The organism is Trichococcus sp. TS_SC_9 (assembly GCF_056156325.1).
Map to the genome: position 1 here is coordinate 1772483 of NZ_CM149591.1, position 57671 is coordinate 1830153.

The 57671-nt window shown below is 47.1% G+C and carries 50 protein-coding genes and 1 tRNA gene (1 of these 51 cut by a window edge); 36 read left to right on the forward strand and 15 right to left on the reverse strand.

Annotated elements, in window-relative coordinates; translation table 11 throughout:
- The 6 genes from AC0J5I_RS08610 to AC0J5I_RS08635 all read right to left on the reverse strand — a co-directional run.
- Positions 1-586, reverse strand: partial view of a serine hydrolase gene (locus tag AC0J5I_RS08610; RefSeq protein WP_475299436.1) — the 5' portion only. It extends 395 nt beyond the left edge of the window; the window shows 586 of its 981 coding nt (coding positions 1-586); its start codon is at positions 584-586; its stop codon lies off the left edge, out of view.
- 107 nt (positions 587-693) lie between these two features.
- Entirely contained in the window at positions 694-2565 is a 1872-nt protein-coding gene (locus tag AC0J5I_RS08615; protein ID WP_475299437.1) for a carbohydrate-binding domain-containing protein, read from the reverse strand.
- A 305-nt stretch (positions 2566-2870) separates the two neighbouring features.
- Positions 2871-3545 carry a DUF4956 domain-containing protein gene (locus AC0J5I_RS08620; RefSeq protein WP_106448842.1) on the reverse strand — a complete coding sequence of 225 codons (675 nt, stop codon included), beginning with the start codon at positions 3543-3545 and terminating at the stop codon, positions 2871-2873.
- A 25-nt stretch (positions 3546-3570) separates the two neighbouring features.
- The gene (locus tag AC0J5I_RS08625) at positions 3571-4257 is read right to left on the reverse strand and encodes a polyphosphate polymerase domain-containing protein (protein WP_475299438.1); all 687 of its coding nucleotides are present in this window, start codon (positions 4255-4257) and stop codon (positions 3571-3573) included.
- A 225-nt stretch (positions 4258-4482) separates the two neighbouring features.
- Entirely contained in the window at positions 4483-5907 is a 1425-nt protein-coding gene (locus AC0J5I_RS08630; RefSeq protein WP_475299439.1) for a sensor histidine kinase, read from the reverse strand.
- On the reverse strand, positions 5904-6605 hold the full coding sequence (locus AC0J5I_RS08635) for a response regulator transcription factor (RefSeq protein WP_475299440.1): 702 nt from the start codon (positions 6603-6605) through the stop codon (positions 5904-5906). Before AC0J5I_RS08635 ends, AC0J5I_RS08630 begins: the two co-directional genes overlap by 4 nt.
- Positions 6606-6820: 215 nt before the next feature.
- Between AC0J5I_RS08635 and AC0J5I_RS08640 the strand changes: the two genes are divergently transcribed.
- The 5 genes from AC0J5I_RS08640 to AC0J5I_RS08660 all read left to right on the forward strand — a co-directional run bounded on the left by AC0J5I_RS08640 (position 6821) and on the right by AC0J5I_RS08660 (position 11658).
- On the forward strand, positions 6821-7321 hold the full coding sequence (locus AC0J5I_RS08640) for a GNAT family N-acetyltransferase (RefSeq protein ID WP_107995018.1): 501 nt from the start codon (positions 6821-6823) through the stop codon (positions 7319-7321).
- A gap of 223 nt (positions 7322-7544) precedes the next feature.
- Positions 7545-8438 (forward strand): EamA family transporter, encoded by an 894-nt coding sequence (locus AC0J5I_RS08645; RefSeq protein ID WP_475299441.1) that lies wholly within the window; start codon positions 7545-7547, stop codon positions 8436-8438.
- A gap of 282 nt (positions 8439-8720) precedes the next feature.
- On the forward strand, positions 8721-9533 hold the full coding sequence (locus tag AC0J5I_RS08650) for a motility protein A (protein WP_107995020.1): 813 nt from the start codon (positions 8721-8723) through the stop codon (positions 9531-9533).
- Complete coding sequence (locus AC0J5I_RS08655; protein ID WP_475299442.1) at positions 9530-10312, forward strand: OmpA family protein; 783 nt, start codon at positions 9530-9532, stop codon at positions 10310-10312. Before AC0J5I_RS08650 ends, AC0J5I_RS08655 begins: the two co-directional genes overlap by 4 nt.
- A gap of 437 nt (positions 10313-10749) precedes the next feature.
- The gene (locus AC0J5I_RS08660; protein ID WP_475299443.1) at positions 10750-11658 is read left to right on the forward strand and encodes a patatin-like phospholipase family protein; all 909 of its coding nucleotides are present in this window, start codon (positions 10750-10752) and stop codon (positions 11656-11658) included.
- Between the two features lie 184 nt (positions 11659-11842).
- Here AC0J5I_RS08660 and AC0J5I_RS08665 read toward each other — a convergent pair whose 3' ends face one another.
- A complete protein-coding gene (locus AC0J5I_RS08665; RefSeq protein WP_475299444.1) occupies positions 11843-12943 on the reverse strand; it encodes a 5-methyltetrahydropteroyltriglutamate--homocysteine S-methyltransferase in 1101 nt (366 codons plus the stop codon).
- 410 nt (positions 12944-13353) lie between these two features.
- Entirely contained in the window at positions 13354-14325 is a 972-nt protein-coding gene (locus AC0J5I_RS08670; RefSeq protein WP_475299445.1) for an aromatic acid exporter family protein, read from the reverse strand.
- 237 nt (positions 14326-14562) lie between these two features.
- Between AC0J5I_RS08670 and AC0J5I_RS08675 the strand changes: the two genes are divergently transcribed.
- From AC0J5I_RS08675 to AC0J5I_RS08710, 8 genes are all read left to right on the forward strand, one after another.
- Positions 14563-15237 carry a deoxynucleoside kinase gene (locus AC0J5I_RS08675; protein WP_475305633.1) on the forward strand — a complete coding sequence of 225 codons (675 nt, stop codon included), beginning with the start codon at positions 14563-14565 and terminating at the stop codon, positions 15235-15237.
- A 172-nt stretch (positions 15238-15409) separates the two neighbouring features.
- Positions 15410-16000, forward strand: a complete 591-nt coding sequence (locus AC0J5I_RS08680) for an Ada metal-binding domain-containing protein (RefSeq protein WP_475299446.1) — start codon at positions 15410-15412, stop codon at positions 15998-16000.
- Between the two features lie 163 nt (positions 16001-16163).
- On the forward strand, positions 16164-16640 hold the full coding sequence (locus AC0J5I_RS08685; RefSeq protein WP_475299447.1) for a CopY/TcrY family copper transport repressor: 477 nt from the start codon (positions 16164-16166) through the stop codon (positions 16638-16640).
- Positions 16630-19095: a heavy metal translocating P-type ATPase gene (locus AC0J5I_RS08690; RefSeq protein ID WP_475299448.1), complete on the forward strand. Its 2466-nt coding sequence runs from the start codon at positions 16630-16632 to the stop codon at positions 19093-19095. Before AC0J5I_RS08685 ends, AC0J5I_RS08690 begins: the two co-directional genes overlap by 11 nt.
- 32 nt (positions 19096-19127) lie before the next feature.
- Positions 19128-19340 (forward strand): heavy-metal-associated domain-containing protein, encoded by a 213-nt coding sequence (locus tag AC0J5I_RS08695; RefSeq protein ID WP_327229069.1) that lies wholly within the window; start codon positions 19128-19130, stop codon positions 19338-19340.
- A 144-nt stretch (positions 19341-19484) separates the two neighbouring features.
- A tRNA-Gly gene (locus tag AC0J5I_RS08700) sits at positions 19485-19555 on the forward strand.
- Between the two features lie 503 nt (positions 19556-20058).
- Positions 20059-20886, forward strand: coding sequence for a cell wall hydrolase (locus AC0J5I_RS08705; protein ID WP_475299449.1), 828 nt, complete (start codon positions 20059-20061; stop codon positions 20884-20886).
- Positions 20887-21055: 169 nt separating this feature from the next.
- Positions 21056-21415: a hypothetical protein gene (locus tag AC0J5I_RS08710; RefSeq protein WP_475299450.1), complete on the forward strand. Its 360-nt coding sequence runs from the start codon at positions 21056-21058 to the stop codon at positions 21413-21415.
- A 71-nt stretch (positions 21416-21486) separates the two neighbouring features.
- On the opposite strand, the gene AC0J5I_RS08715 is transcribed toward AC0J5I_RS08710, so the two are convergent.
- Complete coding sequence (locus AC0J5I_RS08715) at positions 21487-22080, reverse strand: HD domain-containing protein (RefSeq protein WP_475299451.1); 594 nt, start codon at positions 22078-22080, stop codon at positions 21487-21489.
- 175 nt (positions 22081-22255) lie between these two features.
- On the opposite strand from AC0J5I_RS08715, the gene AC0J5I_RS08720 reads away from it, so the two are divergent.
- The 15 genes from AC0J5I_RS08720 to AC0J5I_RS08790 all read left to right on the forward strand — a co-directional run bounded on the left by AC0J5I_RS08720 (position 22256) and on the right by AC0J5I_RS08790 (position 39163).
- Positions 22256-23110: an aminotransferase class IV gene (locus tag AC0J5I_RS08720; protein ID WP_475299452.1), complete on the forward strand. Its 855-nt coding sequence runs from the start codon at positions 22256-22258 to the stop codon at positions 23108-23110.
- A gap of 388 nt (positions 23111-23498) precedes the next feature.
- The gene (locus AC0J5I_RS08725; protein ID WP_475299453.1) at positions 23499-24491 is read left to right on the forward strand and encodes a biotin--[acetyl-CoA-carboxylase] ligase; all 993 of its coding nucleotides are present in this window, start codon (positions 23499-23501) and stop codon (positions 24489-24491) included.
- 1 nt (position 24492) lies between these two features.
- Positions 24493-25020 (forward strand): biotin transporter BioY, encoded by a 528-nt coding sequence (locus tag AC0J5I_RS08730; protein WP_159072132.1) that lies wholly within the window; start codon positions 24493-24495, stop codon positions 25018-25020.
- A gap of 304 nt (positions 25021-25324) precedes the next feature.
- Entirely contained in the window at positions 25325-25882 is a 558-nt protein-coding gene (locus tag AC0J5I_RS08735) for an NADPH-dependent FMN reductase (RefSeq protein WP_176974151.1), read from the forward strand.
- A 205-nt stretch (positions 25883-26087) separates the two neighbouring features.
- The gene (locus AC0J5I_RS08740) at positions 26088-26774 is read left to right on the forward strand and encodes a DUF554 domain-containing protein (RefSeq protein WP_475299454.1); all 687 of its coding nucleotides are present in this window, start codon (positions 26088-26090) and stop codon (positions 26772-26774) included.
- 102 nt (positions 26775-26876) lie between these two features.
- On the forward strand, positions 26877-27452 hold the full coding sequence (locus AC0J5I_RS08745; protein WP_107995033.1) for an SOS response-associated peptidase: 576 nt from the start codon (positions 26877-26879) through the stop codon (positions 27450-27452).
- A 271-nt stretch (positions 27453-27723) separates the two neighbouring features.
- A complete protein-coding gene (locus AC0J5I_RS08750) occupies positions 27724-28722 on the forward strand; it encodes an ABC transporter substrate binding protein (protein ID WP_475305638.1) in 999 nt (332 codons plus the stop codon).
- A gap of 656 nt (positions 28723-29378) precedes the next feature.
- Positions 29379-30935 carry a 2-isopropylmalate synthase gene (locus AC0J5I_RS08755; protein ID WP_475299455.1) on the forward strand — a complete coding sequence of 519 codons (1557 nt, stop codon included), beginning with the start codon at positions 29379-29381 and terminating at the stop codon, positions 30933-30935.
- Between the two features lie 18 nt (positions 30936-30953).
- Complete coding sequence (gene leuB, locus AC0J5I_RS08760) at positions 30954-32000, forward strand: 3-isopropylmalate dehydrogenase (RefSeq protein ID WP_475299456.1); 1047 nt, start codon at positions 30954-30956, stop codon at positions 31998-32000.
- A 15-nt stretch (positions 32001-32015) separates the two neighbouring features.
- Positions 32016-33404 (forward strand): 3-isopropylmalate dehydratase large subunit, encoded by a 1389-nt coding sequence (gene leuC, locus AC0J5I_RS08765; protein WP_106450902.1) that lies wholly within the window; start codon positions 32016-32018, stop codon positions 33402-33404.
- On the forward strand, positions 33391-33978 hold the full coding sequence (leuD, locus tag AC0J5I_RS08770; RefSeq protein WP_475299457.1) for a 3-isopropylmalate dehydratase small subunit: 588 nt from the start codon (positions 33391-33393) through the stop codon (positions 33976-33978). Before leuC ends, leuD begins: the two co-directional genes overlap by 14 nt.
- A 250-nt stretch (positions 33979-34228) precedes the next feature.
- On the forward strand, positions 34229-35440 hold the full coding sequence (locus AC0J5I_RS08775) for a saccharopine dehydrogenase family protein (protein ID WP_108033690.1): 1212 nt from the start codon (positions 34229-34231) through the stop codon (positions 35438-35440).
- A gap of 21 nt (positions 35441-35461) precedes the next feature.
- The gene (gene nspC / locus AC0J5I_RS08780) at positions 35462-36589 is read left to right on the forward strand and encodes a carboxynorspermidine decarboxylase (protein WP_475305642.1); all 1128 of its coding nucleotides are present in this window, start codon (positions 35462-35464) and stop codon (positions 36587-36589) included.
- A 392-nt stretch (positions 36590-36981) separates the two neighbouring features.
- Positions 36982-38160 (forward strand): CapA family protein, encoded by a 1179-nt coding sequence (locus tag AC0J5I_RS08785; protein WP_475299458.1) that lies wholly within the window; start codon positions 36982-36984, stop codon positions 38158-38160.
- A 334-nt stretch (positions 38161-38494) separates the two neighbouring features.
- Positions 38495-39163 (forward strand): tetratricopeptide repeat protein, encoded by a 669-nt coding sequence (locus AC0J5I_RS08790; protein WP_475299459.1) that lies wholly within the window; start codon positions 38495-38497, stop codon positions 39161-39163.
- 73 nt (positions 39164-39236) lie between these two features.
- Here the strand turns inward: AC0J5I_RS08790 and AC0J5I_RS08795 are convergent, their stop codons facing one another.
- Positions 39237-39860, reverse strand: a complete 624-nt coding sequence (locus tag AC0J5I_RS08795; RefSeq protein WP_107995042.1) for an HAD family hydrolase — start codon at positions 39858-39860, stop codon at positions 39237-39239.
- Between the two features lie 223 nt (positions 39861-40083).
- On the opposite strand from AC0J5I_RS08795, the gene AC0J5I_RS08800 reads away from it, so the two are divergent.
- Together AC0J5I_RS08800 and AC0J5I_RS08805 are read left to right on the forward strand one after the other, a co-directional pair.
- Complete coding sequence (locus AC0J5I_RS08800) at positions 40084-41214, forward strand: carbohydrate kinase (protein ID WP_107995043.1); 1131 nt, start codon at positions 40084-40086, stop codon at positions 41212-41214.
- A 220-nt stretch (positions 41215-41434) separates the two neighbouring features.
- Positions 41435-41848 carry a universal stress protein gene (locus AC0J5I_RS08805; protein WP_107995044.1) on the forward strand — a complete coding sequence of 138 codons (414 nt, stop codon included), beginning with the start codon at positions 41435-41437 and terminating at the stop codon, positions 41846-41848.
- 76 nt (positions 41849-41924) lie between these two features.
- On the opposite strand, the gene AC0J5I_RS08810 is transcribed toward AC0J5I_RS08805, so the two are convergent.
- Positions 41925-44984: an AAA family ATPase gene (locus tag AC0J5I_RS08810; RefSeq protein WP_475299460.1), complete on the reverse strand. Its 3060-nt coding sequence runs from the start codon at positions 44982-44984 to the stop codon at positions 41925-41927.
- Positions 44985-46118 (reverse strand): exonuclease SbcCD subunit D, encoded by a 1134-nt coding sequence (locus AC0J5I_RS08815; protein ID WP_475299461.1) that lies wholly within the window; start codon positions 46116-46118, stop codon positions 44985-44987.
- 220 nt (positions 46119-46338) lie between these two features.
- On the opposite strand from AC0J5I_RS08815, the gene AC0J5I_RS08820 reads away from it, so the two are divergent.
- The 5 genes from AC0J5I_RS08820 to AC0J5I_RS08840 all read left to right on the forward strand — a co-directional run bounded on the left by AC0J5I_RS08820 (position 46339) and on the right by AC0J5I_RS08840 (position 50370).
- Entirely contained in the window at positions 46339-47124 is a 786-nt protein-coding gene (locus AC0J5I_RS08820) for an SDR family oxidoreductase (RefSeq protein ID WP_475299462.1), read from the forward strand.
- Between the two features lie 38 nt (positions 47125-47162).
- Positions 47163-47930, forward strand: a complete 768-nt coding sequence (locus AC0J5I_RS08825) for a ChbG/HpnK family deacetylase (protein WP_475299463.1) — start codon at positions 47163-47165, stop codon at positions 47928-47930.
- A 196-nt stretch (positions 47931-48126) separates the two neighbouring features.
- Positions 48127-48780 (forward strand): ABC transporter ATP-binding protein, encoded by a 654-nt coding sequence (locus AC0J5I_RS08830; RefSeq protein ID WP_475299464.1) that lies wholly within the window; start codon positions 48127-48129, stop codon positions 48778-48780.
- A 1-nt stretch (position 48781) separates the two neighbouring features.
- A complete protein-coding gene (locus tag AC0J5I_RS08835; protein ID WP_475299465.1) occupies positions 48782-49540 on the forward strand; it encodes an ABC transporter permease in 759 nt (252 codons plus the stop codon).
- 80 nt (positions 49541-49620) lie between these two features.
- Positions 49621-50370: an acyl-[acyl-carrier-protein] thioesterase gene (locus AC0J5I_RS08840; protein ID WP_475299466.1), complete on the forward strand. Its 750-nt coding sequence runs from the start codon at positions 49621-49623 to the stop codon at positions 50368-50370.
- Positions 50371-50425: 55 nt separating this feature from the next.
- Here AC0J5I_RS08840 and AC0J5I_RS08845 read toward each other — a convergent pair whose 3' ends face one another.
- Positions 50426-52060: an ABC-F family ATP-binding cassette domain-containing protein gene (locus AC0J5I_RS08845; protein WP_107995052.1), complete on the reverse strand. Its 1635-nt coding sequence runs from the start codon at positions 52058-52060 to the stop codon at positions 50426-50428.
- A gap of 299 nt (positions 52061-52359) precedes the next feature.
- Between AC0J5I_RS08845 and brnQ the strand changes: the two genes are divergently transcribed.
- Positions 52360-53706, forward strand: a complete 1347-nt coding sequence (gene brnQ / locus AC0J5I_RS08850; RefSeq protein WP_475299467.1) for a branched-chain amino acid transport system II carrier protein — start codon at positions 52360-52362, stop codon at positions 53704-53706.
- A 57-nt stretch (positions 53707-53763) separates the two neighbouring features.
- Here the strand turns inward: brnQ and AC0J5I_RS08855 are convergent, their stop codons facing one another.
- Both AC0J5I_RS08855 and AC0J5I_RS08860 read right to left on the reverse strand, forming a co-directional pair.
- Entirely contained in the window at positions 53764-55902 is a 2139-nt protein-coding gene (locus tag AC0J5I_RS08855) for an RNA degradosome polyphosphate kinase (protein ID WP_107995054.1), read from the reverse strand.
- A 54-nt stretch (positions 55903-55956) separates the two neighbouring features.
- On the reverse strand, positions 55957-57495 hold the full coding sequence (locus tag AC0J5I_RS08860) for a Ppx/GppA family phosphatase (RefSeq protein WP_107995055.1): 1539 nt from the start codon (positions 57493-57495) through the stop codon (positions 55957-55959).
- Between the last annotated feature and the right edge of the window lie 176 nt (positions 57496-57671).

The window sequence follows — 57671 nt, forward strand, 5'->3', positions numbered from 1 at the left end:
CTTGTTCATGGATAAAGGTCTCGATATTTTCCCATCCGATCAGATGCGCAAGTTCCTTTGCGGGTTCATTTGCCGAAACAGTGATGGTGCTGGTCAGGTAATCGTCGATCGTTGCGCCATCCGCCATCTGATCCTGCAGGGAAAATGCACCGGCATCGACCTGTTCAAGGATAGCGTAGGTCAGAAACAATTTGTACAGGCTCGCACTGGTGAAGACGCGGGACGCGTTGGTCGTGACGGCTTCGCCGGTCTGCTCATTGATGAGGACAAAGCCAAGCTGGCCAGGGTAGGTTGCATTCAGATCATTCAAATCTGCCGCTAAATCTTCTCCGGCTGTCGATATAATCGTGCTGCTCTGGAGAAGCGCATTTGCTTGCGCTATGCTGGTCTCATCAGCTTCAAATACTTCATCAGTCCCTTCATCAACCGCGTATGCGACATCTGTCGTTAGGGTCTGGGCTGATGCGGAACTTTCCCCTTCTTGGGAATTTGCCAAATCCCACAATAGGAACGTGACGCAACCTGCAAGGAACATAGTAGATAGGAAAAGCGCATATTTTTTCTTTAATTTTTTTCTTTTTTTCATAGCAATTACCTCTTCTGGGGCTAATTTCTGCCAATGACCGGAAAGAGGGAAAGGTTAGCCTCTTTTCCAGATCGCTCGGCTAGGAAAGATATTTTTTTGATGTATGTTTATTTCACGGATGCACCGGATACGGGCATTGAGTTGCCACCCATGCCACCCATTTGTCCGCCGCTTTCTTCAGTTGTGGCGCTGACCTCGACGGTGGATGAACCGCCGCTAAAGGACGTATCTTCATAGATACCGGTAGTGGATTCTCCGGAAACTGTTCCGCCAGTTGTGATTGTGTAGGCAGATCCGTTGACCAGGTCAGGACTAGAGAATACAAGCGACTGAGCCGTTGTAGAAGCCTCAAAGGTCATGATCACTTCTCCGTCCGGCCCGGTGATTTGGATGGCTTCATCCGCAGCCAATGGGATAGAGGATGTGAACAGGAAGCTTTGGGTTGAGGTCGAAGAAGGGCTCATCGCCATTCCGGAGCTGCCGACCCCAATCAGAGTGCCGCCATTCATGTTGAACGTGCTGTCGTAATCCAACGTACCGTTCATGCTGTCGGTCGGACCGTTGACGATCACGGTACCATCGTTCATTTCGATGCTACCGTTGCTGTCGAGTCCATCGCCGCTAGCGTTTACCACTAGGGTACCGCTATTGATAGTCAAGAGTCCTGCTCCTTCTGCGGTCGAGGTGAACGTGTTTTCGCCAGTGCGTCCGCTGACGGCCGACGCATCGTTTCCACCGGCTGTGTTTACACCGTCATCCGTTGATGTCAAAGTGATGTCTCCGCCATTCAGCGTGATTTCGGTAGCTTCGATACCTTCATAACTTTGATTGATACTAATGGTTCCGTCATCGATTGTCAAGGTGTTGTCGGCATGGATACCATCATCCCCAGAAGCAATCGTGAAGTCTCCGCCTGTGATTTGGATTGTGTCATTGGTATGGATGGAGTCATCGGATGTGTCCAAGACGAAGGTACCGCCGGAAATCACTAATGATCCTGTCGCTTTCAAACCTTTGGCACTAGTTGTTTCTTCAGTGGTAGTTGTGGCTTCGTCTTCAGCAGGTGTTGCCCATGTTCCCCAAGCTTCGCTCTCCGTACTGCTATTCGCGCTGCCGCCGCCGGTTGTAATCGTAAAGTCTCCACCAAGGATCTGCAGATCTGTTGCGGCTTGGATGCCGTCGGAAGCTGCCTTAATAGCGAAGGTACCTGATTCGATCGTCAAAGTTCCTTTGCCTTCTTCTTCATTTGTGGACTGTAGTCCGTCGCCGCCTGCATCGATCGTGAAAGTACTGGAAGTGATGAAGAGCGAATCGCTTCCTTTGATTGCGTCGCCGACAGAAGTGATCTCATAGGTTCCTTCTGCGATGGTCACATCATCTTTACCTTTGATGGCATGAGCATAATTGGCATCGACGATCAATGTTCCCGTTCCGTTCAGGATAAGGTCGGATTTGCTGAACAGGGTCGCGTCCGGCTCGTCTTCACTGTCTTCGAAGGTATAGGTTGCTCCGTCGCTTAAAGTATTGGTCGTGCCTTCAACTAAAGTGATGGTCGCAGAGTTGGCGCTTTTCACATAGATGGCAGCTCCGGTGGAATTCGTGATGGCAGCCCCGTCTAGAACGATCTGGACATCGGCTTCATCGACTGTTTCGACACGGACTTGGCCTTCGCTCAAGGTTCCGCTAAGGATATACGTACCTGGTTGCGTGATGGTCAGGATGGAACCATCAGCTGCAGCTCCGGATCCATCGACTGTGATCGTCTGATCGGAAAAACTGATTGCTGTGCTGTTTTTTTCTGAATAACTGGAGTCTGACACAAGGGTGGATTCAACGGTCGCCTCAGTGGTCGAGACGGCACTGGATGCTGTAGTGGTGCTTGCTTCCGTCGAGCAAGCGGTCAATAAGGCAAGTGTGCCTGTAAGGGTGAGGATTTGTGTAAGCGGTCTATTCTTTAAATTAATTATAGTACTTTTCATGGGATAAATCTCCTATTTTCTAGTGTGTTTTTTAGTTGATTGGATTTGCGTTTCTATGTCTAGCTTCACGGGTTAGCCCTTCGGAAAGGGTAAAGGAACCCCTTGTCTCTGTGAGCCAAGGATACTGTGCGACTAACCTGCTGACGCAGGAAGTCTCTCAGCATATTGCGCTCTACGATGCTCAGGTGCATGGGAGTCTTAGGGATTCATCCCTTAGAGTCCCAGTACAAGGTGACCGTAGGGAACGTTGCAAGGCATGATTTCCTAAAATTCTTTCAGGGCTGAGCGAACCTGTTCAGCTTTTCCTATCCGGCTTGGTTGCCGTTGTAGCTGACCAAAGTGGCGTTCTGGACGCCTTCGATGGCGCTCAATTCATTCATGAAGCTTGTTTCGTTGTTCTTGACTTTTACTTCATAGATCAATTCCGGTTGACCATCCGTGATGCTCTTGGATTTAACGATGATTTTTCCGAAACGGTTTTTGATGATTTCGGTGGCCTGCAATTCCGCATTCTCATTCTCCAACTGCAACATCAAGATGTAAGGGGCCGAAGAATCGACTTTTCCTGTCAGAACGAGCAGGATGACAGTGATGAATGCAGATCCGAGGAAAGCCAGAGAATACAAGCCAGCTCCTAGGATGATGCCGACGCTGATCGACCAGAAGAGGAAGACCAGGTCAAGCGGCTCCTTGATGGCGGTACGGAAGCGGACGATGGAAAGGGCACCGACCATCCCTAGGGAAAGGACAACGTTGGAGGTTACAGCCAGGATGACGAAAGTGGTCAGGACCGACAATAGTACCAACGACGTGTTGAAGGGTTTCGAATACATGACGCCGGCGTAGGTTTTTTTATAGATGAAGAAGATGAATAGTCCTATGAAGAGCGCCGATAGCAGGGAAACTGAAGCCGCCGCGATGGAAAAGTCGGCAGTTTCTTCCAAAAAGCTGTTTTTAATGATATCTGTAAATGTTGTCATGTGAATATTCCTCCTGGTTAGTAATTTATATTTGGTTTAAATGTCTTCCAATTACGTATTTTGAATGCGAGGTGCTGTTTGTTTCTTCTGTCTGCACCAGGCTTTGGATCCATCCCGGCAGATAGTTGTCGAATTTTACTTCCAGTACACAATCGATCCCGGGTTCCCTTATTCCGATTCGGCCATCGTGGAAGAAAGAGGAAACTTGTGTGCTGGCGTGCATATCAAAATCGAGTGTGATGCGCGTATTCCCGGGGCCATAGGCGAAGGCTTCGCGTTCGTAAGTGATGATCACTTTTGGTTCCATGCATTGGCTCTTGCACTTGGCATAAAATTCTTGGAGCAACGGGTGGCTGGCATCGGCAAGGCAGTCATATTTTTTTTGGATAAGCTGATCGGCCACTTCTTTCGTAATGCAGGCGCTCTGTTTATAACCGACAGCGCCATCCTTGACTTTTTTTTCCAGGCGGATAAAGGAAGTGTCGTCGTTGTAATAACGGATCCGAAATTTTTCGCGATAGCTGCGGCCATCCTCTTTGTCCCAAAAAGCATCATCATAAATCGTGTCAAAATAGAGACTCCTGATGCTGTAACTGTTGCCTACTGAATTCTCGTCATGTTTTAGGACCTTTCTCAGACGGCTAGTGAGGATGACTTTGTTCTTTTGGGAAATTTCGTGTTTGAATTCGTTTCGGTAGCATATTTCGCTCATAACGCTCGACCTCGTTTCTTATTTATTGTTTCTCTTGATGTCCTTATTCTATGCCGATTTGGGAAACAATTCTCCGTAAACAGGGCAGAGAGTTGTTGTAAAAATGGGGCAAATTGAGCGGAAAGATGCGTAAAGTTGAAAGAGTGTCGAATCCCAACACAAAAAAGGACCGAAACGCTGGCCTATGGGGGCGGGCAGCGTTTCGGTCCGTGTTCTTATATTCTATTAATTAGATTTGTTTTGTTGCGGCAGGATGATCGTGAAAGTTGTTCCTTTTGCGGAGGACATGACTTCAATGCGTCCACCATAGGTCTGCACGATCGATTGGACGATGGAGAGCCCAATGCCGTGCACGCCTTTATTTCCTTTGTAGAAGCGATCGAAAATATGCGGCAAGTCTGTCTTGTCAATCGGTTCGCCATCATTGAAAATTGTGATCATGATCCGATTGTCTATCTCCTTACAGCCCAAGCGGATGACGCTTTTTGCGTACCGAAGGGCGTTAGAGATGAGATTCTGGAAGGCCCGCTCAAAATCCCGTTCGTCATAGTGGAACAGGACAGGGGCTTTCTGGAAGTCGAATTGCATCTGCAGATTTTTCTGATCGCTGACGCTGGCGTAGCGTTCCGCGGTATATCCCAAGGTCTCACGGATGTCATTTGTGCTGGTCAATCGATCCGATGAACGGGTCTCCAATCGCGACAGGTAGAGGATATCCTCTACAAGCGTACCCAGTTTGTCGGTCTCGTTCTTGATTGCGATGGCGCCTTTTTTGTCATCTATGATGCCGACTTCGATGCCTTCTGCATTTGTCTTGATGATCTGTAATGGAGTCCGCAGTTCATGGGAAGCGTTCTGGAAGAACGTGCGCTGATCGGCGTCGTACAGCTTGAGTTTTTTGGTGGTCTCGTTCATGGTCGTCTTCAGTTCATGAAGCTCCAGATCGACGAATTCCTCATCGATCGTCTGGTAGTTTCCTTCGCCGATTTCTTTCGCGAACAAGGCTAGCGTCTGCAACGGTTTCGTGATGCGTGAAACGAGCAGATAGGTGATGGTGGCGATGGTCACCAGTCCAATCAGCATGATGATCAAAAGGATCTGATTCAGGTTCTGCTCGAAGACGAACAGATCGGACATATTCAGGAAGAATACCGCATAGGTCCCTTCCTCCTCAGCGTTGGGAGCGATGGAATAATAGTAGAGATTATCCTCCAATTCCAAATTCCCATCGGCTGTCAATGCCAGCCTGATATCGGAGCTTTCCAGTCCGGAAACGAAATTCGTCAAAGCATCATCCTCACTGAATCCCGTATCCTGAATTTTCGGGAACAGTATTTCAAAATCTTCGGAAATGATCGTCTTTTGGACACTGGAAGCGAAAGCCGTATGCGGTTCAGGATTTTTTTCCCGGGGCTCATCCACCATCGTCCCATCCGATGCAGCGGGTTCCGGGTCCAACTTTTTGTCCCCATCGAAGGGGCGCTCGATGTAATTTTGTCTCGCTTCGGCAAGTAGGGAGTCCGCCGTCTTTTCGATGTATTGGGTGAAGAAAAAATTGAACACCAGATAAATGAAGGCAAAGACAGCCGCCAACAATAAGGTGACGGTCGTCAGAAGCCGGATCTTCAAACTTTTTTTTGATGTCTTCATCCTGTAGACGACTCCTTCACGGTGAAGCCGAATCCCCAAACAGTCTCAATCTCGACTGTGGAACCGGCCAGTTTTTTGCGCAGTCGCCTGACCGTATCGTCGCAGGCCCGCGTCTCGATGTCCTTGCCGTAGCCCCAAATCGAATCCAAAAGTTCATCCCTGGAAACGGCGCGGTTTTTGTTTTCTATAAGATAAACGAACACATTGTATTCATTCGGTGTCAGGTTGAGCAATGCACCATTCTGTTTCACGGACATAGCGGCCAGATCGATTTCGATATCACCGATCCGGAGTGTCGCTTCTTCCTGACGGACCGGCAGGCGTTCCTGATCCATCTTGATGCGGCGCAGCATCGCCTTCACGCGCATATTCAGGGCGATGGCACTGAACGGTTTTGTGAAATAATCATCGCTGCCCAAGTTGATGCCCGTCGCATAATCCATGTCACTGTCTTTTGCGGTCAGGATGATGATCGGCACCGAACTCGCATCGCGGATTTTTTTGGTGATTTCGAAGCCGCTCGATCCCGGCATCATCACATCCAGGATGACCAAGTCCGGTTGTTTGTTCAGGAAAGCATCGTAGAGCAGGTCGCCATTGGGAAAGTCGGAGACCACATAGCCCTCGCTCTCCAGAAACGTCTTCACCGTCAAACGGATGCCATCTTCATCTTCTGCAATATATATCACTTCATTCATAATTTAATCCACCCCATTCTTGTATCCAGTATAACCGATTTTCATTGGGAAGATTACGAAAAACTGTGGCAATTCTGCAGAAAATGCAATAGGCAAAGCCTATTTGACAGCTCTTTTAAAATTAGATGGCATATCGCTCGGACAAACTGGTAAAATAGCATATAGTCCTTCGAGAAGTCGGGCTGTGAATTTTTGATTTTTGGAGGAATAAACAAATGACCTTTACCCATAGAAACGCAACTTTAGACGATGTGGAAGATATCGTCGCCATCTACAACCAGACGATCCCCAGCCGGATGGTGACGGCCGATCTGGAACCGGTGACCGTCAAACAAAAAATGGGCTGGTTTCTGGACCATTCGCCTAGCTACAGACCAATCTGGGTTTTTGAAGAGGATGGGAAAATCTGTGCTTGGGTGAGCTTTCAGGCTTTCCACGAGCGCGCTGCCTACGACAAGACGGCGGAATTGAGCATCTATATCCATGAAGACTACCGCGGTAAAAAAATGGGCACGCAGATCATGGAAACAGTATTGGCTGCTTGCGACGAGTTGGATATCACCAATTTGGTCTGCCTCATCTTCGGCCACAATGCACCAAGCATCGGGTTGATGAAAAAATTTGGCTTTGAACAATGGGGATATTTACCAAGAGTAGCCGAGCTCGACGGCATCGAACGCGACCTCGTCTATTTGGGCAAAAGAGTGCGCGACTGACCTTAGGAGCGGCAGCTGATGGGATGATGTTCCGTTGCCGATTCCGTTTTGCGGGTACAGGAACACGCGTCAATTATCTATCGTAAGCGACTATGTTGAGGATCGCTCATGATAATTCTGTTGATATATTGTTAACATTGCGTTATTTTTATTGCGGCCTCCATCCTTTTAGTATAATTAGTAAGTAAGTTTTGAAAATTATTTTATAAAGGATGGATGGAGCATGTGGTTTTTATTTGCGATAGTTTCCGTTTTGGCTTGGGGCACAGCGGATTTGTTTTATAAAAAGGGAAGCAATCCGAAAGATAGATACAGTTATCTGAAGATCGTCATCATGGTTGGTGCGGTCATGGGTATCCATGCGGTCTATGTCATGCTGACTTCGGGCGTAGTCTACGATCCGAGCAACATGATCACCTATCTGCCGGTTTCGGCGTTGTACATCTTATCGATGGCGGTCGGTTATGCCGGATTGCGTTTTCTGGAATTATCGATTTCTTCACCTGTACAGAACTCGTCCGGCGCGATATCGGGCTTGCTGACTTTCATTTTTCTGGGGCAATCGATGACCGGTTTGCAGTTTTTTGCGGTAGGCTTGATCACGATCGGCGTCATCTTACTGTCGGTATTCGAACAGCGGTTTGCCGAGGCGGAACGGAAAGAGAACAAGGCAATGGTGGATCGTAAGTACAAATACGGCGCGATTGCTTTGTTGTTCCCTCTGGGTTATGCATTGATCGATTCCCTTGGGACATTCGCGGATGCATGGGTCTTCGACCGAGGGATGGACGAAATGCAAGCGAACATTTCCTATGAATTTACTTGGTTGATCGTAGCTGTTGTGGCTTGGATCTATCTTATCTTGATCAAGAAGGAAACCTTTGCCTTGCGCGATCAGAAAGACCGCGGTTTGGCAGCGATCTTTGAAACATTAGGGCAGTTCTTCTATGTTTTTGCGATCAGCGCAAATGCAGTCATCGTTGCGCCGCTGATTTCTTCCTATAGTATGGTTTCTGTCATCCTTTCGCGGATCTTTTTGAAAGAAAAACTGACCGCAAAACAATACGCAGTCATCGCGATGATCATGGTAGGGATCTTTATCTTAGGATTCGAGTAAACCTAACGATGATATAACTAAGGGCGTCACTAACATTGCTGTATAGGCAAAAGAAGAACACTTCTCCTCGTTAAATATGAGAGAAGTGTTCTTCTTTAGCGTATGTATTTCTATTTGTCGGGTTTGACGGATTAAGATGTCAGAGCTGTTAGGCTCCACCAAACTGCTTTTTTAACAGAAAAAAATCCAGTTATTATTGCAAAAAAGCTTAATAATTCAGCTGAAATACCGACAATGGTATCGTATGACTATGCGATATAATATAACGGAGGTAAAAATTCAATGGGTGTCATAATTGCATTGGTGGTAAGCTTTGGTGCATTAATTATTGGTTTTTTAGGAGAAGGCGGACACGTTGGTGCATTGATATCATGGACACCTGCTCTGATTGTTTTTGGCGGTACAATAGGAAGTTCCATGCTCGCTTTTCCGATGAGCGATTTAAAAAAAATTGGGCGTATTATGAAATCAGGATTATTGTATGAGCACAGGGATTTACACCAACTGGTCGCATATTTTTATGAATTATCGGTCAAAAGTAAGAAAGACGGCCTATTGAGTTTAGAATCCGAGGTATCACTGAATCAGGATGCCGATCCTTTTTTGAAAAAAGGGATTCAATCGCTGGTTGATGGAGAATCATATGAATCGATAAGCGATTCGCTTGGTAATGAAATCGATCGCATAGAAGAAAGACATAAAATTGGGGCCGCGATTTTTAATTCTGCAGGCGGGACAGCACCTACCATGGGGATTGTGGGTACCGTTTTGGGACTGGTGCATGTACTTGAAGGATTGGCTGAAGCAGATATGTCGAGTTTAGGAAAAAGCATTGCATCGGCTTTCCTTGCAACGTTATACGGATTAGCAAGTGCAAACCTTATTTTTCTGCCAATGGGTAACCGATTGAAAATAAATAATCAAAAAGAGCTCTTAGAAAAAGAATTAATATTGGAAGGCGTTTTATTATTAGAAAAAAGAGTGAGCCCTAAAACTATTCAAGAAAAATTAATGGGTTTTCTGAATGGCGATGAAAAAGACGAGAAAAGTGGCTCAAATGTGGCTGTTGCTAAAGAAGTGGTAAGTGCTACATGAGTAGGCGCAAGAAGAAAGAAGATGAACACGATAACAGCGAAAGATGGCTTCTTTCTTATGCAGATTTCATCACTTTATTAATGATTTTTTTTGTTGTCATGTATGCTATGAGCCGAATGGATCAAGGCGATTCGTCAAAGTTAAAGCATTCCATCAGCGCTGAGTTCGGCGCGATATTTGAAGACAATGGCGGAGAAAAACCAGTCGATATAGGAGGCGAAATATCATCGGGGCAACATGCAGAGCAGGCGAATTCGCAGACAAGGGAAAATGAAGAAGGCGCGACGTTATCGGAAGGCGAAAAACAAGAGCAGGTCAAGGAACTGATTGATGAATACATAGCCGAAAATTCATTATCGGATGATATCACAACCTCGATTGAAACAAGAGGATTGGTCGTAAGTTTTAATGGCTCGATGTTCTTCGAAAGCGGTGAAGCAGAGATTAAAACAGAACAGATTCCCAGTCTTGTGGAAGTAGCAAAAGTATTAAATCAACCTTTCTTAGAACAGAGTTATATAAGGGTGGAAGGCTATACAGATAACATACCCATGAAGAATGAGAAATTTGATTCGAACTGGGATCTTTCGGTAATGCGCGCAAGCAATGTTGCAAAAGCGATCATCGATCAATCCGGTATCGATCCGACAAAAGTATCTGCAGTTGGATATGGCGAATATCGCCCGACAGGAGATAACAATACTTCCGAAGGCCGCGCCCAGAATAGAAGAGTGGACATACTAATTCTGGATTCGGAGTTCAACGATACTGAGAGATGATTAAATAAATTCTGGGGAACACCTAAAGCGTGGCGATTTCCTGAAGATGAATACCCCAGAAAATCAGTTAATTGGGATATTCATAAATATAAAATATTTAGAGCACATTCAATGAGTGCAAGAGAATGGCCTCTAGAGGTGGCAAAAAGCGGTCGGCTGGGGTGGTCGCTTTTTTGCGTTGTAACAGAGTACTTGGGAACTAAGGGGGGCACTCGTTCTCCGGCCAGATGAGGCTTAGTCGGATTGCCGGAAGAGGATGGGTGCTTCAAATCCGGAGATCGGTAATCTGGCCGGAGAAGCCCCCTGAATATTTTCCTCCAAATCAGGGGGAAGACATTTTCACCAGAGCTGTCATTCCTTTAACATCCTTCCTTTTTGTGGATTTCGGTAAAATATAGGATAATAACAGTGAGAGAATGCGAAGGAAGGGAACTCATATGGAACTGCCGGTAAAAGCAGAAAAAGGGAAGGGTTTGTTTGGTCTCAGCTTGGCTGGAGGCGGCCTGAAGTCCTTTGCGCAGCTTGCGGTCCTTCATGATCTCGAGAAGCATCACGTCAAAATCGACGCCGTCGCAGGCACCTCGATGGGGGCGGTCGTAGCTGCTTTGGTGGCCTGCGGACTAACGGCATCCGAGATCGAGGAAACCTTATTGGAAGAGGAACGGGAATTTGCGGATCGCGGCGTTTTCAGCAGGCCTGCCTATCTGCTCTTTCAGCATGTGCGCGAACACAATAACGGCTTCGTTGAATTGCAGAGTCTGCAGCAGATGGCCTGTCAATTGTTTGAAAAAATCGGCTGCCGGATGCTTTCCGACTGCCGGTTGCCTGTCGCAATAACGACCGTCGACATCCATACAAGCGAGTTGATTGTTTTCACCAACAAACCGGAATTTTTCACGAGTCTGACTGGAGATTGGCTCATCTACCCGGAGGATATCGAATTGGGAAAGGCCGTGGCAGCATCCTGTGCATTTCCGCTGGTCTTTTCTACTGCGGAAATCGACGGTAGACAGTTGGTTGATGGCGGGGTGATGATGAATTTGCCTATTCCTCTTTTTGATCGTTCGCTCTTTAGCGTGTTGATGTCCGTATCGATGATCTATGATGCGGTCGACCGGCAACTGGAATCGCCGTTCAATGTCGCGATCCAAAGTTTAGATATCTTGATCCGGCAGATGGATCGCCAAATGACGAAGCAGGCGGATATCCAGGTGAACTTCCCGATAGAACCCCAACTTGTTTTTAAAGTAGGTGCCGGTCCGGAAGTCATCGCCATCGCTAATGAGATGCTGCGGAATAATCCAATCGACTACAGAATGTTGGAAACACATCGACAGCAGGGATGAGGACGAAGAGGAATAAAGCTGCGCAGCCAGCCGGAAGGAGGTCCGCAACTCCGGCGAGCAACGCCTAACCGGACTTCAGGCGGCCCGCCTTCGACAGCCAGCTGGCGCTTCCGCCCACCTAGACTGAATCGCACCAAATAAACGCACAATCGGCTGATTGTGCGTTTTCGCCTACATATAATGATTAGTCTTCGGGCCAAACTTCTTTGGCGATTTCCACAACGTGGCGTACTTTAGCCCATTGTTCTGCTTCCGTCAGCAAGTTGCCTTCTTCGGTGGAGGCGAATCCGCATTGCGGGCTCAACGCCAATTGATCCAAAGGAACGTATTTGCTGGCTTCTTTGATGCGTGCTTTGATTTCTTCTTTGTCTTCCAATTCAGCTGTCTTCGAAGTGACCAGGCCTAATACGATACGGCCTTTGCCTTTGAAGAAAGCAAGTGGCTCGAAACCGCCGGAACGATCGGTATCATACTCCAGGAAGTAACCGTCAAAGCTTGTTTGTCCAAATAATTCTTCTGCGATCGGATCATATGCGCCTTCCAATGAGTGGTGGGATTTGTAATTGCCGCGACAGACATGTGTCGTTAAGATAAGATCAGCAGGTTTTGCTTCGATGATGGCTTGAACATTCTCAGCAGCAACGCGTTTGGAAGCTTTGTACTCTTCCGAATCATTCGCAAAGTTGCAAAGGAAGCCCCAGTGCACATCGTCCAATTGCAGATAACGACAGCCCAGGTCGTAGAAAGCTTGGACAGCGTCGATGTAGGCTTGTTGCACGTCCGCTTGGTACGCTTCAACCGAAGGATAGATCTCTTCGTTGCGGTAGCCAGGATAGAAAACTTCGTTCGGGCTAGGAATCGTGAATTTCGCCACGCCTTGGTGACCGACGATTTCGTTCAATGATTTGAAAGCAGCCAGAAAAGGGTGGTTCGGATTGAAAGAAATTTTGCCGACGTTGCGGAAAGCGTACTTACGGACTTCCACATCCCCGAAATCATAGCCGTGTTCCGGTACATAGCCTTCAAATCCGTTCAGGTTTTCGATGAAATCGATATGCCACCAAGAGCGACGGAATTCGCCGTCAGTGAAACCTTTCAAACCATTTTCCTTTTGATCTTTGACCAATTTCGTGATTTCTTCTGTTTCCACTTGGTCCAAAGCGGCTGCGTCGATTTCGCCGGCTGCAAATTTCAAGCGTGCTTCCTTCAATGGTTCTGTGCGTAAAAAGCTCCCTACCTGGTCGGCTCTGAATGGTAACGTTGTTGTCTTTTGTGCTGTTGTCATGTTATTTTCCTTCTTTCAATTTTTATTTTTTTGTCAAACGATATTGTACAGTAAAAAAATACGCCCCCGCACATTGCTGTGCAAGGACGTATGATTGCTCATCGTGATACCACCTTGGTTCAGGGTATGCTCACGCATGCCCCCTCAGTCAGTACGCAAGACGACTGTTCTGTCTTGTTATACTGCGGCATTGTAACGTATGCGGACGTGGCTTGCTGAGGCCCTAAGGCGTTCGCAAACCAATCACTCTAAGACCATTTTCTGGATGACTTTCCTGTCCTCTTCTCAGCTGCCGAGGTTCTCTGTGCATTTCCGTTATCCGTACTCTTCTTTTCACCGTGAGGTTGTTTGAATTTATACACATAATAACAATACGATTAGTAAGTGTCAATTTTTTTCTCACGAAAAATTCATTTTTTTGCAATTATTTCCGCTGCGTACTCTTCGTAGAATATTTTTTTCGTCTGGATGAAGCGTCTGAAGTCGTTCAGCAACTGGAACAGGATGGCACGGTTTTCGAACTCCTCACGGGTGGCGGGCAACTCGCTTTCGCGGAATGATTGCAGCAAGGAATCGATGTCCTCCATCAGATAAATCCCGGTGTTCTGTTCGTGCAGCTGGGCTGCAGTCAGGAAGAACAGGCCAGCCAAAATCTTGTTTTCGCTTGTCGGCAGCGCGCACAAGCCGAGGTTGGTGGCCATATATTTCAGGATGGTGACCTGCTCACTGCGCATATCGAAGTAGCGGATATTATAGGTCGATTGGTCCAGCAACTGATTGTCGAATTCGGCATATACGACTTGCCTGTATTTTTCCAACTGATCATCCAATTCGTCCAATAACTTGCTTTGGTTGCGGTCATCCCCCTCGCGAAGGGCGACGCTGAAACTATGCAACACTTCCTTCATTTGCGTCTCCACTTGTTCCCGAAGCAAAATGATCTGGCTCGCTTGGGAGGGCATGTACAGATTGAACAAAATAGCCACGCCGGCGCCGATCATCATCAGGGCGAGTTCGTTCAGAAGCCAAGGAAAGCTTGTCTGCTTTTCCAGCAACAGATGCGTCACTAGCACCGAACAAGGCGCGATGCCGGATTGAAGATTGAAGCGGTAGGCCAAAGGTACGTAAAACAGCAAATAGACGCCGAATACGACGATGTGAAAGCCGAAGAGGCGGAACAGGATCGTGGCGATCGTCAATGCCAGCACCGTGGAGGCAATCCGCTGCAGGGCAGTCATAACGGAGTTTTTTTTGGTGTCCAGCACACTGAGGATCGCGATGACCCCGGCTGCAACGGAATAATTCAACTGGAAAAATTGCGCAATCAGAATGGCGATGACTGTCGCAAAAGCGATTTTGATGGTGCGATGGTTCAAACTCATGGGCGACACTCCTTTCTTCTAGGATAGTGGATTTTGATGCTTTTGACCAGTGTTTTCGGAAGCAGGGAAATCGGGGCTTAATTTACGCCAAAAAAGGATTTTCTAATCAAAAAAACACTATATCTCGTTTTGCAGGCATGGTATGATACTGAATGTTGTTCCGCGAACTAGCGGACCGGAAGTTGAAAAAAATACGGAAATAATCAGATAACACCAAAGGAAGGGATATGATTGAGCGTGCTGGTAATGGCAGGAATGATAGGTGCTGGAAAGTCGACCTACACTGAAATGATTTCAAGAAGATTGGGGACGGAGGCCTTTTTCGAAAGCGTCGATTACAATCCAATCCTGGACAAATTTTATGATAACCCACAAAAATGGGCCTTCAGTCTTCAAATATATTTCTTGAATACGCGTTTCCGCAGCATCAAGGCTGCTTTGACCGATGACAATAATGTCTTGGATCGTTCCATTTATGAGGACGCTCTGTTTACGCGGGTCAACCATCTGCAAGGCAACATCTCCCAAGAAGAGATGGATATCTACAATGACCTGTTGGCCAACATGATGGAAGAACTGGAAGGAATGCCCAAAAAAGCGCCGGATTTGCTGATCTATCTGGATGGTTCATTCGATACGATTTTGGATCACATCCGCAAGCGCGGCCGTGAATTTGAGCAGATTGAGGACGATGCCGAATTATTGGCCTACTATGAATTGCTTTTCAAAAATTATAAGCAATGGTATCAGGAGTACGGTCAAAGTCCAAAAATCAAAATCAACATCGATACGTACGACATCGTCAATAACAGCTGTGACGAAGAGCAGGTCATGGCCATCATCGAAAAAGCGCTCTTGGAAGTCCGCGGCGAAGAGGCCGAATTGACTTTAGCAGGAAGCAATATCGTATAAGTGACAGATCGTTCAGATTGTCATCAAACAGCAGCAGTGCCGATCGGTGCAGCTGCTGTTTTTTTGGCGAGAAGGCATAAATTTTTCGCGACGGACTGAAGTATATTCTTGGTTTATATACTATAATTAAGAAATGGATTTAAACGACAGTTGAAGAGGATGGAACCAGACGATGGCGGCGGATAGGGCAGAACAAGCAGTGAATGTGGAGCAATGGCAAGCAATCAACGAACGGGATCCGCGTTTTGATGGAGAATTCTTTTACGCGGACAGGAATACGCAATTGTACTGCAAGCCGTCCTGTCCTTCCCGGCTTCCGAAATTCAACCATGTCTGTATCTTTTCCTCGGCTGAGGCTGCAGAGGCGCATGGCTATAGACCTTGCCGCAGATGCAAACCGAACGGCCTGGCCGTTACGGATCTGGAATGGGCTGGTCAGGCCGAACGCTTTATCCACAGCCATTATCCAAATCCCTTGAGCGTGAATCGTATTGCCGAAGCCTGTCATGGACCCTCGTCGGAACTGCAGCAGATCTTCATCCGAATCTATGGCGTTTCGTTGATGGATTATTTGGATCGTGTCCGGATGGATCAAGCGCGCTATTTGCTGATTCATTCGGGACGCTTCATCAAGCAGATAGCGGAACTGGTCGGGATGTCCTCAGCGGCGGAATTTTCCCGCAAATTCAAGGAAAAGGAAGGCATGGCGCCGACCTTATACCGCCGGCGCGTGCGCAAGCGCGAAAGAGAGCAACGGTCCTGACGACCTACTGTAGTACAAACAAATAAATTGAGAGCAAAACAGCATGCCAACCGATTGGCGGTAATTGCTGTTTTTTATTTTGGGTTAAAATCATTTGACATAAAACGTCTACAGATGTAAACTTACTTCAGAAGCAAGAACCAACAACGAAAGGATGAAAAAAATGACCGATTCGACACAGAAGAAGATAACCGACGCTGAATGGGAAGTGATGCGGGTTGTCTGGACAAACGGGAAAGCGACCAGCCGAGAGATCATTTCGGTTTTGCAGGAAAAAATGGATTGGAAACAAGCCACCGTCAAAACGTTGATCGGAAGACTCGTCGACAAAGGTTTGTTGGCGACGGAACCAATCGGCAATAAATTCATCTACAGCGCAAACGTATCCGAACAGGAAAGCGTCGGCGGCGCTACCGAAGACCTTTTAGCGCACGTCTGCACGAAAAAAGTCGGCAGCACGATAGCCGAACTGATCGAAAGAGCGACACTGAGCCACGCTGATGTTGCCCTTTTGGAAAAAGTGATCGACGCCAAAAAACGGATGGCAGTCGACGAAGTGAAGTGCATGTGCACGCCAGGACAATGCAACTGCAAACAAACCGGTTGCGTACACAAGGAGGAATCGCCCAATGGAAAATAAAAGTTATGATATAGAAGGCATGAGTTGTGCATCGTGCTCACAGGCCGTGGAAAAAGCGGCCGCCAAAGTTGCAGGCGTCAAGGAAGCCACAGTCAATTTGGCTACCGAGAAACTGACTGTTGCCGTCGATGAAAGCCATTTTTCAGAAGAAATTCTGAAGAATGCCGTCGATGCAGCGGGCTACGTTATGGTGGCAAACAAGAAAGAAAAGACATTTCTGATAGATGGCATGAGTTGTGCTTCATGCTCCCAAACCGTGGAAAAAGTCACTAGAGCCGTCAATGGCGTCTCTGATGCATCCGTGAACTTGGCTACCGAAAAGATGGTCGTCTCTTACGATCCGACCGTTCTTCATGCGGGGGATATCGAAAAAGTCGTGGCCGAAGCCGGCTATAAGGCTATCGAAGAGAGTGCTACTATAGAAGAAAGCGACCAAAACCAAGCGAAGAAAGAAAAGCACATCAGAAATATGTGGAGACGTTTTTGGCTCTCGGCAGTATTCACGCTTCCGCTTCTGTATCTCGCGATGGGCCACATGCTGGGCTTGCCGTTGCCGATGAGTCTCCATCCGAATATGTATCCTGTCACGTTCGCGCTCACGCAGCTTGTGCTGACGATTCCAGTGATGGTGCTGGGAACGAAATTTTTTACGGTAGGATTCAAGTCCTTGTTCAAAGGCCACCCGAATATGGACTCGCTAGTGGCATTGGGGACCAGTACTGCCTTTCTGTATAGTCTATATGGCACATTTGCGGCAATCGGTGGGAACAACGAACTTGTCATGAACTTGTATTACGAATCAGCGGCTGTCATTTTGACGCTGATCACGCTCGGGAAGTACTTCGAGGCCGTTTCAAAAGGCAAGACATCGGAGGCCATCAAAAAATTGATGGGCTTGGCTCCTAAGACAGCCCGCGTCATCCGTGATGGCAATGAGCAGGAGATCAAACTGGATGCTGTCATGGTAGGGGACATTTTGGTTGTCCGCCCAGGCGAGAAAATGGCTGTCGATGGGAAAGTGACGGAAGGCCTGACATCCGTCGATGAATCGATGCTGACAGGTGAGAGCATGCCGGTGGAGAAAAAAGCGGGTGATGTGATCATTGGCGGCAGCATCAATAAAAACGGAACGATCCAATACCGTGCCGAAAAAGTCGGGAAAGATACGGCCCTTGCGCAGATCATTAAGTTGGTGGAAGATGCCCAAGGTTCAAAAGCGCCGATCGCAAAACTGGCTGATACGATTTCGGGCTATTTTGTTCCGATCGTCATCGTGCTCGCTGTTCTGGCCGGGCTGGCTTGGTACTTCCTGGGACAAGAATCCTGGATTTTTGCACTGACCATAACGATTTCGGTATTAGTAATCGCTTGTCCTTGCGCTTTGGGCTTGGCGACACCGACCGCCATCATGGTGGGTACCGGCAAGGGTGCCGAAAACGGTGTGCTGATCAAAAGCGGGACGGCTCTGGAAGTGACCCATAAAATCCAGACAATCGTTTTCGATAAGACGGGGACGATCACCGAAGGAAAACCGAAAGTGACGGATGTTCTGGTCCGTGAAGGGCTGAATCCAGATGAATTGTTGCTGCTGGCTGCATCGGCCGAAAAAGGGTCGGAGCATCCGCTTGGAGAAGCAATCGTTCGCGATGCCGAGGAGAAAGAGCTGTCTTTGTTGAAACCATCCGCCTTCAATGCGCTGCCGGGCTTCGGTATTGCTGTCACAATCGACGGGAAAGAGCTTCTGTTGGGAAATGAAAAATTGATGCTGAACCATGCAATCGGACTCGGTTCATTTGCCGAAACCTCCCACACGTTGGCTGAACAAGGCAAGACACCAATGTACATCTCAATGGATGGGGAATTGGCCGGCATCATCGCCGTTGCCGATACTGTGAAAGCAAGCAGTGCGGCCGCAATCAAGAAACTGCGTGGTATGGGCATTGAAATCGCGATGATTACAGGCGACAATAAGCGTACGGCGCAAGCCATCGCCAAACAAGTCGGCATTGACCGTGTCTTGAGCGAAGTATTGCCTGAAGACAAAGCGGAAGAAGTCAAGAAGCTGCAACAGGGCGGCCGCAAGGTCGCCATGGTCGGAGACGGCGTCAATGATGCACCGGCCTTGGCCCAAGCCGACATAGGCATCGCCATCGGATCGGGGACGGACGTCGCCATCGAATCGGCGGACATCGTGCTGATGAAGAGCGACCTGATGGCAGTAGCCACAGCTGTTGAACTCAGCAAAGCGACCATCAAAAACATCAAGGAGAATCTGTTCTGGGCATTCGCCTATAATGTCCTGGGCATTCCTGTCGCGATGGGAATCCTGCACGTCTTCGGAGGTCCCTTGCTGAATCCGATGATCGCCGGAGCAGCGATGAGTTTCAGCTCGGTGTCGGTTGTATTGAATGCATTACGTCTGAAAGGATTCAAACCCTCCGTCTCAAAACGGTAAGGGAATATCATATATAGAGAAAAGAGGAAACGATGATGGAAAAAGAATTGATGCTTGAAGGAATGAAATGCGATGGCTGCGTAGCGACAGTCAAAGAAAAATTCTCTGCGATTGCAGGTGTGGAAGAGGTAACAGTTGATCTGGAAGGAAAGAAAGCAACAGTCAAGACGAACCAAGACATTTCCGAAGTGACTTTCAATGAAGCATTATCCGGTACGAAATTCAAAGTAACCGGCAGCAAATAAGTAAAAATAATGCACAGGCTCCCTCAATGATTGCTGAGGGAGTTTTTTTTCGCACAAATTTGTACATTTTTTCTATTTGGCTATTGTAGCGATCACAATTTAGGAGTAGAATGAAACATGCAGTCCGGTCGAACAGACCAGCATGCGGGCGTAGTTTAGTGGTAAAATGCGACCTTCCCAAGGTCATGTCGCGGGTCCGATTCCCGTCGCCCGCTTACGGAATTGAATGCATCTTAACCTTACCGATAAATTCGGTAAGGTTTTTTTATTTATGTTTACAATAAGCAAATGTTTTGTAATAATTTTTGGGCATTAAAAGCGGATTAGGTCCGATCCGCTTGAGAAATGACACGCATTGAAACATATGTTACAGCTGTAACAACTGATAAATCAGTGGTTTGGAAATTTTTTGACAGGAAGTTTGTGAAAAAAGACAGCTATTGTGCCAATTGTTACAAATTGATTTTCTATATTACGACAGCGTAATATTTGACTTATGTTTGTAAAGTAAACAGTTATTTGAGACAGTCACGTTAAGATGGAATAACAAAGAATGTATTTTTAACTTTGGCGGTTTGATTCATGATAGGATTGTCTCTGTTGAAAGAACTCCGATCGAGACCTGGATAAATACTTCATTTATCAAATAAAAAAGGTCATGAAGAGTATAAATTGCAATACGAAAACATTGCGAAGAGAAGAAAGGGACAAAACACACATGAAAAACTTCAAATCTAGATTATTCGTAACGAGCGCAACTTTAGCAGCCATCGGTTTTATGGCAACAGCGAACCCTACACAAGCAAACGCAACAGAATATACTTCATCCACTTGGACAGCACGTACAGCAGACCAAATCAAAGCAGATATCCAAAACTTGGAGAGCGGCAGCAAATACACTTTCCAATGGGGTGATACTTTATCAGCAATCGCATTGGCGACTGACGTATCAGTGAATGCCTTAGTTGATGTCAATAGCATCGGAAATGCAGACATGATCATTGCCGGCAACGCAATCGTATTGTCAGCGGACCATAACATCGTGACTGTTGAACAAGACTCAGAAGTGAAGAGCTACGATGTCAGCTCTGAAGAAGCGGTGGAAGTTGAAACACCCGTTGAAGCAGTTGAAGAAGTTCAAGCAGCTACACCAGTTGCACCAGTTGCAGAACCAATTGCAGCACCCGCTGTAGAAACATATGTTGAGCCAGCCCCAGTAGCACAAACGGCAGCAACGACTTACCAAGCAAGCTACTTCTTGTATCAAGTAGTCCAAGCAGAAGCAGGTCCAAGCTACCAAGAAAAATTGAACGTTGCATCTGTTATCATGAACCGTGTTGAATCTGGAATCTGGGGCGGAACGACTATTGATGCTGTATTGTATGCATCAGGTCAATTCTCAGTAGTTTCAAACGGAGCTGCATCAGCAGAAGTACCGACTGCTGACACAATCCAAGCAGTAAATGAAGTATTGAACGGTTACCGTTCAACTTCAGCACAAAGCTTCCGTGCTTCAGGCGATGGCGTAACAAACGTATTCTTCTAAAAATATAAAACAATTCTGATAGTACAAAATATAAAGCTGGACCCACTGCGGGTTCAGCTTTTTTGATGTGACACCCTTATCCTTACAACAGTAACCATGCGCTCCTTGTGAGGAGTCGTCTACTGATATAGAATAAGGAGGAACTATTCAGCGAAAGTAGGAGAAAGTTATGAAAATAAAGCAGTACAGTGAGTTATTATTCTACATTCCGTTGACGTTGCTGATGATAGCTGACTTTTTTCCGGACTGCTATCTGTCCAACGGCATTGTGATGAAAGTGAACATCGGGGTGTTGGTCGCATTGTTCGTTCTGTCCATCGTTCTGAAACGATCCCGGAATGTCGATGATGCCCAAAAAATCAATGGGCAAATTTTTGCACTGGTCTATTTATTGTCTTTGATGGCATTATTGACGCTGCTTGGCGGGACCTCACAATCAGGATTCGGCTTCGACAATGTTGTTGTCTGGTTTGTGGTGCTCATCTCGATTGCCGAAATCATCTCAAAAAAGAAAAAATTGAATCACTGAATAAAGAAAGAAGCCGAAGAGGAATTCCGATAAAAGCGGAAGTTCTCTTGGGCTTCTTTTTAAATTTACACTTAAATGTTGATGTTCAAGTTTACCGGACTAAATTTGGAAACCAGATTGCGGATACGGGATCCAGCGATTCCTTTGATCGGTTCGACGATTTCTCTGATTGCGACATATTTGTCTACGTATGTTACGACAAAACTTTCTTTGTAACGCGGCAGGCCGCAACGGCTCACCAGGAACATATGCTTGAGGATGATATCACGCTCCAGGGAGCTGATTTCAGTGATGCGGCAAGCATTTTCGCAAGCGATTTTCGGATGGGCATCTGCATGGGCACCGATATTCAGCTGCGCGACAGCATCACGATCTTCATGGAAGAAGTCGTGCAACAAACCGGCACGTGCAGTGGAACGGGTATCCAGATTCCATTTTTTTGCAAGCTGGTAACTCTTGTAGGATACGCGGATCGAATGTTCCAAACGATTGGTGAAGTGGTGGTGGGTAATGGTCTCCATGTGCAATAATTCTTCGTGATAGATGAGATCTTCGACCAAAGCAACATATTCAACATCATTTTTCCAATGGGATTGTGTCATCTGCATGCTTATTCTATCATCCTTTATGTAAGTAGTTGTGTTTGTATTTTTCATGATGCCCATACTATACACCCCCAGCAGAAAAAATGGAAGGGACTCATTGTGTTTTTCTTCACTTTTACTAATTTTTAAGTTGTTTGTCATTTGGCTGTCACATCCGCTATTTTGCGAATTGGCGTGTACTTTTAGGAATTCCAGAGTAGAATAGAGAATATAAGAACGGGAAGGGGCGTCGAATATGGAAAAAGTGGAAGGACCTTATCACTTATTGAACGATGAACTAGTAAAAAATACTGACGGCGAAAGCTATCCGGAATTTGAAGGCCGGACGGTATACGAAGTCATCCGTGTCGAGGATGGGATTGCGATATTTTTGGAGGATCATCTGGATCGTTTTTTCCGGTCCGCTGCTTATCTGGATTTACGGCTACCAGCTACGGCGGAATCCATTGAAAACCGTGTCTATCGCCTGATAGCTGCCAATCAGGTGGGGAATCAGAACCTTAAGTTCATTCTTGGGAAAACATCAAAAAGCGAAAGCATTTTGTGGATCTTTTTCACCCAGAGCATCTACCCGCCAAAAAGCTATTATGAAGAGGGTATCGCAACGAGCTTGTTCCGTATCGAACGATTGGATCCGAACATCAAGCTTGTCCGTTCGGATTACCAGAAAGCCGTGCTGCAGGAACGGGCAGATAAAGACGTTTATGAGCTGCTGCTTGTGGATGGAAATAAGGAAATCACGGAGGGCAGCCGCACGAATGTCTTTTTTGTGAAAGGGAAAGAATTATACACGCCCCCTGCAAAAGCTGTACTCTTGGGAATCGTCCGCAAAAAAGTATTCGAAATCTGTGAAAAAAGAGGGATTCCGATCAATGAGACAGCCATCCCCGTCGAGTGGGTCAATGATGCTGAAGGAGCCTTCGTTTCAGGAACCGGAAACAACTTACTGCCGATATCAAAAATCGGAACGGTTGCGATTCCGACGATGGACAATCTGATTGTACGTACAATCATGGCAGATTATGCCGAAATGGTCAGAGTGTATAAGGAAGAAAAGAAACATAAAAAAAACATCGTTACCCTTTGTTGATATTTGGTTGACAAGAAGCGCGCCAGCGGTTAAACTGAATACAGCATTGAGACCATCACTTCGGTTCAAGTGGTGGTTTTTTATATTCTAGAAAAGTATAAGATTATTTTGTAATCAAAAGTGCATCACCATAGGTGTTTTACAGGATAGCAAAATATTCTATGCATCTCAACATGGTGGCTAGCTTCACGGGTTAGCCCTTCGGAAATTAGATAAATCTGACCCATTGCGCTCTACGATGCTCATTTGCATGGGATTCTTAGGGATTCATCCCTTAGAATCCCAGTATAAGGTGACCGTAGGGAACGTTGCGAGGCCAGATTTCCTAAATTTCTTTCAGGGCTGAGCGAACCCGTTCAGCTTTTCTTAAAGAGAATGGAGGGAAAGAATGTCAACAAAGGAGAAAGTCCTCCAGTTTCTGGAGCAGCATAAAGGCGAAAGCATTTCCGGTCAAGATTTGGCTGATCAATTGGAAGTATCCAGAACATCTGTGTGGAAAGCAATCAATGGCCTGAAAAAAGAAGGCTATCAAATAGAAGCAACTACGAATAAGGGGTATCAGCTGTCCGTTGAAAGTGACTTGTTGTCGGAGGCAGCCATGGTACCATTGTTATCAGAAGCGCTGAAAGATCACCGGATCATCGCACATAAAACGATTGATTCGACCAACCTTGAGGCCAAACGGATCGTCAATGAAGAAGCGACCTTCGAAGGCGTGATCTTATCTGAAGAACAGACAAAAGGCAGAGGGCGCTTAGGTAGAGTTTTCTACTCGCCGAGCGAATCGGGCTTGTACATGAGTTTGGTGTTGAAGCCGGTCGCTGATCTGGATAACGCCACTTTGATCACGACTGCCGCCGCTGTGGCCGTCTGTCAAGCAATCGAAACATTGACCGGAAAAGAACCACAAATCAAATGGGTGAACGACATCTTCATGGATGGCAGAAAAGTCTGCGGCATCCTGACGGAAGGGATCATGGATATGGAATCGCGGACGATCGGAACAATCATTTTAGGGATCGGCCTGAACTTCCGGGCGCCTGAAACGGATTTTCCGGATGAAATCCAGTCGATCGCCGGCACCTTGTTCGATTCAAAAAATGCCGTGGTGACACGGAACCAAATGGCCGCCGAAATACTCAATCGTTTTTACGTCCTTTACCCGGATTTGGCATCCCGTTCCTACCTGGACGAGTACCGCAAGCGTTGCTTCGTCTTGGGTGAACAAGTTACTTTCCCGCAAGGAAGCGAAACGATCGAAGCCAAAGCGATCGCGATTGATGATGATGGCGGACTTATTGTAGCATTGCCGGATGGGGAAACGAAAACCCTGACCTATGGGGAAATCAGCATCAAAATCAAAAAGAGAGAAGGAAATTAACATGAAATTATCAACAAGAGATTTGACCCAAATCAGTATATTCGCAGCTTTGACATTCGTCAGCGGCTTCCTGAGCATCCCCGTCGGACCCGTTCCAATCACTTTGCAGACACTTTTGGTGCTGCTGACCGGATTCTTCCTGCGTCCGAAAGCTGCCTTTTTTGCGCAACTGCTGCCTTTGTTACTGAAATTATTGCTTGGAGGATTCCAAGCCTTTTTGACTCCTAGCTTCGGGTTTGTGTTTGGATTTATTGCAGCGGCTACTTTGATTTCCTATCTCGTGCATAATAAAGAAGGAAGCTTCTTGAATTATGGGATCGCAGCTGTTGCCGGCACGATCGTCATGTACGCAATCGGTTTGCCTTACATGGCGATGATCCTGAATGTTGTCATGGGCAATCAATTCGACTTGGCCGCAATTTTCCAGATGGGCATGTTGTTATTCATTCCGGGGGACATCGCTAAAGCCGTTTTGGCCATCATCCTGGCTGATCGTTTAAAAGGTCGTGTGCGCGTATTCCAACATTGATTTAGGTTTTTGTAAAAAAATAACTGATTCAAAAACATCCAAAACCGTTGTCTGACGGGGCTGGATGTTTTTTCTTAAAAAAATATCTCGGATTCGTGAATATATAACTTGAAATACATTTCGGGATGTGGCATAATGATATCAAGCTTACGAAATGTAAGAGAGATGAAGGTGAGTCCTTCATTGAAAAACAAGTGATGGAGGAAAAAAATTGGAAAACACATCTATGATATCTCGAATTAGTAATGCTTTATTTAGAAATAAAAATACAACAATAACAACAGACGAAAAGGGGAAAACAACTATGAAAATCGGAATTATCTCAGGAAGCGTACGTGAAGGAAGAAACTCAGCAGCAGTATCAGAATGGATCCATGAATTTGCCGAAAAACGCAATGACGGCGGCATCGAATACGAAATCGTTGCTTTAGCAAATTATGACTTGCCTTTATTGGGCGCTAAATTACCGGAAGACCGTCAAGCAGCAGCTGGCGCAGCGATCCAAGCTTGGTCAGAAAAAATGGCTTCATTTGACGGATATGTGTTTGTGACACCTGAATACAACCATGCAGTCGGTGGTGCTTTGAAGAATGCGTTGGATTTCCTGAAGCCTGAAGTTGCCGATAAAGCAGCCGGATTTGTAGGATACGGAAGCTTGGGCGGAGCCCGCGCTCACGAAAACATGCGCGTTATCCTTGGTGAATTGAGTGTAGCGACTGTGCACACAACAGTGAACTTCTCATTGATGACTGATTTTGAGAACATGAGCAATTTTGTGCCGAACGATTATCATGCAGGCAATGCGACAGCGATGTTCAACGAATTGATCAAATGGTCCGGAGCATTGAAAACTATCCGCTAATAGTACAGAAAAATATGAATGATGAGAGGAGATCGCCATTGTTACATGGTGGTCTTTTCGCATTCTCGGACAAATGCTTCCTTCACCTTTCGTCCATTGATTTTCTGAAAGCAAGCGTCTATACTGAAACGTACTGAGCTTGCAGAAAAGCAAGTATTCGAATCACGTAATCAGGATACACGTTACAACAGTTGGAGGAGATAAAGTGGTTTTGTTGGGAAGTTTGGTCAACAGCGCTGCCATCGTTTTGGGAGGCAGCATCGGTCTGGTTTTGAAGAAAGGTTTGTCGGATAGGTTAGCCAACGCGGTGATGAACGCTTTGGCACTGTGCGTGTTATATATAGGTGTCAGTGGCATGTTGAAAGGTGAAAATGTTTTGATTACCATTCTGTCGATGGTTGCGGGTACTTTGGTAGGCGACGGACTCCAGTTGGATAAAAAAATCAATCAGCTCGGGGACGCAATCGAGAAGATGGTTGCTTCACCTGACGAAGGGGTTTCAGTTTCAAAAGGTTTTGTGACGGCAAGTCTGTTGTTCTGTGTGGGCGCGATGGCAATCGTAGGTGCACTGCAGAGCGGTCTGACCGGAAATCATGATACGCTTTTCGCGAAGTCCCTGATCGACGGCATCGCAGCCATCGTGATGGCATCCAGCTTGGGCATAGGTGTGTTGCTTTCAGCCGGGCTGATCCTAATTTATGAAGGCGGCATTTCGCTTTTTGCCAACGTCCTTGCGCCGCTTTTGACGGATTCTGTGATCAACGAAATGACCTGCGTGGGCTCGCTCCTGATTGTCGGCCTGGCTTTGAACATGTTGAAGCTGACAGATCTGAAAATCATGAACTATGCGCCGGCAGTCTTTTTCCCGATCCTTTTCGGATTATTTATGTGAATGCACAAAAAAGACGTTCCCCGGCGGGCGTCTTTTTTGTATAACGACTCTGACTCCCTTATAATCGGTATCAAGGAAAACCATCGGAAAGGGGACAGGACTATGTGCGGACGTTATGCACTTGAAGCGACAAAGAGGGAGCTATGGGAAAGGTACCTGTTGGGGGAAATGGCAGAGGATGTCGAAGAGCGTGCGGAAATATTTCCGACCAACAGCACACCGCTGATAGTGCCGGGCAACGAGTTGGTCCATCACCGTTGGGGCTTTGTGGAGCCTTTCGCGAAGCGCCCTTTGATAAATGCCAGAGCGGAAACAATCCTTGAAAAACCTACGTTCAGCCAGCCATTCCGGACAGCGCGTTGTCTGGTGCCGGCGACTGCATTCTTTGAATGGGAGAAAGTCGGCGAAGAAAAGCTGAAACGGAAAATTGCCGTATCGGATATCCCAGTTTTTTCGATGGCTGGCATATTGAAGACGTATCAGGATGAAAATGGAAAAACTTTCACGGCTTTTTCCATCATCACAACTGCCGCCAATGAACAGATGCGTGCCATCCATGATCGCATGCCGGTGATACTGGAACCTGAAGATGAAGCCTTTTATCTGGATCAGAAGGCTGACCCAAAGCTGGTTTTGAAGTTGCTGAAACCTACAGAACATCGCCTGCTGATCGAATGAGTAATCGTTAATTCTTCAAAATGAGAATACGCTAATGTGAATTTAATTTAATCGTTGACATCCTTATTTAATTCTTATAAACTGAAAGCAAATAACTAATGTGCTAGAAGGATTTATGCAAACGCAAACAAAAGTGCCGCAGTCCAATCATCAGTAAAAGCCCATTTGGATAATTCTATCTGAATGGGCTTTTTCGTACTAGGGACTAGCGATTGATTGCTTAAGCAGTTCTCGCACAAATTAAAAAATAGGGGGAAATGAAATGATTGGAATGGATTGGAAAAAGAAAGTAGCGACAACATTGGCACTGACTTCTGCCTTATTGCTTGGTGCATGCGCCGGCGGTACAGAAGAAGCGACGGATTCTTCCACAGCAAGTTCAACTGCTTCAGCGGATGCTGTGCATATCGGAATCCTGCAGATCCTTGAGCACGAATCCTTATCGGCAGCACGCACAGGTTTCTTGGAAGTTTTGGAGGAAGCTGGTTACGTTGAGGGCGACAATCTGATAGTGGATTACCAAAATGCTCAGGGTGATCAAGCCAACCTGCAGAGTATGGCTGAGCGTTTAGCCGGCAATAACGACCTGATTTTAGCTATCTCGACACCAGCCTCACAAGCAATAGCGAATGCTGAAAAAGAAAATGCAGTCTTGTTTACTGCCGTAACCGACCCAATCGATGCGGGACTTGTGGCAAGTGCAGAAGAGCCGGGTGCAAACATCACCGGAACAAGCGATCAGAGCCCGATGGATCAGCAGATACAACTGTTATTGTCGATCGTACCTAGCGCGGAAACAGTCGGTATCATCTTTAACTCCAGCGAAATGAACTCCATTGTGCAGAGCGACCAAGCGAAAGCATTGTTGGAAGCTGCCGGCGTGAATGTCGAAATCATGACCGTAACTTCCACAAATGATGTCCAACAAGTGATGGAATCATTGGTACAAAAAGTCGATGCGATTTATATCCCAACGGACAATACATTATCCAGCACGATGGCAACAGTTGGCCAAATCGCTATGGAAGCTAAAATCCCGGTCATCCCTGGTGCGACTGAAATGGTTGAAGCTGGCGGATTGGCTACTTACGGCATCGACTTCAAGGAATTAGGACGCCAAACAGGCGAAATGGCTTTACAGATTCTTGAAGAAGGCAAGCTTCCTTCCGAATTACCGGTCCAATTCCCTGAGACGCTGCAATTGGTCATAAATGAAGAGATGGCTGAAGCATTGGGCATCGATCCAGACAGCATCAAATTGCCGGAATAAATTATCCATTAAAAAACGAGGCTTTTCCACTGTGTGGGAGCTTCGTTTTTTTGTACTTTCCCGGATTATATCGCTCTGCTCCGGCGAGGCTTCCCTCGCCGGAGTTCGACTAATTTTAGGGTTGCCTCCTCCGGTGAGTGCGGCTTCGTTGGAGGAGAGGCCGCAAGTTACCGGCGAGCTCCGGTGAAAGGAGCCTAACCGGAGCTAAGGGACCGCACGCAGCCTATCGCAGTCCACTGCAGGCCGCTAAGCTCCCCCGATTCCGCACACCGTCACATGATTTTGTAAGGAAACAGCAAAAGGGGTTGACAAAAGAAGCCGCTTTGCATAAAATGAGAATACGATAATAAAACTTAACAAAAAATTAGAAGGCTACAAAAAAAGAGGAGGGGATCGTCATGGAAGATGCAAACGTATCAGATAACGTAATCATGGGGACAACCCCTTCTTTTAACAGCTTATTATTATAGCAGGGCTTGGACACTGAAATATCAGTCGTTTGAGCCCTGCTTGGCATTGACAAATAATGGGGCTGAAGCGATTATTTATTGACCTTCGAAATGCATCCATTATTTGTGGATGCATTTTTTTTCGAAATTTACTCTTATTTATTTTTAATCAAACAAAAAAACGAAAAAGAACCGGAGGAAAAGACCATGACGGAAAAACAGTACATTCAATTCTTTGATACGACCCTGCGCGATGGGGAACAGACACCTGGTGTGAACTTCAATACAAAGGAAAAGGTGCAGATTGCTTTGCAGATGGAAAAATGGGGGATCGATGTTATTGAAGCAGGATTCCCGATCTCTTCAGAAGGCGACTTTGAAGCGGTAAAGGCGATTGCAGGTGCTGTCAAAAACATGACGGTAGCAGGTCTTGCCCGCTGTAACGAAAAAGACATCGATGCGGCCTACGATGCTTTGAGGGATGCAGTCAATCCTCAGATCCATATTTTTATCGCAACCAGCCCAATCCACATGGAATACAAACTGAAAATGAGCAAAGAAGAAGTACTGGCCTCAGTAGCCCATCATATCGCCTACGCCAAATCCAAATTTGAGAAAGTTCAATTCTCGCCGGAGGATGCGACCCGTAGTGATTGGGACTTCTTGGTTGAAGTCATTAATCTGGCCATCGACAAAGGCGCAACAGTCATCAATATCCCTGACACGGTTGGCTACACCAATCCGACTGAGTTCGGCAACCTGTTCAAATACCTGAAGCAAAACGTAACCCGCTTTGATGATGTGATCTTCTCTTCCCATTGCCACGACGATCTGGGTATGGCAACGGCTAATGCCCTGGCTGCAGTCGAAAACGGCGCGCTGCGGGTGGAAGGAACCATCAACGGCATCGGCGAACGTGCAGGGAATACGGCTCTGGAAGAAGTTGCGGTCGCTCTTCATATCCGCAAAAACTATTATGAAAAAGAAACCGGTATGGTCCTGAAGGAAACGAAGCGCACAAGCGACTTGGTCAGCCGCCTTTCCGGCATGCCGATTCCGCGCAACAAAGCGGTCATCGGTGGCAACGCCTATGCACACGAATCCGGTATCCATCAGGATGGTGTGCTGAAGAATCCGGAAACCTACGAAATCATCACGCCGCAATTGGTCGGTGTGGAGCACAATTCGCTACCGTTGGGCAAACTTTCCGGTCGCCACGCATTTGTGGATCGGATTGCGCAAATGGGCTATGAAATCAGCGACCCGGCAGAAATCAAAATATTGTTCGCCCGTTTCAAAGAACTGGCTGACAAGAAGAAGAACGTGACCGAAGAGGATATCCATGCATTGATGGTCGGCAAATCGATCGAGGACGAGTCGGTTTATGAGTTGAAACGCTTGCAAGTGCAGTTTGTCAAGGATGGCATCCAAGGAGCTATCGTCGGTATCCAGGACAAGCGCAATAAAGACGCGAAGATGCAGGATTCAGCAACAGGATCAGGAAGCATCGAAGCCATCTACAACACCATCAACCGCATCCTGGATCAAGAAATCATTTTGAAGGAATACAACATCGAAGCCATCACGGGCGGCAAAGATGCACAAGCAGAAGTGCACGTGGTCGTGGAGGATGAGGACGGCAAGAGCTATAACGGCACAGGCATCGACTTCGACGTCCTGACGGCATCAGCGAAAGCGTACATCCAAGCCAGCGGGAAAGCAAAAAATAAACAGACAATAGAAAAAGTATCAGCACATTTCTGATGAGGGGGAAAAAGTAAGATGAATTATACGATTGCAGCATTGCCCGGAGATGGCATTGGACCAGAAATAATGGAAAGCGGATTGATTTTGCTGGAAACACTCGGCAAAAAATTTCAACATGAATTCAACGTGACGGTTTACCCATTCGGAGGAGCCGGCATCGATGAGACCGGCGATCCGATTCCACCGCAAACAATCAAAGGCTGTTCCGAAGCTGATGCGATCCTATTGGCCGCAATCGGCGGACCGAAATGGGAAAATGCCGAGAAAACGCCGGAAGATGGCCTGTTGCAATTGCGTAAGACTTTGGGACTTTTCTCTAACATCCGCCCGATTTCAGTGAGCGACAGCATCGCCCACCTGTCCCCGTTGAAGACGGAACGCGTTAAAGGAACTGACTTTATCGTTGTCCGCGAATTGACAGGCGGCTTGTACTTCGGCCAGCCGAAGCATTGGAATGATGAGGAAGCGACAGATACTCTCTTCTATAAGAAGAGCGAAATCGATAGGATCGTCCGCCAAGCATTTGACATCGCAATGACGCGAAGCAAAAAACTGACTTCCGTCGATAAAGCGAACGTATTGGCCAGCAGCAAACTGTGGCGCAAAACCGTAAATGAAATCGCGACGGAATACCCGGAAGTTACCGTCGATCATTTGTATGTCGATGCAGCTTCGATGAAAATCATCCAAGATCCGACATCATTCGATGTCATTGTTACGGAAAATATGTTCGGCGACATCCTGAGCGACGAAGCATCCGTCATCACGGGTTCATTAGGCATGTTGCCTTCCGGAAGCCACGCGGTATCCGGTCCATCCTTATATGAACCGATCCATGGATCCGCACCGGACATCGCCGGAAAAAACACCGCGAACCCGATGTCGATGATCCTGTCCGTTGCCATGATGCTGCGCCAAAGCTTCCAGCTGCATGAAGAGGCGGATGCGCTTGAAAAAGCGGCCGCCGAAGTGATGGATGCCGGTTTCCTGACGGCTGATTTGGGCGGCACAACTACAACGACAGCATTTACTGAACAAGTGAAAGCCATTTTGGAAAAGTGAAGGGGAGTAGACAGTATGAGCAGAACGCTTTTTGATAAACTATGGGACAGACACGTTATTACAGGACCAGAAGGTGAACCACAATTGTTATATGTGGATCTGCACCTGATCCATGAAGTCACTTCACCACAAGGCTTCGATGGCTTGCGCGAAACCAACCGCCCCGTCCGACGTCCTGACAAAACGATCGCAACGGTCGACCACAATGTGCCGACGGAAGATATCTTCAACATCAAGGATCTGATTTCGAAGAAACAGATCGAAGCGCTGCAGAAGAATTGTGCAGAATTCAACATCCCATTGATGGACATCGGCACAGCCAACCAAGGGATCGTGCATATGGTCGGACCTGAATTGGGCGCAACCCAACCAGGTAAGATTGTCGTCTGCGGAGATTCGCATACGGCTACACATGGCGCTTTCGGAGCGATGGCATTCGGTATCGGCAGCTCGGAAGTGGAGCATGTTTTTGCAACGCAGTCGATCTGGCAGAAGAAACCAAAATCGATGGGCGTCAAAATCACCGGCAAATTGCCTGCAGGCGTCTATGCGAAAGATATCATTCTGCACCTGATCGCGACCTACGGGACAGCCTTCGGGAGCGGCTATGCGATTGAATTCTATGGGGATACTGTGGAAGCCTTGACGATGGAAGAACGGATGACGATCTGCAATATGTCCATCGAATTCGGTGCCAAAATTGGCATGATGGCGCCGGACCAGACTACCTACGATTACCTGCGCGGCCGCCGTTATGCACCGGAAAACATGGAGAAGGCCATCGCGGATTGGGAAACACTGAAGAGTGACCCCGATGCTGTCTATGACACTGACATCGCTATCGAAGTTTCCGACTTGGCGCCTTATGTAACCTGGGGAACAAACCCGGGCATGGGCGTGCAATTCGGTGAAAAATTCCCTGAAATCCAGGACAAGAATGACGAGCGCGCTTATAACTACATGGATCTGCAACCCGGCCAGACAGCTGAAGAAATTCCATTGGGCTTTGTCTTCATCGGCTCTTGTACGAATGCGCGTCTGTCCGATTTGATCGAAGCAGCGAAGTACGTCAAAGGCGGAAAAGTGCCTGATCACATCCAAGCTATGGTCGTTCCGGGCAGCCGGACAGTCCGTGATGCAGCCGCAGAATTGGGCTTGGACAAAATCTTCATCGACGCTGGGTTTGAATGGCGCGAACCAGGCTGCTCGGCTTGTTTGGGGATGAACCCGGATAAAGTGCCTGCAGGCGTACACTGTGCCTCGACTTCCAACCGTAACTTCGAAGGCCGTCAAGGGAAGGGTTCGCGGACGCACTTGGTCAGCCCGGCCATGGCAGGCGCTGCAGCAGTGAACGGTAAATTTGTGGACATCAGAAAGGAAGCAGTGACTTATGGAGCCAATTAAAGTACATAACGGTAAAACCGTTGCCTTGATGAACAACAACATCGACACCGACCAAATCATCCCAAAAGTATTTCTGAAACGGATCGAAAAAACGGGCTTCGGCGCTTTCGTTTTTGATGAATGGCGTTTCCTGAAAAACGGCGACCCGAATCCGGAGTTCCCTTTGAACGATGCCGACCGCCAAGAAGCAACGATCCTCGTAACAGGGGATAACTTCGGCTGCGGCTCTTCCCGTGAACATGCCGCTTGGGCATTGAAGGATTACCGTTTCCGCGTCATCATCGCCGGCAGTTACAGCGATATCTTCTACATGAATTCCTTGAAGAACGGTTTGTTGTTGATCGAATTGCCGCAGGACCAACGTGACGCTTTGGCTCAAGTGCCGGCGGATGAAACCATCCAGATTGACTTGCCGAACCAAGTGGTGAGAACCAGCACAGCGGAGTATTCGTTCACTATCGATCCGACTTGGAAGCACAAATTGGAAAACGGCATCGACGATATCACCGAAACGATGGCCTATAAAGATGAGATTGATGCGTATGAAGCAAAATGGGACAATATTTACGCATAATCGAAGAAGCGAGAAATTTCCTTCAATTGGAGGGAAATTCTCGCTTGTTTTTTTGAAGTGTTGTAAGATGGAGGTGCGTCCGGGCATGTCAAATATGACGATATGTTGTCGTTGTCGCTAAAAAAACATTATCCGATACTGCTTTATGTTATAATATCTTGTCTGTCGTTAAGCCCCGATTTGAGGATATCTGCAGAAAAAGGCCCGCAGGATGGATGAATGAATTTTCCCTACAGGAGGAATGAATAAGATGAGTAGAGCTTTAATTATTGGTGCCGGTGGCGTTTCCAACGTCGTATGCCATAAATGTGCCCAAAATTCAGAAGTGTTCGAAGAATTTATGATTGCCAGTCGTACAAAGTCAAAATGCGATGAAATCAAAGATCGGATCGAAAGCGGCATTTATGCGGGACGTTCCAAAATCACGACGGCCCAAGTGGATGCGAACAACGTTCCTGAATTAGTGGCGCTGATCAATGAATACAAACCGGATATCGTGATTAATGTGGCTTTGCCATACCAAGACTTGACCATCATGGATGCCTGTCTTGAAACAAAAACAGATTATGTCGACACAGCGAACTATGAACCGGAAGATACAGCTAAATTTGAATACAAATGGCAATGGGATTACCGCGAGCGTTTCGAAAAAGCCGGCATCACTGCTTTATTGGGATCAGGCTTTGATCCGGGCGTAACGAGCGTATTCTCTGCCTATGCACAAAAACACCACTTCGACGAAATCCATACGATCGATATCCTGGACTGCAACGGCGGCGACCATGGTTATCCATTCGCAACCAACTTCAATCCCGAAATCAACATCCGCGAAGTGACCGCGAACGGAAGCTATTGGGAAAACGGCGAGTGGATCGAAACGGAACCGATGGAAATCAAACGCGAATATAATTTCGACCAAGTCGGCCAGAAGGATATGTACTTGCTGCACCACGAAGAAATCGAATCTTTGGCTTTGAACATCAAAGGCATCAAACGCATCCGTTTCTTCATGACTTTCGGCGAAAGCTACCTGACACATTTGAAAGTGTTGGAGAACGTCGGTATGACGTCCATCGTGCCGATTGAATTCGAAGGCAAACAAATTGTGCCGCTGCAATTCCTGAAAGCTGTATTGCCTGATCCTGCTTCATTGGGACCGCGCACCAAAGGCAAAACGAACATCGGTAACATCTTCACCGGCATCAAAGACGGCAAGGAAAAGACATACTACATCTACAACGTCTGCGACCATGAAGCATGCTACAAGGAAGTCGGCTCGCAAGCCGTTTCCTACACAACCGGCGTCCCTGCGATGATCGGGGCAGCTATGGTCTTGACCGGGCAATGGAAGAAACCAGGTGTGTACAACATCGAAGAATTCAATCCGGATCCATTCATGGAAGCATTGAACGTCTATGGCTTGCCTTGGCAAGAGGACTTCAATCCTACCTTGGTCGATTAGGAGGTACGGATGGATACAACAATCGATTTCCAAGCCTTACCGACACCCAGCTATGTAGTGGATGAAACCTTATTGCGCCGCAATCTGGAAATTCTGAAATCGGTTAAGGATCAGACGGGCTGCAAGATTTTGTTGGCCCAGAAAGCTTTTTCGATGTATCATTTCTACCCTTTGGTCGCGGAGTATCTGGACGGCACGACCGCTAGCTCTGTCCACGAAGCGCAATTGGGTCATGAGGAATTCGGCAAAGAGACCCATGTCTTTGCGCCGGCTTTCAAGAAGGAAGAAATGGAGGCGTTGCTCCCGATAGTGGATCACATCGTCTTCAATTCCCCTAACCAAGTGAAGCTGTATGCCGAAATGGTTAAGAACAGCGATCGCCCAATCGAAATCGGCCTGCGCGTCAATCCGGAGCTGTCCACTCAGGACCATGCACTCTATGACCCAGCAAGTCCGTTTTCCCGGTTGGGTACGACGGCTGTCAATTTCGATGAAAGCCAAGTCGAACTATTGGATGGTCTGCATTTCCACACCCTTTGTGAACAAGGTTCCGATGCCTTGGAAGCGACACTGGTCGCATTCGAAGAGAAATTCGGGAAATACCTGCATGGCATGAAATGGGTGAACTTCGGAGGCGGACACCATATCACCAAAGAAGGCTACGACATCGCCAAGTTGGTGAAAATCGTCAATCACATCAAAGAGAAATATGACGTGCAAGTCTACTTGGAACCTGGCGAAGCGATTGCATTGAATGCGGGCTTCCTGGTTGCGAGTGTGCTGGAGACGACCTATAACCAGATGAACCTGGCCATTCTGGATACATCGGCGACTTGCCATATGCCTGACGTGTTGGAAATGCCATACCGTCCGTTCATCATCGATTCAGGTGAAGCGGATGAAAAGGCGCACACGTACCGTTTGGGCGGGCAGACTTGCTTGGCAGGGGACGTCATCGGGGATTATTCCTTCGATGAGCCTTTGAAGGCGGGTGATCGCCTGATTTTCACCGACATGGCCATCTACTCCATGGTGAAGAACACGACCTTCAACGGCATCCAATTGCCGGCCATCGCGGCCCATACGGTCAAAGACGGCACGAAAGTCATCAAGACCTTTGGATACGAAGATTTCAAATCACGACTATAGAGTTTTGAATAGGGGAGCTGTCTCTGATGAGGCAGCTTTTTTGCTGTTCTCCGGCCAGGGCGTGTTTCGCCTCAGCTCCGGCGAACCGGGGTTGGCCGGAACTGAGGTCGCATTAGTGTGGTGTCCTCCGACGAGCAGAAGCTCAGCGGAGAAGAGACCGATCATTACCGGTCTGCTCGGGCGAACAAGGACTCGCCGGAGGAGTGGGGGACCCAATCGGCTATCCTCCGGGGAAAGAGTGTTCGCCGGAGCTGGGACACGCAATTCAGGCATATCCTCCAAAAACTAAATAAGCCTGTGACAAATTTTTTGTTAAAGTGACAAAGTAGGAAGTGTTCGGTATAATCAAATTGTCTAATATTGCGCAGAACTCCAGTAGAAAGGGGAATGACATGAGGGGGAAAATGTTAGTGACATCGTTGGCCGTACTGGGTTTATGGGGGTGCGCGGATCAACCGGATACGGTTTCTGAAGTTGTATCCGTGGATACCTCTACCGAACAAAAGGATGTACTTACCGAAAAAGATGAGGCAAAAGTAATTTCCTTCATCGGAGTCGGTGACAATTTGATCCACGATTCCGTTTTCCGGGATGCGGAACTGGCGGACGGAACCTACGATTTCAAGTCTATCTACCAGAATGTGGTGGAGGATATCGAAGAAGCCGATATTGCTTTCCTGAACCAAGAAACGATCAGTGCCGGGGATGATTATGCCTATTCCGGCTATCCGGCGTTCAATACACCGCCCGAAATCGCTCAGGACATGAGTGATCTAGGCTTTGATTTGGTCAACGGCGCAACGAACCATGCATTGGATTATGATTATCCTGGCGCCCTCAATTCCCTAGCCGTCTGGAATGAACAGGAGGATGTCGTCTACACGGGCATTTATGAGAGTCAGGCGGACCGTGATGAAATCCGGACAATCGAGAGGGAAGGCGTTACGTTCTCTTTCTTGACCTATACATACGGGACGAATGGCATTCTGCCCGATACCTCCTATCGTGTTTCATACTTTGATGAAGCACTGATTCGGCAGGATGTATCCAATGCCAAAAACGTCAGTGATGTCGTTATCGTATCGGCACACTGGGGTGATGAAAACACGCAGGAAGTCAATGACATGCAGCGCACTTATGCACAATTATTCGCCGATTTGGAGGTCGATGTCGTTATCGGTACCCATCCGCATATCCTTCAACCGATCGAGTGGGTGACAGGCGTGAATCAAAATCAAACACTGGTGGTCTATTCACTGGGAAATTTCATCGCGCATTCGCTTACTGATTACAATACGCTCGGCGGCATGGTGACTTTTGATTTTGTCGTTGCTGATGACGACGATATAACCGTCGAAAACGTCCAATTCGAGCCTACCGTTTCGCATTATGTGGCGGATCCGGGAAATGTCGAGAACTCAAGACGTGATTTCAAAATCTATAAGTTGGAAGACTACTCGGAAGAGTTGGCCTCGGAGCATGGGTTGAACGGTTATGAAGGCTTGGAAATAACGCCGGAAAACTATCTTTCCATCGTGAAGAACGTCATTCCAGCAGAAATGCTGGAGTGATCAAAGAAGTACCGTAAAATGACTTACTGATAGGAAATCTAAATTATTAAAACAAAATTTCCACTGGAAAGTTTTTGCCGGAGATCATGTGGATGTAACTGCGGCTTTTCTCATTCATAGTGGGTTTAGGGATTTCATTTTTTCGAGACGGCGCCTTAGCTTAGGGCGCCTTTTTTATTTGGCGCAAAATCCAGGCCATAGGATACTGTACGAAAAGTACGACCTGATTTGCTCTTTTTACTGATGTTGTTATCCTTTGTGAAACTGCCTGAATGATGTTAAGATGAATATGAAAGCGATGACAGTTTTTTTGTGGTTTAAGGGGGAATGAGCTATGGATAAGGAAGTTCATCAACTGGTCGAAATCGCTGAAATTGCGATGCAGGCGAACGATTTTGCTCATGCTGAGAAAAAATACATCGATGCTTTATATTTATTGGATGATCCCAAATCTGATGAATATCAAAAAGTCGTAAACAAGTTGGCCAAGTGCTATACTGCACAGAAAAATTTTGCTGGTGCCAAAGAATGTCTTGAAGAATTGTTATTTTATGCGAAGAAAAACAAAGACCTGGAGAAGGAAGCCGAGTATCTTCATTCCTTGGCGGTGAATACCCGTTCCATGGAGGAATACGATTTGGCGTCTCTGATGTGTGAGGAAGAGATTACTTTCAGGCTGACGCATTTCCCTGATGATTATTGCGGGTTGGCCCGAAGCTATCATGAAGCGGCCATGCTGTCATTGTTGCAGAGAAGTCCGATCAAGAGCAAAATTAATCTGGACAAAGCGAAACAGTATGCCGATAAATCTGAAAATGAGGAATGTCAGGCCGGCATCATGCGCGGGCTGGGTGATTATCATTTTACCCTCAATGAATTGGAAAGAGCCCGGGATTCCTACCTGGAAAGCCATGCCTTATACATGGGAAATAAAAATGAAGAAGCGGCAGATGAATTGTTGGCAAGGTTGAAGCGCGTTGAGGACGTTCAGGGAGAACAGTAATGGGCAGATTTAGACTGCACAAATCCATTCTTATAAAGAAAAAAGCAACCCGTTTCCAGATTGCCTACATTTTTTACAGAATAGATAAAATATCTGAAGGTGACTTGAAGATGTGATCGGCATCGAAGCCTTCTGACGTATGCGAGCCCCATTCCGCCAAGCCGAATGCAACAGCGGCATTGCGTGCGCATTGATTGTCATAAATGGAATCCCCGATGTAGATGGCTTCATTTTCGGCAACGCCTAATCTGCGCAAACATTCGGTCAAAGGTTGACCGGAAGGCTTGTGTTCTTCGGTATCGCTGGATGTGATGATGACATCAAAATAGTCATCCAAACCATATGGCGTGATGTTCAGCTCGTAACTCTCTTTTGTCTTGGAGGTGACAATGCCCAGCAGGTGATTGTTTTCCTTCAAATAACGCAACGTATCTTCCATTCCGGCAAAGATACTCACGCTGTCCGCATAAGTTTTCGACCGCGCGCTCCACTTCGGATGCAGATCGGCAGCTTGTTCAGGTGTGAAGCCCAAAGATTGCAAGCCTTCCATGCCCGGTATGCCGAAAATCGTACGCATGTCTTCCGATGTTGCATGTCTTCCGGCGTGTTCCTTAAGGACATCATCCAGACCTCTGAAAATGGAATCTTCAGTGTCCACAATTGTACCGTCGACGTCAAAAATAAATGTATGAATCATATAAACAGCTCCCTTGAAATAGTCCATATCATTATAGCACAGCTTGGAACAGTAATAAAACAGTCCGGATTGATGCAAAGGCATTAAAATAAGGTTACAATGTACCGTGTTCGTTTGGAAACTGGGCCAATTGGTTATATACTATACTTTTAGGAGCAGGAACTGTTGCTAAAAGAATAATGTCGGCGTTGCCGAGTTTTTATAGAGTAAGGGGAATTGAAACATGGCTTTAAACGAGAAAGAATCAAAAATACTGAGCTACATTAAGGAAAATCCTTTCATTTCGCAGCAAGATTTAGCTACAAAGATTGGCTTGTCACGTCCTGCGGTGGCAAACATCATTTCCGGCTTAGTGAGACGGGGATACCTTTTGGGGAAAGCCTATGTCATCAATGACACGCGACCAATCGTCTGCATCGGTGCTGCCTGCATTGATCGCCGCTATTTTGTGGAAGGCGGCCTTATTCATGGACAATCGAACAATGTCACCTCACAAACTTCAATCGGAGGAGTTGCTCTCAGTATCGCTGAGAATCTGGGCAGGTTGCAGGAAGATGTTGTCATGCTATCTTTAGTCGGTGACGATGCAGAATGGCATACGATCGAAGAATCCATGCGCCCATTGATGAAGACGTCTGAAGTTGAAATGGTTCCTGGCTTTTCGACTGGCACGTTTATGGAAGTCATCGACGAATCGGGCAAAATGATCATCGGATTGGCAGAGATGGATATCTATGAATACATGCAGCCTAAATGGTTGTTGAAACATCTGGCGACGCTGAAGCGGGCGAAGACGATCATAATCGATTCGAATTGTCCGAAAGAAAGCGTGGAGCACTTGCTTGAGATAGGTGCAAAGTACAATATTCCAGTCGCCCTAGTCAGCGCATCCTTGCTGAAGCTTTATAATATCCCGGAAAATCTAAAAGGATTGAAACTGCTCATCACAAAGCATGACGAAACCGAGAAACACTTCGGGATCGAAATCAAGGATGATGCATCCTTGCGTGAAGCCTTGCAACTTTGGATGGACCAAGGCGTTCAACATGTCATCATCACCAGAAATAGTCAGAGCGTCGGCTATGCCAGCGGAAAATACGGCATGCACGTCTACGACCTCAAGAACAGCGATAAAGACAGTGACACCTACATCTGGGGAACGAACGAGGCGCTTTGTGCCGGAATCGTTTATTCCTACTTGAGGACTGATGATATTACGGAAATGATCCAGACTGGCTTGGTGAATGCAATCATGTCATCAAAATCAGCCTACAAAGTTCGCCCTAACTTATCCCAAGCGACCCTCCGAAAAGATGTTAAAGAGATCGGTCAATTGGAAAGCAGAGAAATTTAGATGGATAAGAGCTATCACTTCAGGTGAAATGAAGCTATCCCCGGCTGAGATGTTGATAGGGGTAACAAGATAACTAAAAAAGAGCCTGCCATCCGGGCTCTTTTTGGTTTGTAAATTTATCAACCGAAGGGCGGCTAATCTTTTGTTTCTTCCGTAAGTATAGTAAAATATGAGTAAGGAAAGCGTTTTCTGGTTGATTATTCCAAAGGAGTGAGTTTGAATGAATCATTATAAAAACATATTGATCCCGGTGGACGGATCGGAGGCTTCGATCAAGGCGTTCAAACAGGCGGTCCATATCGCTGAAAGGAACGATGCTGCGCTTTATCTTATTGCGATACTGGATAAACAGAACAATGCCGAAGAAGCCGCACAGCTGCAGAAAGACAAGGACTCTTTATTCGATGAATTGGACAGATTCGCGCGGGCAAACGGGGTCGCGGTACACAAGGAAATGCGCTCAGGAAACGCTAAGGAAATGATTGCGAAGACGCTTGTGGAAGAATGGAATTGTGATTTGATTGTAATGGGTGCGACCGGTAAGGGCACCATCGCAAAATTGGTGGTCGGATCGGTGACGAACCATGTCATCAAACATGCGCCGTGTGATGTATTAATTGTAAAGGAAAATTGATCAGACGCTTTTGAACCAACGAATCAGGAGACGCAAAAAAGTCCAGTTACGTAAATGTAGCTGGACTTTCCTTTGTCTAGAGGATAATTTTTGCGGTACTGCCTTCCGCCGTGCGGTTGACTTCGATGTGGACCGGTATCCGCGTCTTCAATTCCTCGACGTGTGAGATGATCCCGACCAAACGTCCACTGCTGTTCAGGGAGAACAGCGCTTCGATTGCGGAATCCAATGATTCGGGATCCAGTGAACCGAAGCCTTCATCGATGAACAGTGTATCGATCTGGATGCCGCCGCTTCGACTTTGCATCACGTCGCTGAGTCCAAGCGCAAGCGCAAGGGATGCCTTGAAGCTTTCACCGCCTGATAACGTTTTGACACTGCGGGTTTGCCCTGTGTAATGGTCGAATACATCCAGGTCCAGACCCTTGGCTCCGGCACCTTTTCCTATGTCCTCCTTGCGCAACAACAGATAGCGGTTGTTGGTCATTTGTTGGAAGCGCAGGTTGGCGGCTTCGATGATTTCTTCATAATAGATTGCCAGCACATAGCGTTCGAAGGAAATATAGTCGGTTTCTTTGGTACCGTTGGCGATATCAGACAATGTCCTGTATTTTTGGTAATCGGCAATGATCTGCTGCTGCTTTTTGTAGATTGCGGCGATTTCTTGGTCCGCTTTTTTGAGCATTTGGATGTCGCCTGCGAGCTGGTCTTTTTGCTCTTCCGACTCGCGGATGGCATTGTCGAGAAGTACTTTTTGATCGGCATAGGAAGCAATTGACTGATCCGGATCCAGTGCTGCTGCGGCTTTCCTTTGATCGTGCAAACGGGTCGCAGTGACGTTCAGGTCGTCTTCATGCGCGCGTATTTTTTTCTGGAGATCCAGACACAGTGACTTGTCCAAAATCAGCTGGTTGAAAGGCTCTTCCAGACCGGCAGCGGCCAACATGGTTGCATATACCGCTTCAGCATCCAGCAAAGCAGTGGTGGCTTCCTCTACCTGAGCTGAGTAGGTGGTGCGGTTGGCAAGGCAGACTGCTGTCTGTTTCTCGAGTTCCAGCAGCTCGGTTTTCAGTTTGTTGTAGTCGCTTGTGCCAGTTTCAATCTTTTCGTTCAGCTGCAGAATCTCTTTTTGAACGGTTGCGAGCTCCTTGTCGCCCAGAACTTGTTTATCCTGGTCAATCTCGACCAGCAGATCCCGGGAAAGGGTTTCGTTCAAGAGCAACGTCTGCTGAAGGGCAAGGCAGTTCTTGTCGATTTCTTGCAGCTTCGCTTCGGTGTCGGTTTGCTCTTTGAAGAGGGCCTCTTCTTCATTAAGTACTTTCTGCAGCTTTTTCAGCTCCAACAGGAATGCTTTTTCTGATGCGATCTCCTGATCGCGTATTTCTCTCTGTTCTTCCTTGTAGATTTCGAAAGTTTCAGATAGAACGGCGAACTCATCGAATAGGTCAGCCAGTTGTTTGCTGATGCCGGAAAGTTCCGCAGTTGCCTGTTGGTAATCCGCATAGGCCTGATTCCGTTTCTTCTCCAGCAGCTCTCGTTCCTGATCCGAGAGTGTCTCCGCCGTTTTTTGCGCGGGTGCGGGATGCTCCTGTGAACCGCAGACAACACATGCTTCTCCGCCAACCAACTGTTCGGCTAAGATGCCGGCGATGTTGCGGTTGTATAGGAGGGTTTCATCCTTGAACTGTTGATCGATCGTCATGTATTCTTTTTCGAGATTCAGGAATCGCGCGGCTTTTACACGTTGATCATCCAGTAATTTTTGGGTTTGGGCAATCCTCTTGTGGAGCTGGTCGGCTTGCTGCACCTTCATTCTGCAAGCACTCAATTGCTCTTGGATGATGGAGGTGTCCTTTTGGGCATGGTTCACAGCCGCAAACTTCTGCTGGCACTGTTCCTGATTTTCTTTTTGGGCTTGTTTGAGTTCCATTTGTTTCTGCAGTTCTTTCGTGGCATCGCTGCAGATTTGTTGGCATCTGGTAAGTTCTTTTTCTTTCTTCGCCAAGGCGGTAAGCTGTTTTTCCTGTTCCTTCACGGCGTCGACCTGCTCACGCAAGCTTGGAATCAGGGAAAGGGCACGTTCAGCTGCTTCGAACGCCGGTTTTTTATCGTGTGCAGCCTGATTCAATTGGTCAAAAAGATCGTCATTTTGTTTGGCTTGTTCCTGTTTTGCATTCTGGTTTGTGGATGCTGCAACGCACTGCAATCTTTTTTCCTCGGCTTTGACGGCTTGTTCATGGCGATTCAATTGCCTTTTCCAATCGACAACAAAAGCCTCTTCTTCCTCAAGAACTTTCTGCCTTGCCTCCAGCTGGGCGATGTCTTCCAGCAGTTTGATGGTATCGGAAGCGGATTGGCTTTGTGAACGCAAACCCGTGAGCTGCCGTTCTTTGGCGTTGCGTTCTTCTTCGAGCGCCGCCAGCAGTTCAGCGATCCGAACTAGGATGCGCTCGGTGTCCTGCAAGATGAGTACTTCCTGCAGGGCGTCATCGTTTATTCCGGAAGCAAAGGAGTAGGCGGTCTGCAGGGAATCATGGGCGGAAGTCGCTTGGCTCTGGAGCGATCTGGCTTTCTCCTTCAGTTCCTCCTGGAAACTTTTCAAGATTTCGGTCCCGAAGATGTTCCGGAAGATCGTCTCTTTTTCGTTGCTGTTCGATTCCAGCAGTTTTTTGAATTCCCCTTGCGGCAGCATGACGATCTGTTTGAACTGCTCATAGTTCAAGGAAAGCAACTGCTCTATTTCCGCATTGGCATCGCGCGCTTTTGTCGTCACGGTGTCATCGTGATAAAAGGCCACATCAGCCAAAAGATTGATGATTTTCCCGCTCTTCCCAGGACCCATCTGGGCAGGGGAACGTCGGACTCGGTAAGTCTTCCCGTTGTATTCGAAGGTCAGATCGACGTAGCAGACCGACTCCTCCGTTGCGAACTGGGATTTGAATGTGTCCTTTTCCCGACTGCTGCCGCTGGCGACGTCGTAGAGTGCGTAAGCAATGGCGTCGAAAATCGTGGTTTTGCCGGCACCTGTTGGCCCGCTCACCAGGAACAGCGTCTGGTTCTGGAATTGCGTGAAGTCCAATACGATCTTTTCTTTGTATGGCCCGAAGGCACTCACTTCTAATCTTAAGGGTCTCATCTAATCTTTCCTTCCCAAAGCGGCAAAGACATCCGCAACGATTTTTTGACCGGATTCATCCAATTCGATGGCGCGGTATTGCTCATAAAAGTCCTTGAACAGATCCGGGTACGACAGCTGTTGGAGATCCTCCCGGTTATGCTGCAAGGCCACCGATTCGGTCTCTCTCCGGCTGACGTATTCAAGGCCCATCGCCTGCGGATAGCGACGGCGCAATTGGTTCATCGCATCCAGCACATATTCCGTATCCTCCAGTTCAAAAAACAGGTAATCGTCGGATTGGCCGTTCATCAACTCGGAAAATGTGCTTCTGATCGTGCGCATATCGCGCAAAGGCTTGATGCGGAGGGGTTCGATTTCCAGTTTGCCTTTTTCTATCGTTACGATACTCGTCTGCTTTTGATGCGGGGTTTCCGATTTTGAATACTTCAGGATCGAGCCGCTATACCGGACTTTGTCGTTTTTGACTTTCTGGGCCTTGTGCAGATGGCCCAGAGCGACGTAATCAAAGTCCTCGAACAGCGACACATCCACGTATTCGGAAGTGCCGATGCTGAGCGGACGTTCGGAATCGGAGGGCTCGCTCGTGTCGTTTCCGGCTTGGATCACATAGCCGTGCGCAATCAGGATGTTTACTTCATCCGGGTTCATCGTTGCTTTGATGGTCGCCAACTGCGCACGAACGGCATCCTCCATATTTTTGATGGTGTCATCTTGAAGCGTTTCCCGGACATAGACATGATCCGCAAAGGGCAGCAGATAGAAGTTGGTTCCCTGGAAGGCAACTTTTCGGATGGCCTCTTTCTTCATGGTTCCTTCTATATAGAGGCGGCTCTCGGCCAGCAGATCGGCGGCATATTCGATCCGCTCGTTGCTGTCGTGGTTGCCGGCGATGACGAATACAGGCACGCCCAATTCTTTCACCATCCTGGTCAGCGTACGGTTGGCAAGCGCCACCGCTTCTTTCGGCGGCAAAGCGCGGTCGTAAAGGTCTCCGGCCATGATGATCGCATCGATTTCTTTTTCTTTGAGTGTTTCTATCAGGTTCATCAAGTAATGGCGCTGGTCATCCAGCATGGAAAAATCATTGACGATTTTGCCCAGATGCCAATCGGCTGTATGCAGTATTCTCATGGGAAAGTCTCCTGTCCATCGGGTTAGTATTTGTAATAAAAAAGTTGCGCGTATCTTATCGGTAAGGCAAATAAGTTCATCTACCATTATAACAGACTATCCTGGGGGCGAGCAGGGACATATGCAGTGGAGTGAGTGAAATGCTAGTGATGTGGACGCTTTTGGGCTATAGTATGGATATGAAGATCAGGATAATAAAGCAGTTGAAGGAGGAGCCGAAATGGATCTGGGATTAACGAACAAAGTGGCGCTGGTCATTGCTTCGAGCCAAGGATTGGGCAAGGCAGTGGCGAAGGAACTCGTCAAAGAAGGCGCGCACGTCATGCTCACGAGCAGAAGCGAAGACAAGTTGGCTGAAGTGAAAGAAGAACTGGAAGCCTTGCATGGCGGAAAGGTCGCTTATTTTCCTTGCGACATCACCAAAAATGAGGATATCCATAAGCTGGTGGCAAGGACGCATGAAGTGTTCGGAAAAATTGATATCTTGTTGAACAACGCAGGCGGTCCGCCAAGCGGGACATTCGATTCTTTTTCCGATGAGGCTTGGCAACAGGCTTTCGAATTGAACCTTTTGAGCTACATCCGGATCATCCGCGAAGTGCTGCCCGATCTGCGCAAAGAGGGCGGTCGCATCGTCAATATCGCTTCGATTTCGGTGAAGACGCCGTTGCCTAATCTGGTGCTTTCCAATACGTTCCGGAACGGCATCGTCGGCCTGAGCAAGACGCTTGCCGATGAACTGGCGCCTGACAATATCCTTGTGAATGTCGTTGCACCGGGAAAAATCGCAACCGATCGCCTGAAATATCTGAATGAAGCGAACGCCAAAGCGAAAGAGTTGCCATTAACGGAAGTCGACAAGAACGCGATCGCAGGCATTCCTTTGGGCCGTTACGGTACACCGGAAGAATTCGCGAAAGCCGTCGTTTTCCTTCTTTCAGAGGCGAATACGTACATCACCGGCAGCACACTATATGTGGATGGTGGGGCAGTCAAAGCGATTTGAAGCTGAACCGCCATCCGAAACAGACAGGAGAATGAAATATGGGACAAGTAATCATCAACGCAGACGATTTTGGTCTCACAAATGGCGTGAACTACGGCATCATCGACAGTTTTCTATACGGCATCACCACTTCAACGACCCTGCTGGCGAACGGAGCCGCATTCGATCATGCAGTGGAATTGGCATCCGATCATCCGGGTCTGGAAATCGGGGTTCATCTGAATTTGACGCTCGGGAAGCCACTATTGCCTGATGCAGACAGCATCAGTGCCAATGGGCGTTTCCAAACTCGGGAATATGTGCAGCAACATGCGGCGTCGCTGGATTTGGATGAAGTTTATGCGGAGTGGCATGCGCAGATCGAAAAGGTGCGCAAAGCGGGCATCAAACCAACGCATTTGGATTCGCACCACCATGTGCATATGGTGGAGCCGCTCAACAAAGTCATCCTGTCGTTGGCGATCCAGTACGATTTGCCGATCCGGGACCACTTTGAAGGCAGCCATGGGGTATTGCACACGGATCGTCAATTCGATCTCGGTTTTGCAGCTGAAAAACCGCACGCTGAATTAGGGATGAGCGTGATGGAAAAATTGGATGACATCATGGCCGTCTTGGAAAAAGAAGACACCTCGATTGAATTGATCGTCCATCCCGGTTATGTCGACGCAAGTCTTGAACGCGTGAGCAGTCTTCAAAAAGAACGGGCCTACATGGCGGAATTTTTAATGCATTCCGACTTTGCAGATCGGATTCGGGAAGATGAGGCAATCCAGTTGATTTCGTACTCTGAATTGAAAGAATAAAGATGCTTGTGATAAAGGCAGCTCCGATCAGGGGTTGTCTTTTTACATTTATTACTAAATTATAATTATTATCATTAGTGAAAATGCAGGAAGTAGTGATAGAATAGAGGAATGAAGTATAGCCAATCTGTACAGCGATTTTTGGTGTTCGCAACAGTTTCGGCCGCAATTTGAATGATAAAGGAGTAATTTAAAAATGGCATTATTGGAAATGGAACATCTGAGTTTTGTGTCGGACGGCAAAGTCATTCTGGACGACATCACCTATTCGCTGGAGGAGGGTGAGTTTCTCTCGATAACCGGCCCGTCCGGAAGCGGCAAAAGCACACTGTTGAAAATCATCGCGACGATCCTTTCGCGTACTGAAGGCGAAATACGCTACCAAGGCAAAGCGCTGGATGCGTACGAACCCACCGAATACCGCAAGGAGGTTTCCTATACGTTCCAGACACCCGTTTTGTTCGGAAAAACCGTACGTGATAATTTGGTTTTTCCTTACGAAATCCGCAAAAAAGAATTTGATGAAAAGAAAGCCATATCCTATTTAGAGTCGCTCGGGCTGCCGAAGGAATACTTGGATAAAGAAATCAATACCTTGTCCGGCGGGGAAAAACAACGAGTCGCTTTGATACGTAATGTCTTGTTTCAACCGAAAATCCTCTTGCTCGATGAAGTGACGAGCGCCTTGGATGAAGCGAATCGCCAAATCATCTGGAAATGGCTCGAGGAAATGCGGGAGCATGCCGATATGACGATCATCATGGTCAGCCATAATGAGGAAGAATCCAGCTTGGCGGATAAGAACATCCATATCGTTGCAGGTAAAATCGTAAAAGGAGAGGGGAATTAAGATGGATCTACAAGTCAGTCCAATCACGCTTATGTTGAGCTTTTCGTTGGTAATGGTGGGAGTCTACATCTCTTACAAAGAAAAATTAGGCACGGCCAAAGACATATTGTACAGCATTGCCAGAGCCGTTGTGCAGTTGATTGCGGTCGGGTACGTGTTGACGTATCTGTTCAATGTGAACAATACAATCGTTACCTTGGTGATGGTCGCTGTCATCGTCTTCAATGCGTCATGGAATGCCCATAAACGCAGCAACAGTATCCCAAATTCCTTGAAGATTTCGCTTATCGCCATCTCTGCTTCAGCGATTTTGACGTTATCCATCTTGGTGCTATCGGGTTCCGTCAAATTTATCCCATCACAGATTGTGCCGATCACCGGCATGATAGCCGGGAATGCGATGACGACCATCGGCTTGTGCTACCGCAACCTGAATTCCTTGTTCCGTGATCAGCGCCAGCAGATTCTGGAAAAACTGTCTCTCGGTGCGACTCCGAATCAAGCATCGCGCACAATCTTGAGGGAGACAATCAAATCCGGCATGCAGCCATCCTTGGATTCCGCCAAAACAGTGGGTATCGTATCCTTGCCGGGCATGATGTCGGGTCTGATGTTTGCCGGTACCGTACCGATGACAGCCATCATGTATCAAATCATGGTGACTTTCATGCTGGTGGCGGCGACAAGTATCTCCTCTTACATCGCCTCTTTCTTGGCATACCGCGAATTCTACAACGACAGACAGCAACTACGCGTCTGATATTTCTCACTTTTTTGGTTGGTTCACCCTGAAATGTGTGGTATCCTTTCTATTATAATATTGATTTTGGAGGGGAAACCTTGAGCGGATTAATCTATCGCAGAACCCATCGTATCAAAGGCTATGAATGTGACACCACCGGGGAAATCACTTTGCCATCGCTCGTCAACCTGATGATGGACTTATCGGGTCAACAAAGCGATTCACTCGGGAACACGAATGATCAGATGTCCGAGAGAGGACTTAGTTGGATCATCGTGCAGTACGATATGCAGATCGCACGCATGCCGCACCGAGGCGAAGAAATCATTCTGGAAACGGAAGCGATGAGCTATAACCGTTTCTTCACCTATCGCCGCTTCCGAGCTTACGATGAAAGCGAACAACTGTGTGTGGAAGTGATGACGAACTTCGTCATGATGGACATCGAGACCCGTAAAATGGTCCAGATCCAAAAAGACCTGCTGACCGTCTATCAGGCCGATGAAATCCGGACGCTAGTGCGCATGCAGAAGCCGATCCAATTGGAACCAGAAAACCGCAAGGAACAGGATTTCCGCGTCAGATACCTGGACATTGACTACAATCGCCATGTCAACAACGCGAAATATTTCGATTGGATCATCAACACGATCAATCCGAAATTCATCATGGATCACCAGATGGCTGCCATTACGATCAAGTATGAAAAAGAGGTCGAATACGGCAACAGCATCACCAGCGTCATGTCGACGAAAGAAGCGGAGAACGGCGAAATCATCACCGCGCACCGCATCATGAACGGCGAAGACCTGGCCTGCGAAGCCCACATGATCTGGAAAAAAGTATAAAAAAAAGAGGAACAACCCGAACGCTCGGTTTGTTCCTCTTTTTTTCGTGCCGATTTTATGCTTGATCTTTATAAAGTGCATTGATTCTTGCTTGGACATCCTTATCCGCCAAGAAGTCTTCGTAGGTTGTTTCCATTCTGTCCACGACGCCGTTTGGAGTCACTTCGATGATGCGGTTCGCAGTAGTGTTGATGAACTCGTAATCGTGTGAAGTGAACAACAACGCGCCCTTGAAGGCGATCATGCCGTCATTCAAAGCAGTGATGGATTCAAGATCCAAGTGGTTCGTCGGATCATCCAATACCAAGACGTTTGCTTTGGTAAGCATCATTTTCGATAGGATAATACGTACTTTTTCTCCCCCGGATAGGACAGAAACTTTCTTCATGACGTCTTCACCTGAGAACAGCATGCGGCCCAAGAAGCTGCGCAAGAAGGTATTATCGTCCTCTTCTTTGCCTGCGAATTGGCGCAACCATTCCAAGATAGTGATGTCGGCAACCGGGAATTCATTCGTGTGGTCCTTCGGCAAGTAGCTTTGTGACGTTGTGACGCCCCATTTGAAGGTACCGCCGTCAGCTTCCATTTCACCCATCAAAATTTTGAAGAGGGTGGTAGTAGCGATATCTTTGCGGCTTGCGAAAGCGACTTTATCATTTTTGTTCAAAGCAAAGCTGATTTTGTCCAAAATTTTGACGCCATCGATTGTCTTGGAAAGGTTCGAAACGATCAGCAAGTCATTACCGATTTCGCGTTCTGGTGTGAAGCCGACGAAAGGATATTTACGGGATGATGGTTGAATATCATCCAACGTGATTTTATCCAACGTCTTTTTACGTGAAGTCGCTTGTTTGGATTTCGATGCATTTGCACTGAATCGCGCAATGAAGTCCTGCAACTCCTTGATCTGCTCTTCTTTTTTCGAATTGGAATCGGCTGCCAGTTTAGAAGCCAATTGACTGGATTGCATCCAGAAGTCATAGTTACCGACATAAAGTTTGATTTTTCCGAAGTCAACGTCACACATATGCGTACATACTGTGTTCAGGAAGTGACGGTCATGGGAAACAACGATGACGGTGTTAGGGAAGTTGATCAGGAATTCGGATAACCATTCGATGGATTCTTTGTCCAAACCGTTTGTCGGCTCGTCCAATAGCAATACGTCCGGTTTGCCGAATAATGCTTGCGCCAGCAAAACTTTTACTTTTTGCGGCTCCAATAGGTCGCTCATCTGCTTGAAGTGCAATTCTTCACCGATTCCTAAACCTTGCAAGAGACTTGCAGCATCGGATTCGGCTTCCCATCCATCCAATTCGGCAAATTCGCCTTCAAGTTCGCCGGCTCTGATGCCGTCTTCCTCAGTGAAATCAGTTTTTGCATAGATGGCATTTTTTTCATCCATGATGGCATAAAGACGTTTGTGACCCATGATGACAGTGTCCAGTACTTGATGGTCTTCGAAACCATAGTGGTTTTGGTTCAGTACAGCTAAACGTTCATTTGGATCCATAATGATATCTCCGGTGGTGGGCTGGATGACGCCTGATAAAATCTTCAAAAAAGTAGATTTTCCAGCTCCGTTGGCACCGATGACGCCATAGCAGTTACCAGGGGTGAACTTTAGATTGACATTGTCAAACAGCTTGCGATCGGAAAATTGTAGGCTGACATTTGATACGGTAATCATTTTTTTACATTCCTCAATTCTTGTTTATAGTCAATTAATTCTAGCATATTCCTGAAAAAATAAAAGGATTTTACATACTGTTTACAAAAAACGAGTAAGATTGTTTCTTTTGTGGCAATCATTTGTGCTCGTTTATTGTAATGTTGCCGTTATTTTGCGGATGACAACCAATACTCGTGGGATAGTTTTAAAAATGAGAAATTGGTAAGTTTTTTTCGGTTAGCGCTGCCAATTATAGTAACAGAGGAAATGCCATGATAGAATGAACAAAATTGAAACAGAAAGTTGGCTGAGACTTAATGGATAAGAAATTATCGAATAAAGAATATCTATACATAGGATCTATGCTCTTCGGCTTATTTTTCGGTGCCGGCAACCTGATTTTCCCGGTCCATATGGGGCAATTGGCTGGTCAAAACTTGATTCCGGCGATATTAGGGTTTATCGTGACGGCAGTGGGGCTGCCGTTTCTGGGTATCGTGGCGATGGGGCTGTCCGGTAAAGAAAGCCTGCTGGAAATGGCGAGCAAAATCCATCCGAAATACGGGGTGTTCTTCACAGCGGCACTATACCTGACGATCGGACCTTTCTTTGCGACGCCGCGTACCGCGACCGTCTCGTTCGAGGCAGCCTTTGCGCCTTATCTGGATCCTTCGATGACAAAAATGGCGTTGTTCCTGTTCTCGTTGCTTTTCTTCGCGGCGGTGCTGTGGTTCTCACTGAAGCCATCGGAAATTTTGAAATGGGTAGGCAAGGTTCTGAACCCGATTTTCCTGGTATTTCTTTCGATTCTGATTCTCTTCGGCTTTTTCGCGCCGATGGGGACAGCGAGTGAAATCCCGGTGGATGCGAGCTATCAGACCGGCGCATTCTTCAAAGGCTTTTTGGAAGGATACAACACGATGGATGCGCTGGCTTCCTTGGCTTTCGGCATCATCGTCGTAACGACGATCCAAGGTTTGGGCGTCACAAAAACGACTACCATCGCGAGGGATACGATAAAAGCCGGAACGATCAGCATGCTGTTGATGGCTGTCATTTACGGTTCGCTGGTTTACTTGGGCGCAACAAGCCGTGGTGTTTTTGAAATAAGCGACAACGGTGGCATCGCTTTAGCGCAGATCTCAAACGAGTACTTCGGAATGTTTGGAGCTGTCCTGTTTGCGGTCATCATCACCGTGGCCTGTCTAAAAACAGCAATCGGGTTGATCACGGCCATCAGCGAAACGTTCGTGCTTATGTTTCCCAACTCATTGGACTACAAAAAATACGTCTATCTTTTCACAGCCATTTCCTTCGGGTTGGCGAATCTGGGCTTGAGCCAGATCATCGCGTTCTCCATTCCGGTGTTGATGTTCCTATATCCACTCGCGATCACTTTGATTTTACTGTCGATCATGAGCAGCCTGTTCAATGACCGCACGATTGTCTACCAGATGACGACCCTATTCACGTTGCCTTTCGCGACCATTGATTTCCTGAAAGCTTTGCCGCCAGGAATCAAGGACGCTGTCGGCATGAACGGTGTCATCGCCTGGACCGATTCAGCGATCCCTTTATCCGATATCGGAATGGGGTGGCTGATCCCATCCGTAATCGGGTTTGCGATCGGCTTGGCAATTTCGAAAAACAATCAAATAGCCTAATAACGGCAGAAAAAGAAGATCAAGAGCGCAGCTCTTGACCTTCTTTTTTTTCTGCCGTTATTTCTTGAATCTACGTTGGATTTTTTTTAACCAAGAATCTTTTTCGGAGAGTGTTGGGATTTCTTTTTCTTTATTCGCCAGTTCCATGAAATACTTTTGCGCATCCACCGCTGGCTTGTCGTTGCGAACGTGCCGGTAGGTCCCGTCAGGATACAGTTCGCGCGCTTTCGTGTTGTCCGCAAGGTAGACATCCATCAAGGAAAGGATTTCCTTCTTGATGGCTTTGTCTAGGATCGGAAACTCTATTTCGACGCGTTTGATCATATTACGGGTCATCATGTCAGCGGAGGACAGGAAAAGATTTTCATCGCCATTATGATGGAAATAGTAGATCCGGCTATGCTCCAGGAAGCGGCCGACAATGCTGCGGACATGGATGTTTTCGCTGACGCCCGGTACTTGGGGCTTCAGGCAGCAGATGCCGCGGATGATCAGATCGACCCGGATGCCGGCTTGGCTGGCTTCGTACAGTTTCATGATGACGCGCTTGTCGGTCAAGGAATTCATTTTTGCGAGGATATGCCCATTCCCGAATTGATTGTGGGAGGCGATTTCGTCGTCGATGTACTCAATGAATGAATCGCGGATTTCAAAAGGCGACACATGCAGATGATTGTACTCCGGCTGATCCGAATAGCCGCTCAAGTAGTTGAAGAAGTTTGTTGCATCCTCACCGATCTCCTTATTTGCGGTGAAGATGGACATATCGGTATAAAGTCTGGCGGTCTTATCGTTATAATTGCCGGTTGCCAGATGGACATATCGAACAATCCGGTTATGCTGTTTCTTTACGACCATCGTGATTTTGCTGTGGGTCTTCAAGTGGGTCATCCCGTAAAGGACATGAGCACCGGCTTCTTCCAATTCTTTGGCCCATTGCACATTGTTCTCTTCGTCGAAACGGGCTTTCAGCTCGACAAGCACAGTGACTTGCTTGCCGGATTCGGCTGCAGTCTTCAATCCTTCGATGATCGGCGAATCTTTGCTGACACGGTAAAGGGTCTGCTTGATGGCAATCGTATCTTCATCTTCAGCGGCGCTTTTGATGAAATCGACGACCGGATCGAACGAATCATAAGGATGGTGCAAGAAGACGTCTTGTTTTTCGACCACATCAAAGATGTCTTTTCCGGTCAGATCTCTTGGTGTTACCGGAGAGAAGCTAGGGTATACGTCTTCTGGCGAAGCAATCGCCAGATAGCGCGTCAATTTGCTGAGGAAAGTAAGATCCAACGGGCCATCGATCAGGTAGACATCGCGATCATCAAGATCCAGTTCAGTCTGCAAAAAACGCACGTCTCCCTGGAGAGACTCGATTGTATCGCGGGTGTCGACTTCAAGTCGGACGGCCATCCCGTTTTTGCGCTTCTTCAGGTAATCCTGGATGACCAAAAGCAGATCATCCGCACCATCTTCATGCAATTCCAAATCCGCATTGCGGGTGATCCGGCAGCTGAAACTGTTTGTGACGGTGAAACCTTTGAATAAGGTATGGATGAAATGGCGCACGACGTCTTCCAGCAGGATGATGCCGATGTCGCTTTTGTCTTCATCCAACAAGATGAACCGTTGCAGCGGAGCGGGAACAGGCACAATCGCAACTCGGGTCGTGTCCTCCTTTTCCAAATTGACAAAAATGTGAATCAGTTTGTTGTTCAGGTTAGGGAAGGGGCGGTATGCATCGATCCCGAGCGGCGTCAAAGCAGGGAAAATTTGCTCATGGAAAGTTTCTTCTATAATCGCGAATTCACTTTTGGATAGGTCGCTGATTTTTTTGATGCGGACATTCTTTTCAGCCAATTTATTCAAAAGTTCATAATAGTACTCATATTGTAAGGCGATATTTCCATTGTTTTTATCAGAGATGGCAGACAACTGTTCAAGGGGTCTCATATCGGTTTTGCGGTCAGTCATATGGTAGCCAAGTTTGAACTGATCCTGTAATCCGGCAACCCGAACCATGTAGAATTCATCAAGATTGGAACTTGCTATGGATAAAAAGTTCAGCTGTTCAAGCAAAGGGTTCTGAGGATCTTTCGCTTCCTCAATGACACGTTTGTTGAAGTCCAGCCAACTCAACTCTCGATTGAAATAATAATCTGCATGAGCGAGATTGGGTTTACTATCTGATTCCATTATATTACACATCCGTTCGTTCGATTTGTAAGCTTTATTTATAACATAATTTTGTTAAATTTTTGTAAATACAATGTTAAGTTTACCGCTCAAGAGGCGCTCTATATGCTTTCGTTGACGCTCGGCGCGGTACTCTTCGGCAAGGATGTCACCTTTATAATAAAGCACCAGATCGTGCCCGTTCTTTGTCTTATTGATTTTGATGTCTTGGATGACCTCCATATGGGAGTCATTGATGGCATCAGCGAATTTGATGATGCCGCCGAATGATTGCAGCTGATCAATCTGGGTCACTGTATACCAATCCGTATAGCCCAACAGGTACTGGTTGACGAGCGACCGATTTTTGAAGCTGGCCAATAAAGCGATGCTTACCCGTTCCTTGTGGCTGATGCCGTTCAAATCGCTGTTGGAAATGATGTAGAAAGTATGCTGCGAGCTGGCGCCGGTCTCGACGAATTGTCCAAGATAATAAAGGTAGCTTCCAAAATGCAACAGTTTTTCCATGTCGGGATTCTTGTCAAAAATTCCCAATCGGCACAATTCCTCATATAGCATATCGACCAACTTCACTCTTTGCTGGGCGACGTGTGCCAAGGTGTGGTAGCTGGCGGCCAGCCTGCTCACTGTTTGAGCCGCAATATTGAAAACGCTGAAGGCTTTGTTCTCGTACTTGTTATTGAGAAATTCCATCACGATGCCTTCACGCAAGCCTTTGTTACTGAACAAGAACACGGGGGCCTTCACTTCATCAAAGAGGGTATTGAATACCACGTTCGCGGGGATGATCAGATCGGTGCGGTCTCGGCTCAGCCCATCCAAATTCTGCAGCTGCGGAATGCTCAATGACTGGAACAAATCCACTGTCATTTGGAGGTCATTTCGGTACATACGGTAACCGTGCACGCCCGCTAATCGATAATTGACTTGGCGTTGGTGGACATTTGCGATGCTGCGGGCAGAGCCGCCCATGGCTACAATTGGCACTTGTTTTTTGCTGAGCCATTTGATCGATTTGAATTGTTCTTTCACAAATTCCTGCATCTTTTTTATCGCTTTCGGGTCGTTGTGATCTTTGCCGTCGAAGAACATCTGCTTCAAGGTCACGACCCCGAACGGGAAGCTGTGGTATTGCAGGAGTTCTTTATTTTCATAGTAAGTGACTTCCGTACTGCCGCCACCGATATCGATTGTGATGCCGCTGGGGAATTGGGTCGTATGGAGAACGGCATAATTCCCATAATAGGCTTCTTTTTCTTCCGGCAACAACATCATTTCGATGCCGGTCTTCTTGCGTACTTGCGCAATAATGTCAGCGCGGTTGGTCGACTGTCGGATGGCGGCTGTGGCTACCGGCATCAGCGTGCTGACTTGGTACTGATCAGCAACAGATTTGAAACTTTTCAGGACTTTGATGAGTACATCGATCCCTGCTTGGGACATCTTTTTCTTTTTGTCCAAATACTGAAACAGTCTTGCAGGGGTCTTAATATTCTGGACTTGGAACATCGTAAAGTGTTCATCGATTTCAAAGATGACCAAACGGATAGTGTTGGATCCGATATCGATTAAACCTATTCTCTCTAATAACATGAGTGTCTCCTTCTGAATCCCGGATCTTCCAAGATTCCTCACTTTCCATTTTACTGGAATTCGGCAAGTTTGTCATAAAATTATATTTTTTTTAGTTACTGTTTAGGCAAGAAAGGCAGAGTGATGTTACGGAACGGGCTCTTATGTTACAGAAAGGTTACGAAGCTGCTCGTTAT

What these genes read in the sequence shown, in the direction of transcription:
- AC0J5I_RS08615 (WP_475299437.1), bottom strand. Translation starts at nt 2,565, where the DNA reads ATGAAAAGTACTATAATTAATTTAAAGAATAGACCGCTTACACAAATC.
- AC0J5I_RS08620 (WP_106448842.1), bottom strand. Translation starts at nt 3,545, where the DNA reads ATGACAACATTTACAGATATCATTAAAAACAGCTTTTTGGAAGAAACT.
- AC0J5I_RS08625 (WP_475299438.1), bottom strand. Translation starts at nt 4,257, where the DNA reads ATGAGCGAAATATGCTACCGAAACGAATTCAAACACGAAATTTCCCAA.
- AC0J5I_RS08630 (WP_475299439.1), bottom strand. Translation starts at nt 5,907, where the DNA reads ATGAAGACATCAAAAAAAAGTTTGAAGATCCGGCTTCTGACGACCGTC.
- AC0J5I_RS08635 (WP_475299440.1), bottom strand. Translation starts at nt 6,605, where the DNA reads ATGAATGAAGTGATATATATTGCAGAAGATGAAGATGGCATCCGTTTG.
- AC0J5I_RS08640 (WP_107995018.1), top strand. Translation starts at nt 6,821, where the DNA reads ATGACCTTTACCCATAGAAACGCAACTTTAGACGATGTGGAAGATATC.
- AC0J5I_RS08645 (WP_475299441.1), top strand. Translation starts at nt 7,545, where the DNA reads ATGTGGTTTTTATTTGCGATAGTTTCCGTTTTGGCTTGGGGCACAGCG.
- AC0J5I_RS08650 (WP_107995020.1), top strand. Translation starts at nt 8,721, where the DNA reads ATGGGTGTCATAATTGCATTGGTGGTAAGCTTTGGTGCATTAATTATT.
- AC0J5I_RS08655 (WP_475299442.1), top strand. Translation starts at nt 9,530, where the DNA reads ATGAGTAGGCGCAAGAAGAAAGAAGATGAACACGATAACAGCGAAAGA.
- AC0J5I_RS08660 (WP_475299443.1), top strand. Translation starts at nt 10,750, where the DNA reads ATGGAACTGCCGGTAAAAGCAGAAAAAGGGAAGGGTTTGTTTGGTCTC.
- AC0J5I_RS08665 (WP_475299444.1), bottom strand. Translation starts at nt 12,943, where the DNA reads ATGACAACAGCACAAAAGACAACAACGTTACCATTCAGAGCCGACCAG.
- AC0J5I_RS08670 (WP_475299445.1), bottom strand. Translation starts at nt 14,325, where the DNA reads ATGAGTTTGAACCATCGCACCATCAAAATCGCTTTTGCGACAGTCATC.
- AC0J5I_RS08680 (WP_475299446.1), top strand. Translation starts at nt 15,410, where the DNA reads ATGGCGGCGGATAGGGCAGAACAAGCAGTGAATGTGGAGCAATGGCAA.
- AC0J5I_RS08685 (WP_475299447.1), top strand. Translation starts at nt 16,164, where the DNA reads ATGACCGATTCGACACAGAAGAAGATAACCGACGCTGAATGGGAAGTG.
- AC0J5I_RS08690 (WP_475299448.1), top strand. Translation starts at nt 16,630, where the DNA reads ATGGAAAATAAAAGTTATGATATAGAAGGCATGAGTTGTGCATCGTGC.
- AC0J5I_RS08695 (WP_327229069.1), top strand. Translation starts at nt 19,128, where the DNA reads ATGATGGAAAAAGAATTGATGCTTGAAGGAATGAAATGCGATGGCTGC.
- AC0J5I_RS08705 (WP_475299449.1), top strand. Translation starts at nt 20,059, where the DNA reads ATGAAAAACTTCAAATCTAGATTATTCGTAACGAGCGCAACTTTAGCA.
- AC0J5I_RS08710 (WP_475299450.1), top strand. Translation starts at nt 21,056, where the DNA reads ATGAAAATAAAGCAGTACAGTGAGTTATTATTCTACATTCCGTTGACG.
- AC0J5I_RS08715 (WP_475299451.1), bottom strand. Translation starts at nt 22,080, where the DNA reads ATGGGCATCATGAAAAATACAAACACAACTACTTACATAAAGGATGAT.
- AC0J5I_RS08720 (WP_475299452.1), top strand. Translation starts at nt 22,256, where the DNA reads ATGGAAAAAGTGGAAGGACCTTATCACTTATTGAACGATGAACTAGTA.
- AC0J5I_RS08725 (WP_475299453.1), top strand. Translation starts at nt 23,499, where the DNA reads ATGTCAACAAAGGAGAAAGTCCTCCAGTTTCTGGAGCAGCATAAAGGC.
- AC0J5I_RS08730 (WP_159072132.1), top strand. Translation starts at nt 24,493, where the DNA reads ATGAAATTATCAACAAGAGATTTGACCCAAATCAGTATATTCGCAGCT.
- AC0J5I_RS08735 (WP_176974151.1), top strand. Translation starts at nt 25,325, where the DNA reads ATGAAAATCGGAATTATCTCAGGAAGCGTACGTGAAGGAAGAAACTCA.
- AC0J5I_RS08745 (WP_107995033.1), top strand. Translation starts at nt 26,877, where the DNA reads ATGTGCGGACGTTATGCACTTGAAGCGACAAAGAGGGAGCTATGGGAA.
- AC0J5I_RS08750 (WP_475305638.1), top strand. Translation starts at nt 27,724, where the DNA reads ATGGATTGGAAAAAGAAAGTAGCGACAACATTGGCACTGACTTCTGCC.
- AC0J5I_RS08755 (WP_475299455.1), top strand. Translation starts at nt 29,379, where the DNA reads ATGACGGAAAAACAGTACATTCAATTCTTTGATACGACCCTGCGCGAT.
- leuB (WP_475299456.1), top strand. Translation starts at nt 30,954, where the DNA reads ATGAATTATACGATTGCAGCATTGCCCGGAGATGGCATTGGACCAGAA.
- leuC (WP_106450902.1), top strand. Translation starts at nt 32,016, where the DNA reads ATGAGCAGAACGCTTTTTGATAAACTATGGGACAGACACGTTATTACA.
- leuD (WP_475299457.1), top strand. Translation starts at nt 33,391, where the DNA reads ATGGAGCCAATTAAAGTACATAACGGTAAAACCGTTGCCTTGATGAAC.
- AC0J5I_RS08775 (WP_108033690.1), top strand. Translation starts at nt 34,229, where the DNA reads ATGAGTAGAGCTTTAATTATTGGTGCCGGTGGCGTTTCCAACGTCGTA.
- AC0J5I_RS08785 (WP_475299458.1), top strand. Translation starts at nt 36,982, where the DNA reads ATGAGGGGGAAAATGTTAGTGACATCGTTGGCCGTACTGGGTTTATGG.
- AC0J5I_RS08790 (WP_475299459.1), top strand. Translation starts at nt 38,495, where the DNA reads ATGGATAAGGAAGTTCATCAACTGGTCGAAATCGCTGAAATTGCGATG.
- AC0J5I_RS08795 (WP_107995042.1), bottom strand. Translation starts at nt 39,860, where the DNA reads ATGATTCATACATTTATTTTTGACGTCGACGGTACAATTGTGGACACT.
- AC0J5I_RS08800 (WP_107995043.1), top strand. Translation starts at nt 40,084, where the DNA reads ATGGCTTTAAACGAGAAAGAATCAAAAATACTGAGCTACATTAAGGAA.
- AC0J5I_RS08805 (WP_107995044.1), top strand. Translation starts at nt 41,435, where the DNA reads ATGAATCATTATAAAAACATATTGATCCCGGTGGACGGATCGGAGGCT.
- AC0J5I_RS08810 (WP_475299460.1), bottom strand. Translation starts at nt 44,984, where the DNA reads ATGAGACCCTTAAGATTAGAAGTGAGTGCCTTCGGGCCATACAAAGAA.
- AC0J5I_RS08815 (WP_475299461.1), bottom strand. Translation starts at nt 46,118, where the DNA reads ATGAGAATACTGCATACAGCCGATTGGCATCTGGGCAAAATCGTCAAT.
- AC0J5I_RS08820 (WP_475299462.1), top strand. Translation starts at nt 46,339, where the DNA reads ATGGATCTGGGATTAACGAACAAAGTGGCGCTGGTCATTGCTTCGAGC.
- AC0J5I_RS08825 (WP_475299463.1), top strand. Translation starts at nt 47,163, where the DNA reads ATGGGACAAGTAATCATCAACGCAGACGATTTTGGTCTCACAAATGGC.
- AC0J5I_RS08830 (WP_475299464.1), top strand. Translation starts at nt 48,127, where the DNA reads ATGGCATTATTGGAAATGGAACATCTGAGTTTTGTGTCGGACGGCAAA.
- AC0J5I_RS08835 (WP_475299465.1), top strand. Translation starts at nt 48,782, where the DNA reads ATGGATCTACAAGTCAGTCCAATCACGCTTATGTTGAGCTTTTCGTTG.
- AC0J5I_RS08845 (WP_107995052.1), bottom strand. Translation starts at nt 52,060, where the DNA reads ATGATTACCGTATCAAATGTCAGCCTACAATTTTCCGATCGCAAGCTG.
- brnQ (WP_475299467.1), top strand. Translation starts at nt 52,360, where the DNA reads ATGGATAAGAAATTATCGAATAAAGAATATCTATACATAGGATCTATG.
- AC0J5I_RS08855 (WP_107995054.1), bottom strand. Translation starts at nt 55,902, where the DNA reads ATGGAATCAGATAGTAAACCCAATCTCGCTCATGCAGATTATTATTTC.
- AC0J5I_RS08860 (WP_107995055.1), bottom strand. Translation starts at nt 57,495, where the DNA reads ATGTTATTAGAGAGAATAGGTTTAATCGATATCGGATCCAACACTATC.